Origin of the sequence: Microbacterium sp. Clip185, assembly GCF_028743715.1 — a bacterium.
In the GTDB taxonomy this organism is placed as follows: Bacteria; Actinomycetota; Actinomycetes; order Actinomycetales; family Microbacteriaceae; genus Microbacterium.
In genome coordinates, this window is sequence record NZ_CP117996.1 from 1019917 (window position 1) to 1077090 (window position 57174).

Below are 57174 nucleotides of genomic sequence, written 5' to 3' on the forward strand. Positions count from 1 at the left end.
TCCGCGTGGCCGCGCCTTGGCCGGCACGCCGACCAGCACGCTGTCGGCCGGGGCGTCGCGGGTGACCACGGCGTTGGCTCCGACGACGCTGTGCGCGCCGATGTGCACCGGCCCCAGGATCTTGGCCCCCGCTCCGACCGCGACGCCGTTGCCGAGCGTCGGGTGCCGCTTGCCGCCTTCGCGCTGACGGCCGCCGAGGGTCACACCGTGGTACAGCATCACGTCGTCGCCGACCTCGGCCGTCTCTCCGATCACGACGCCCATGCCGTGATCGATGAAGAAGCGACGGCCGATCCGAGCCCCGGGATGGATCTCGATGCCCGTGAGCCATCGTGTCACCTGGGATCCCGCGCGCGCGACGAAGCGCAGGCGACGACGCCACAGCGCGTGCCAGACGCGATGCGCCCAGATCGCGTGGAGTCCCGGGTACAGCAGGGCGATCTCCACCCCGCCGCGAGCGGCCGGGTCCCGCATCCGGGCGGCGGCGATGTCCTCCCGGATGCGGCGAATCAGGGCGAAACGCATCAGTCCTCGCGCAGGTCTTCGAACAGTGCAGTCGTGAGGTAGCGCTCGCCCGCCGACGGGATGATCACGACGATGTTCTTGCCCGCCGCCTCGGGACGCGCGGCGATCTGCAGGGCCGCCCAGATCGCGGCGCCGCTGGACATGCCCACGAGGACGCCGTCCTTGGCCGCGGTCTCGCGTGCCACGCGGATCGCGTCGTCGAACTCGACGTCGATGACCTCATCGATGATGTCGCGGTTGAGGATGGCCGGGACGAAGTTCGGCCCGATGCCCTGGATCTTGTGCGGTCCGGGGTGCCCCTTGGTGAGGATGGGGGAGTCGGCGGGCTCGACGGCGACGATCTTCACGCCCGGCACGCGCTCCTTGAGCACCTCGCCGACACCCGTGATCGTGCCGCCCGTGCCGATGCCGGCGACGAAGTAGTCGACCTTGCCGTCGGTGTCGCGCAGGATCTCCTCGGCCGTGGTCCGGCGGTGGATGGCGGGGTTCGCCTCGTTCTCGAACTGGCGGGCCCAGACGGCGCCGGGCGTCTCTGCGACGATGCGCTTGGCTTCGTCGACCGCGAACGACATGCCCTTGGTCGGGTCGGTGAGCACGAGCTCGGCGCCGAAGGCCTTCAGCAGGATGCGACGCTCCTTCGACATCGAGGCGGGCATCGTCAGGATGACGCGGTAACCGCGGGCGGCTCCGACCATCGCGAGGGCGATACCGGTGTTGCCGCTCGTGGACTCCACGATCGTGCCGCCGGGCTTCAACTCCCCGGAAGCCTCCGCGGCGTCGACGATCGCGATACCCAGGCGATCCTTCACGCTGGAGGCGGGGTTGTAGAACTCGAGCTTGGCCAGGACGACGCCGTCGACGCCCTCCGTCACGCGGTTCAGACGCACGAGAGGCGTCTCGCCGAACGCGGAGGTGATGTCGGAATGGATGCCGGGCATGACGCGACCTTTCGAGTCGGGGACGAGGTGCGCCCAGCCTAGGGGAGCAATCTCGCCGGAGGCCGAGTATGACGCACCGGGTAGGCTGAGCGGGCTCATGTGCCCTTCCACGCCCTCCGATCAGTACGTCCACGCGCCCGCGACATCGCGGGTCGATGTCGTCCTCGGCGACGTCTCGGCGCGCTTCGCGCGCGCCGGCATCGTCGATCCACGCGTCGATGCGGAGCTTCTCGTAGCCCACGTCATGGGAATCGGGCGCGGCGAGGTGCAGGCCGCCGCCATCCGTGCAGCAGAGCTGCCCGCCGATGCGCTCGAGCGACTCATGCGCCTCGTCGAACGCCGGGCGGCACGCGAGCCGCTGCAGCATCTGACGGGTGTCGCCCCGTTCCGGCATCTGGAGCTCTCGGTGGGGCCCGGCGTGTTCGTCCCGCGCCCAGAGACCGAGATGGTCGCCCAGCTGGCCATCGACGCGCTGCGCGCCAGCGCGTCGCCCGAGCCGGTCGCTGTCGACCTCGGAACCGGTTCCGGCGCGATCGCCCTGGCGATGGCGACTGAGGTCCCGCACGCGCGGGTGCACGCCGCGGAGAACTCCGTCGACGCATTCATCTGGGCCAAGGAGAACTTCGCCCACGTGAACGCCCCGAACGCTCGGCTCGTCTTCGCCGACCTGGCCGAGGCGTTCGGCGACCTCGACGGGACAGTGTCCGTCCTGGTGTCGAACCCGCCGTACGTTCCGGCCGAGGCCGTTCCGCGCGACCCCGAGGTGCGCCTCTACGATCCGCCGCAGGCGCTGTACGGCGGTGAGGACGGCCTGGACGTCGTGCGCGTGCTCGCTCGTGTCGGATTGCGGCTGCTGCACCCCGGCGGCACGATCATCATCGAGCATGCCGAGGTGCAGGGCGCAGCCGTGCGCGAGGTCCTCACCGCATCGGGATGGCGGTCGGCCGCCACGCATCCCGACCTCACACTGCGCGACCGGGCCACCACCGCGGTCCGACCCTGATCCCGTGACGCCGGCGCGGCCCCGATCCCCGGTCGGCGGGCGCCTCACACGTAGAATGGAGCCGACATGTCCCCTATCTACGACTGCCGCGACGAATCGCAGCTGCTGACCGGTATGCGCGCAGCCCGCCAGGCCATCGCGCGCGGCGAACTGCTCGTCATGCCCACCGACACCGTGTACGGCGTCGCCGCGGACGCGTTCAACCCCTCAGCGGTCGCGGCGCTGTTAGCCGCGAAGGGACGCGGACGTCAGCAGCCTCCGCCCGTGCTCGTGGCAGGGCTGTCGACCGTGCGTGCGCTCGTGAGCGACCTGCCCGAGCCCATCGAACGGCTCGTCGAGGCGCATTGGCCGGGCGGGCTCACCGTCGTGCTGCCCGCTCAGCCCTCGTTGTCCTGGGATCTGGGGGAGACCCGCGGCACGGTTGCGGTGCGCATGCCCGCGCACCGGCTCGCGCTGGAACTGCTGGAGGAGACCGGCCCGCTGGCGGTCTCGAGCGCCAACCTCACCGGCAAGCCCGCCGCCATCGATGCGAACGCCGCGTTCGAGATGCTCGGCGACAGCGTCTCCGTCTATCTCGACGACGGTGCCAGCAATCGCGGGGTGCCCTCCACGATCCTCGACGCGACGCCGCTCGCCTTCGGCGGAACAGGTCACGCCCGCATCCTCCGCTACGGCGCCGTCGACCGCTCCGAGATCCTGGAGATCCTGGGCGACCGGCTCGAGCCGGAGCCGGATGAGGGCGCGGGCGACTCCGCGTGACGCAGTACCTGCTGATCGCCGTCGTGACGGCGCTCATCACGGCGGCGCTGTCGTGGACCGTCTGGCGCGTCGCCATCCGGTACAAGCTCCATCCCGCAATCCGTGAACGCGACGTCCACACGCGCCCCACACCGCGCCTGGGCGGGATCGCGATGTTCCTCGGGGTGGTCGCGGCCTTCGCCATCTCGTCGACGAACCCGTTCTTCTCGATCTTCTGGATCGACCCGTGGCCGATCCTCTCCATCCTCGGCGCGACCCTGCTGATCGTGCTGGTCGGCATCGCCGACGATCTGTGGGATCTCGACTGGATGATCAAGCTGGGCGCCCAGTTCGTGGCAGCGGGCATCATCGCGTGGTTCGGGCACATCCAGATCTACGCGCTGCCGATCGGCGGGGTCACCGTGGGCTCGAGCTGGATGAGCATCGTGCTCACCGTGTTCTCGATCGTGATCGTCATGAACGCGGTCAACTTCATCGACGGACTCGACGGGCTCGTGGCCGGCGTGTGCCTGATCGCGAACGGCATCTTCTTCGTCTACGCGTACGTCCTCACCCGTGACGTCGGTGCCAGCACGTACTTCAACCTGTCGTCCTTCATCGCCGTCGTCCTGGTCGGCGCGTGCGCGGGCTTCCTGCCCTTCAACTGGCATCGCGCGAAGATGTTCATGGGCGACTCGGGTGCCCTGATGCTCGGGCTGCTCATGGCAACCTCCGCCGTGTCGATCACCGGCAACCTTCCGCCGGCGGCGCTGGATCCCGATCAGCTCGGACGATCGCAGCTGCTGGGTGCCTTCATCCCGATCCTGCTGCCCATCGCCGTCGTCATCCTGCCGTTGCTGGACTTCGGTTCGGCGGTGTTCCGCCGGATGCGGGCGGGCAAGTCGCCCTTCTCTCCCGATCGCAAGCACCTGCACCACCGCATGCTCGACATGGGCCACTCCGACCGTGACGCCGTGCTGATCTTCTACGCGTGGACCGCGATCATCGGGATCGCCTTCCTCCTGATGTACATCGCCACCCGCGAGGACTGGTTCGGCCAGTACTGGATCGGCGTCGCCTTTGGCGTGGTGGGCATCGCCGCCTGCCTCGTCGTCACGTTCCTGCCCGCCCGCCGTCCGAGATCCAGAACCACCCCCGACGAGATCGCCGAGGAAACACCATGAGCGCCCCCACCCCCGTCTCCAGCACCCCCATCCTGCGCACCGCCCTGCTGTGGTTCGCCGCCGTGATCGCCGCGCTGCTGGTCGCCGGCGCCGTCGGGGGGCTGCTCGTCGCCGGCGTCGACGGCCTGATCAGCGCGCTGGTCGGTGTGCTGATCTCCGCCGTCTTCCTCGGGATCACCGCCGGCAGCATCCTCATCGCCAACCGGTGGTTCGGCGACCCGCTCTACGTGCCGATCTTCTTCGGCATCGTCCTGGGCGGCTGGATCCTCAAGCTCGTCGTGTTCGTGCTCGTCATGCTCGCGCTGCGCGGCCAGCCCTGGATCGTGCCGGGCGTCTTCTTCGTCGCCCTCGTCGTGAGCGTCATCGCCTCGCTCGTGGTCGACGTGGTCGTGCTCGTGCGCCGCCGCCTGCCGCACGTGTCGGACACCACGCTGCCGACCGACCCCGAGGAGGGGGATCGCACCGACGACGGCCGACCGTCGGGTTCGGTGTGACTCGCCACCCTGGGAGTTTGATAGGCTGTTCCGGCACCCGACCACGAGCGCCAGAGTGCCCGAGCGCGGTGTACATCATCCATCGTCGCAACGGTTTAGACCGGTGCCCCGAAGTTGGAGCAAGCGCTGTTTAGTCAAGCTGCGACCCTGATCGTTTCCGCCGAGGAATCCGGCCCCGAGTTCCATGCGCCGTCTATCTGGGAGTTCTTCCCGGACGCGATCCTCTTCGAGGGCACGCCCTTCGCGATCACGCGGATCAACCTGATCCAGATCCTGGCCACCGTCGTGCTCGTCGTGCTCTTCCTCGTCGGAACGCGTCGGATGCGGCTGGTCCCCACTCGCTTCCAGAGCGTCGTGGAGATGGGACTCGACTTCGTCCGCGTCAACATCGCGCACGACCTGCTGGGCCGCAAGGACGGCAACCGCTTCCTGCCGATCCTCACGACCATCTTCTTCATGGTCCTGTTCATGAACATCACGGGCATCATCCCGGGTCTGAACATCGCAGGCACCAGCGTCATCGCCGTTCCGCTGCTGCTCGCCGTCGTCGCCTACGTGACCTTCATCTACGCCGGTGTGAAGAAGAGCCCGGGCAAGTTCTTCAAGAACTCTCTGATGCCCTCGGGCGTGCCGTGGCCGCTGTACATCATCATCATCCCGCTCGAGTTCCTCTCGACCTTCATCATCCGGCCGGTGACGCTCACCCTGCGTCTGCTGATGAACATGATCGTCGGGCACCTCATGCTCGTGCTGTTCTTCGCCGCCACGCAGTTCTTCGTCTTCGGGCTCAGCGGTTTCTGGACGCTGCTCGGTGCGGGAACGCTCGCCTTCGGCTTCGCCTTCACACTTTTCGAGATCCTGGTGGCCTTCCTCCAGGCATACGTCTTCACCATCCTGACTGCGGTCTACATCCAGCTCGCCGTCGCTGAAGAGCACTGATCGGGACGGCACCCGCCGCCCACAACGAAAGGAAACATCCGTGGACGCAACTACGGTTCTCGCCCAGGTGACCGGTTCTGTCGCGACGATCGGCTACGGTCTCGCCGCCATCGGCCCCGCCATCGGCGTGGGCATCGTCGTCGGCAAGACGATCGAGGGTGTGGCTCGCCAGCCCGAGCTCGCCGGACGCCTGCAGGTCCTCATGTTCATCGGTATCGCCTTCACCGAGGCGCTCGCCTTCATCGGTATCGCGACCGGCTTCATCTTCGGCGCCTGAGCCCCATCGACCAAAGTAAGGAGACAGGATGCTGAACGCTCTTGTCGCCCGCGCCGCCGAGGAAGGTGGCGCGGCAGCCCCGAGCCCCCTCATCCCCGCGGTGTACGACATCGTCTGGTCGGCGGTGTGCTTCGTCGTCATCCTGTTCGTCTTCTGGCGCGTCGTGCTTCCTCGGATGCAGGAGCTCCTCGACAAGCGGGCCGCCGCGATCGAGGGCAACATCGCCAAGGCCGACGAGGCACAGCGCCAGGCCGAGGCCGCGCTGGAGGAGTACACCGCTCAGCTCGCCGAGGCGCGCAAGGAGGCCGGTGAGATCCGTGAGGTCGCCCGCGAGGACGGCAAGAAGATCGTCGCCGAGGCACGTGAGGCCGCATCGACCGAAGCAGCCCGCGTGAGCGCCCAGGCGCGCGCGCAGATCGAGGCCGAGCGCCAGACCGCCCTGGTCACGCTGCGTTCCGAGGTCGGCACGCTCGCACTCGATCTCGCCGGCGGCGTGATCGGCGAGAAGCTGAGCGACGACAAGGCCGCTCAGGGCGTCGTCGACCGCTTCCTCGCGGAGCTCGAAGCCTCCGAGAAGGCGGCCAAGTAATGGGAAGCGCCACCACGCACGCCCTCGCGGTGACCAACACCGCCCTGGGCGACGCATCCGGTGTGGATCTCGAGGTCGCGGGGGAGCTTTTTCAGGCCGCCCGCGTCCTCGGCTCCTCGTCCGCGCTGGCGGGTGCGGTGTCCGATTCCGCCGCGGCCGCCGACGCGCGCCGCAAGGTCATCGCGGACGTGTTCGGTCCGAGGTTCTCCTCGGTCGCCGTGCAGTTGCTGGAGACCGTGGTGGTGCAGCGCTGGTCTTCCGCTGACGAGCTCGTGGACGGCGTCGAGGAGCTCGCGGTGCGGGCCGCCTCCATCGCGGCACCGGGCGTCGACCTCGAAGGGGAGCTCTTCGGCTTCTCGCGCACGGTCGCGGCCAACCCCGAGCTCGAACTCGCACTGGGTTCGCGCATGGGTGACAACACCGTCAAGGGCGCGCTCGTCGAGAAGCTCCTCCATGGGCGGGCGAGCGCGGCGACGGTGCTGGTCGTTTCCGGCCTCGTGCAGCAGCCTCGCGAGCGTCGTGTCCGCCAGGCGCTCGATCGTGCCCTGTCATTGGTCGCCTCGCAGCGTGGACGCGTCGTCGCCACCGTGACGGTGGCGGCCCCGCTCAGCGATGCGCAGAGCGAACGCCTGCGCGCCACCCTGTCGGCACGCTACGGCGCCGATGTGTCGCTGAGCACGGTCATCGACCCGTCGATCGTCGGGGGACTGCGCGTGCAGATCGCCGACGACGTCATCGACGCGAGCGTCTCCGCGCGTCTCGCCGACCTCCGTCAGCGGCTCGCCGGCTGACAAGACTTCCCGCCGCACCGGCGGAGACTTCGGGGCCGAGGCCCCATGAACCGAAGGAAGACAATGGCAGACATCTCCATCAGCCCCGACGTCATCCGTGACGCCCTGAAGGACTTCGTCGCAGCATACGAGCCGACCGGCGCCGCGACGGCAGAGGTCGGGTCCGTCATCGACGCCGGTGACGGCATCGCGCACGTCGAGGGCCTGCCCGGCCTCATGGCCAACGAGCTCGTCGTGTTCGAAGACGGCACCCAGGGCCTCGCGCTGAACCTCGACGAGAAGGAAGCCGGTGTCGTCGTCCTCGGCGACTTCGCCGGCATCGAGGCCGGTCAGCCGGTCACGCGCACCGGTGAGGTCCTCTCCGCCCCCGTCGGCGACGGCTTCCTCGGCCGGGTCGTCGACCCGCTCGGAAACCCGATCGACGGTCTGGGCGCGATCGAGGCCGAAGGTCGTCGTGCCCTCGAGCTGCAGGCGCCCGGCGTCATGCAGCGCAAGAGCGTGCACGAGCCCCTGCAGACCGGTATCAAGGCGATCGACGCCATGATCCCCGTCGGCCGCGGCCAGCGCCAGCTCATCATCGGCGACCGCCAGACCGGCAAGACGGCCATCGCGATCGACACGATCATCAACCAGAAGGCCAACTGGGACTCGGGCGACGTCAACAAGCAGGTCCGCTGCATCTACGTCGCCATCGGCCAGAAGGGCTCCACGATCGCGTCCGTGAAGGGCGCGCTCGAGGACGCCGGCGCGATGGAGTACACGACGATCGTGGCCGCTCCCGCCTCCGACCCCGCCGGCTTCAAGTACCTGGCTCCCTACACCGGATCGGCCATCGGCCAGCACTGGATGTACGGCGGCAAGCACGTCCTGATCATCTTCGACGACCTGTCGAAGCAGGCCGAGGCCTACCGAGCCGTTTCGCTGCTGCTGCGCCGCCCGCCGGGTCGCGAGGCCTACCCCGGCGATGTCTTCTACCTGCACTCGCGTCTGCTGGAGCGTTGCGCCAAGCTGAGCGACGAGCTGGGCGCCGGCTCGATGACGGGTCTGCCGATCATCGAGACGAAGGCCAACGACGTGTCGGCCTACATCCCGACCAACGTGATCTCGATCACCGACGGCCAGATCTTCCTGCAGTCCGACCTGTTCAACGCCAACCAGCGTCCCGCCGTCGACGTGGGAATCTCGGTCTCGCGTGTCGGTGGTGACGCCCAGGTGAAGTCCATCAAGAAGGTCTCGGGCACGCTGAAGCTGGAGCTCGCGCAGTACCGTTCGCTCGAGGCGTTCGCGATGTTCGCCTCCGACCTGGATGCGGCCTCGCGTCGTCAGCTGGAGCGCGGTGCGCGCCTGACCGAGCTGCTCAAGCAGCCGCAGTACTCGCCGTACCCGGTGGAGGAGCAGGTCGTCTCGATCTGGGCCGGCACCAACGGCAAGCTCGATCAGATCGCCGTCGAGGACGTGCTGAAGTTCGAGCGCGAGCTGCTGGACCACCTGCGTCGCAACACGCAGATCCTCGACACCCTCCGCGACACCAACGTGCTCGACGACGCGACCGTCGCAGAGCTCGAGAAGGTCACTGACGAGTTCATCCTGGAGTTCACCTCCGGTGGCGCCAAGGCCATCGGCGCCCCCGGCAACGAGCAGTTCGCTGCCGCCGAGGTCGAGGACATCAACCAGGAGAAGATCGTCAAGGGCCGTCGCGGCTGACGTACGGAACCGTAAATCATGGGCGCTCAACTCAGGGTCTACAAGCAGAAGATCGCTTCTGCTCAGACGACCAAGAAGATCACGAAGGCGATGGAGCTCATCGCGGCTTCGCGCATTCAGAAGGCGATGACGCGCGTGCGCGCGTCCTCGCCCTTCGCGCAGGCCGTGACGCGGGCCGTGTCGGCCGTCGCGACGTACTCGAACGTCGACCACCCGCTCACTCGTGAGCCCGAGGTGATCCGCCGCTCCGCCGTCGTGATCTTCTCGTCCGACCGCGGATTGGCGGGGGCGTTCAACTCGCAGATCATCCGCGCGGGCCTGGAGCAGGGCGAGCTTCTGCGCAGCGAGGGCCGCGAGCCGGTGTTCTACCTCGTCGGTCGCAAGGCCGTCGGGTTCTTCCAGTTCCGCAAGCTCGAAGCGGCCGCGGAGTGGACGGGCGACACCGACACGCCGCACTTCTCGACAGCTGAGGAGATCGCGGACACGCTGCTCGAGGCCTTCCGCCGCGGCGGCGAGGCGGGCGGAGTGGACGAGATCCACCTCGTGTACAACCGCTTCGTCAGCATGATGACCCAGAGCCCGGAGACCGTGCGTCTCCTGCCGCTCGAGGTCGTCGAGGCGACCGAGGAGGCGTCGTCGTCCGCGGCGGCGGTCTACCCGCTCTACGAGTTCGAGCCGGATGCCGAGGCCGTTCTGGACTCCCTGCTCCCGGTGTACATCCAGAGCCGCGTCTTCAACGCCCTCCTGCAGTCGTCGGCGGCCAAGCACGCCGCCACGCAGAAGGCGATGAAGTCGGCCAGCGACAACGCCGACAAGCTCATCACCGACTACACCCGCCTGCGCAACAACGCGCGTCAGGCCGAGATCACGCAGCAGATCGCCGAGATCGTCGGCGGCGCCGACGCCCTGGCGTCCGGCAAGTAGAAAACGAGGAAGACACCATGACCACCACCGCAACGGCCGATCAGGCGTCCGTCGCCGTCGTCGGGCGCGTCGCGCGCGTGACCGGCCCCGTCGTCGACATCGAGTTCCCGCACGACGCGATCCCCGACATCTACAACGCGCTCAAGACCACGATCACCATCGGCGAGGAGTCGACGGAGATCACGCTCGAGGTCGCCCAGCACCTGGGCGACGACCTCGTGCGCGCCATCTCCCTCAAGCCCACCGACGGCATGGTCCGCGGCCAGGAGGTGCGCGACACCGGCGGCCCGATCACGGTTCCCGTCGGCGACGTCACCAAGGGCAAGGTCTTCAACGTGACCGGCGACGTGCTCAACGCCGCTCCGGGCGAGCAGGTCGAGGTCACCGAGCGCTGGGGCATCCACCGCCAGGCGCCGAGCTTCGACCAGCTCGAGTCGAAGACCGAGATGTTCGAGACCGGTATCAAGAGCATCGACCTGCTGACTCCGTACGTGCAGGGTGGAAAGATCGGCCTGTTCGGCGGCGCCGGCGTCGGCAAGACGGTCCTCATCCAGGAGATGATCCAGCGCGTGGCGCAGGACCACGGCGGTGTGTCCGTGTTCGCCGGTGTCGGTGAGCGTACCCGCGAGGGCAACGACCTCATCGGCGAGATGGAGGAGGCGGGCGTCTTCGACAAGACCGCCCTCGTCTTCGGCCAGATGGATGAGCCGCCGGGGACGCGTCTGCGCGTCGCGCTGTCCGCTCTGACGATGGCGGAGTACTTCCGCGACGTGCAGAAGCAGGACGTGCTGCTGTTCATCGACAACATCTTCCGCTTCACGCAGGCGGGTTCCGAGGTCTCCACGCTGCTGGGTCGCATGCCCTCCGCCGTGGGTTACCAGCCGAACCTCGCCGACGAGATGGGTGTGCTCCAGGAGCGCATCACGTCGACGCGCGGTCACTCGATCACCTCGCTGCAGGCGATTTACGTCCCCGCCGACGACTACACCGACCCGGCTCCGGCGACCACGTTCGCCCACCTCGACGCCACCACCGAGCTCTCGCGTGAGATCGCATCGAAGGGTCTGTACCCCGCGATCGACCCGCTGACCTCGACCAGCCGCATCCTGGACCCGCGCTACATCGGTGAGGACCACTACCGCGTGGCCACCGCCGTGAAGCAGATCCTGCAGAAGAACAAGGAACTGCAGGAGATCATCGCGATCCTCGGTGTCGACGAGCTCTCCGAAGAGGACAAGATCGTCGTGTCGCGTGCGCGCCGCATCCAGCAGTTCCTCTCGCAGAACACCTACATGGCGAAGAAGTTCACCGGCGTCGAGGGCTCCACGGTCCCGATCAAGGAGACCATCGAGTCGTTCGACGCGATCGTCAAGGGCGAGTTCGACCACGTTGCCGAGCAGGCCTTCTTCAACGTCGGCGGCATCTCCGACGTCGAGGCCAAGTGGGCGCAGATCCAGAAGGAGAACGGCTGATCATGCCGCTCAAGGTGAGTCTGGTCTCCGCGGATGCCGAGGTCTGGTCCGGTGAGGCCGACCTGGTCATCGCGAAGACCATCGAGGGCGAGATCGGTTTCATGACCGGTCACGAACCGGTGCTGGCGATCCTCGCCGAGGGCCAGGTGCGCATCACCGAGCCCGGTGGACACAAGATCGTCGCCAACGCGCACGACGGCTTCATCTCCGTCGAGCACGACCAGGTCACGATCGTGGCCGGCAACGCGGCGCTCGTCTCCTGACCCGCATCCCCTGCACACGCCGTCCGCTTTGGCGGGCGGCGTGTGTCGTTCTCCTGGAGTTCACCATGCTCGTGCTGCTGCCGCCATCCGAGACCAAGCGCCCAGGCGGTGCGGGGGCGCCGTGGAACGCGGCGGGCCTCCGGCTGCCTCAGCTGGCGCCCCAGCGCGAAGCGGTCGTGTCGGCGCTCGTGGAGCTCTCGCGCGACGAGGATGCGGCGGCGAAGGTCCTCAAGCTGAGCGCGCGTCAACGCGGGGAGATCGCGGTCAACGCAGCGCTGCGCGCGTCGCCCACGATGCCGGCGGTCGACAGATACACGGGAGTGCTGTTCGACGCGCTCGACGCGTCGTCTCTCGACCCACGGGCGCGACGGTGGCTGGGAGAGCACGTGCTGATCCATTCGGCCCCGTTCGGTCCGGTCGGAGCGCTCGATCCGATCCCGAGCTATCGGCTGAGCGCCGGCGCATCACTGCCGGGGCTTGCTCCACTGCGCCGCCATTGGGCGGAGGCGGTGACGTCGGCGCTCGGGGAGACCGCGGCGCCGTTCATCCTGGACCTGCGCTCGGAGGCCTATGTCGCGCTCGGCCCTGTTCCGCGAGAGACCGCATCCGCCTACGTGCGCGTCGTGACCGTGGGAGAGGAGGGCGAGGTGCGGGCGCTCAATCACTTCAACAAGCACGCCAAGGGAGCACTCGTGCGTCGCCTCGCCCGGGATCGGCCCCGGATCGCGACTCGAGGCGCGTTCCTGCGCTGGGCGGAAGGAGCAGGGCTCGCTGTCGCCGACGCGGAGGAGGGTGAACTTCGCCTGGCGGTATGAGGGTTCATCCCCAACTTCGCGCAAGCCCCTGTCAGCCAACACTCAGGCTCGCTACGATGTGAGCCGCGGGACGGGTGGTTCCGCGAGGCCATCATGCCTCTGACCCGAGAGGATTCCCCGTGAACCCTTATGCGTACAACTACGACTACGGATATTCCGGCGCTGCGGCGTTCGGCATCTTCTTCGCCATCCTCGGCGTCCTCCTTCTGATCGGCGCCGCCGCGTACGTCGTCTCCTCGATCTTCTACGCGAAGCTGTTCGAGAAGGCCGGCGTCGAGGGCAAGTGGCGCGGTTGGGTCCCCGTGTACCGCGAGATGGTGTTCGTGAAGCTCGGCGACCTGAACCCCTGGTGGCTGCTCGTGCTCTTCGGCATCACCTTCGTTCTGAGCCTCATCCCCTACATCGGCACGTTCTTCGCGCTGCTGCCTTCGCTCGCGTCGACGGTGTACCTCGTCATGGCCGCGTATCGCGTGGGGCAGAAGCTGCAGAAGGAGGGCGCGTGGGTCGTGCTCTACTTCTTCCTCAGCATCGTGTGGCTCGGTATCGTCGCGTTCGACAAGTCGCGCTGGAACCCGCAGATCGCACCGGCGCCGTGGGCCCGCAGCTTCCTCGCGGACAATGTCGTGTGGTCGGGCGTTCCGGTGCAGCCGGGCGCTCCCGCGCCGCAGGGTGCCTACGGTGCCCCCGGCGCCTACCCGCCGCCGGCCGGCTACGCCCAGCCGGGCGGATACCCGCAGCAGCCGGGTGCATACCCGCCGCCCCCGCAGCAGGGTGGCTACGCCGCTCCCGGTGCGTACCCGCCGCCCGCGGCGCCGCAGCCGGGCGCGTACCCGCCGCCGGCTTACACCCCGCCCCCCGCCGGTGGTACGCCGGCGCCGAGCGACCCGGCCGCCCCGCCGGCGCCTCCCACGGCTCCGCCGGCACCGCCGACGACGCCCGGATCCGACGAGGCCGAGCCCCCGCGCGGCTGATCATCTCGTCGAGCGAGCCTCCGTTCCCTGCGAACGGAGGCTCGCCGCATTCGGCCCGCCGGGTCTGATCCGGCGGGCGCAGTCGTTAGGATGTGAGGACCGCGCCGGCACCGGCGTGGCCACACCCCCGATGGAAGGACACCGCGTGCCCGAGGCTGCGACCCGGCGGCGCACTGTGCCGCTGCCGCAGGGATCGATCGAGCTCGCCTGGGCTGCCCTGACGGATGTCGGGCGCCGTCGTGAGGTCAATCAGGACGCTGTGTTCGCCGAGTACCCCCTGTTCGTCGTCGCCGACGGGATGGGCGGGCACATCGGGGGAGAGATCGCGAGCTCCAGCACCGTGAACCGCCTCGAGGCGATCGTCGGTTCAGGCTCGGTCACCCCCAAGACCATCGAGAAGGCGCTCGCGAAGGCCGTCAAGGACATCGCCTCGCACCCGGAGGCCACCGACGACGGTACCGGCACGACGGTCACGGGTGTCTTTCTCGAGCTCACCGGAGACGAGCCGCACTGGGTGAGCCTCAACATCGGCGACTCGCGGGTGTATCTGCTCCGCGACGACACCCTCGTCCAGATCACGACCGACCACTCCGTCGTCCAGGAACTGGTCGCAGCCGGGCGTCTCAGTCCCGAGGAAGCCGAGCACCACCCCTACGGAAACGTCATCACGCGTGCGGTCGGGCCGAGCGACAGCGTGCGGCCGGACTACATCCGTCTCGATGTGCTCGACGGCGACCGTTTCGTCGTCTGCTCGGACGGGCTGACCAAGGAACTCACGGACTACGGCATCCAGCACTTCCTGCGGGAGCATGAAGACCCGGCTGACGCTGCGGCGGCCATGATGGATGCCGCGCTCGAGAACGGCGGACGCGACAACGTCACCGTGATCGTTCTCAACGTCACGCGCACCGACTGACTCTCCACACCCTCGCCGCCGCCGCGTTGCGTGCACGCAGGGGCCGGTGCGCGAACCGCCGCGGGAGCAGCCGTTTCACACTGGAGCGGTGTTCACTCCCCAGCCGGCCGCCACACGTACCGCTGCGCCGCCGGCGCAGCTGACCCTGCCGCCGCCGGATCCGCCGCGGCGCCGTCCGCCCGTGCCGTGGCTCGCATCCCTGGCGCCCGTCCTCGGCGCCCTCGTGTTCTGGCAGGTCACGGGCTATGCGGGGGTGCTGTGGTTCGCGCTGCTCGGGCCCCTGATCGCGGTCGCGGGGATGCTGGACGCCGCGCGCGGCGCCCGTCGCGAGGCGAGAGAGCAGCAACGGATGCGTGCTGACGTCGCCGCTCGCCTCCGCGAGGAGATCGACCGGCGTCACGCTGCGGAGCGTTCGGAAGGGATGCGTGCCACGCCCACTCTCGAGGGCTACCTCGACGATGCGGGCGAGCTGTGGCGGCCGCATCCGTCGCGCAGCGGGGTGCTCGTGGTGGGCCGCGGCGAGGTCGTCAGTGACGTGGTGGTCAGTGCGTCGGACGACGCGCTCTCCCGCGAGCTGCTCGCGCGCGCCGGCACCGTCTCGGACGCGCCGGTGACTGTCCCGCTCAGTGCGGGAATCGCCGTGCGGGGGCCGCGGGTGACCGCGGCGGCGGTGGCGCGCGCTCTCGTGCTGCAGCTGTGCTGCGCCCATCCGCCGGGTGCGCTGCGGATCATGACGGCCGATTCGGAGGAAGCGTGGATCGAGGCGCTGCCCCATCATGTCGCGTCCGCTCTGTCCTGTCACCTCGGCGTCGACGCCGCACAGACGCGCGGGCGCGAGGACGCGGCCGTGCTCGTCGTCGAACCGCACGAGGCGGTCCCCACCCGATGCGCCGCCGTCCTGACGCTCGACGACGTCGCCCGCGCCCGGCTCGAGTATGCCGGCCGGGCGGTCGAGGTGCGCGTGGACGTCCTCTCGGCCGGCCAGGCCGCGCGACTCGCGACGGCGCTGGGGGAGCGCTATCGCAGTGCGCCCGGCCGGCGGGAGCTGCCGCCGGCCGTCGAGGCGTCGGAACTGGCGCACCCGCCGACGCGCGATGGTCTCGCGGTGGCGATCGGTGCGGACGGGGGCGGATCCGTCGCCGTAGATCTCGTGTCCGACGGCCCCCACGCCGTTGTGACCGGCATGACCGGGTCCGGCAAGAGCGAACTCCTGGTCACGTGGGTGGCGCAGCTGGCGGCGACGCGGAGCACGCGGGACGTCACGTTCCTGCTCGCGGACTTCAAAGGCGGCACCGCGTTCGACGCGCTCGCTGCTCTGCCGCACGTCGCAGGCGTCCTGACCGATCTCGATCCGCACGCGACGCAGCGGGCGTTGGAGAGTCTCGGGGCGGAGATCCGGCACCGCGAACGCGCCCTGGCCGCCGCGGGGGCCCGCGACATCGCCGACGTCGGCGTCGATCTGCCGCGCTTGGTCGTGGTCGTCGACGAGTTCGCCGCACTTCTGGACGCGCATCGCGAGCTCGGAGCCCTGTTCGCCGATCTGGCTGCGCGCGGGCGGGCGCTCGGCATCCATCTGATCCTCGGCACGCAACGCGCCGCCGGCGTCGTGCGAGAGTCGCTGTTGGCGAACTGTCCGCTCCGGGTGAGCCTGCGGGTCGTCGACGCCGCCGACAGCCGCTTCGTCATCGGCACCCACGATGCTGCTGAGATTGCGGGAGACGCCCCATCCCGCGGCATCGCCTTCGTGCGGCGCGCGGGCGACGCCGAACCGCACGCCGTGCGGGTGGCGCGCACGACCTCCGCGGATGTGGCGGCGATCTGTGATCGGCGTCGTGCGGAGCCCGCGCCGCGGCGGCCCTGGCAGCCGCCGCTTCCGGAGCGCTGGCCCCTTTCGGAGGTGCCGGTGAGCGCCGAGCGCCCTGTCATCGGGCTCGTGGACGAACCGGACAATCAGCGCCAGCGGGCCGCCCGACTCGAGCAGAGCGATGCGGGTGTGCTCGTGCTCGGCGGGCCCGGGAGTGGCAAGACCACGGCGCTCGCCGCGCTCGCCGCGCAGACGCCCGCCCGGTGGCTTCCGGCCGAGCCCGAGGGGCTTTGGGACGCCTTGTGCGAACTCGACGGGGTTGATGACGATCTCGTGCTGCTGGACGATCTGGATGCCGCGCTCGCCGGCTTCCCACCCGACTACGCGGCGGCCGCGCTGGCCATGATCGAGCGATTCTGCCGATCCGCGCGCTCCGCCGGGCGGCGCTTCGCGATCTCGAGCGGTCGGGTCATGGGTCCGCTTGCACGCATCGCCGATCTCCTGCCGAGACGCGTGCTGCTGCGCATGTCGAGCAAGATCGACCACCTCGGGGCGGGAGGCGCCCCCGAGCTCTTCGACATGCACGCTCCTCCCGGGCGAGGCACTCTGGACGGCCGTGTCGTCCAGATCCCGTGGGTGGACGCCTCGCCGCGAACGAACGCCGTGGAGCCGCCTGTCTACGCGGGGGCCGCCGGGCCGGTCGGGGTGGTCATCCGCGAGGGCACGCTGGCGCGACGCGTCACGGCGGCTCTGGCTACGCGGGGCTGCGACATCGTCCAGATCGCGGATGCCGACCGCGCAGTCACCCCCGGAGCGCGTGCGATCGTCGCGGACCCCGAGCTGTGGCAGCGGTCCTGGCCCGTCCTCCAGTCCGTGCGGGCGCGCGGCGATCTGCTCGTGGACGCGGACTGCGCGGCGGAGTATCGCTTGCTCACCGGAGACCGTGCGCTCCCGCCCTTCTGCGCCCCCGGGCGGGGGCGCGCATGGCTCGTGCGTGAGGGGGCAGCGCCAGTGCGCGTGCAACTGCCGGGCATCGAGCCGGCGCGTGCGCGTCGGATTGCTTGACCGCCGGTGGATCCGACCCCTAACGTCTGCTCATGACAACCACCCCCATCCACCTGCAGCGCCCGGACGGGAAGGGGCTCGCGGCGGGGACGCTGGGGCTCTGGGGCTCGACCGTCATCGGGCTCGCGTCCACGGCGCCGGTGTACTCGCTCGTGGCCACGCTCGGTTTCGTCGTGCTCGCGGTGGGGGCCCAGGCGCCCATCGCCTTCATCATCGCCTTCATCCCGATGCTGTTCATCGCCTTCGCGTACCGCGAGCTGAACCGGGCGGTCCCCGACTGCGGGACGACCTTCACCTGGGGCACCAAGGCGTTCGGTCCGTGGGTGGGCTGGATGGGCGGATGGGGTGTGGCTGTCGCCGGGATGGTGGTGCTCGCCAACCTCGCCCAGATCGCCTCGATCTACTTCTGGGCGCTGTTCGGCCTCGAGTTCGAGAACAACGACTGGCGGATCCTGCTGGTCGCGGTGGCGTTCATCGCCGCGATGACCTGGGTGAGTTGGCGCGGCGTCGAGATCGGCGAACGCATCCAGAACATCCTGCTCGCGATCCAGTACCTCGCGCTCGCGATCTTCGTGGTGGCGGCGCTCTGGCAGTTCTTCGGAGGCACGGCACCCAACCCGACGCCGTTCGACATCTCGTGGCTCAACCCCTTCGGGTTCGCCGACTGGAGCGGATTCACGGAGGCGGTGCTGCTGGCCCTGTTCATCTACTGGGGATGGGACACCTGTCTGGCCCTGAACGAGGAGACCAAGGACCCCAAGCGCACGCCCGGCCGCGCGGCGCTGTTGACCACGGTCATCCTGCTCGTGACCTACGTCTCGGTGACGATCGCGGCCATGATGTACGCGGGCCTGGGCGAGGACGGAGTGGGGCTGGGCAACGAGAGCAACGCCGACGACTTCTTCCTCGCCATCAAGGACGGACTGCTCGGCCCCTTCGGATGGGTGCTCGTCGTCGCCGTCCTCATCTCCGCCGTGTCGTCGACCCAGACCACCATTCTGCCGACCGCGCGCGGCACCCTCGCGATGGGGGTCTACCGCGCGCTTCCCGCACGGTTCAAGGACGTGCACCCGGTCTACCGGACACCGTCGTTCTCGACGCTCGTGATGGGGGTGGTCGCGGTCGTGTACTACGTGGGGATGTCGCTCATCAGCGACAACATCCTCCAGGACTCGATCCTTTCCCTCGGCCTCGCGATCGCGTTCTATTACGCCATCACCGGGTACGCCTGCGTCTGGTACTTCCGGCGAGAGCTCTTCCGCTCGACGGGTGCGTTCGTGGTCAAGGGGCTCCTGCCGCTGCTGGGCGCCCTGATGCTGACCTATGCGTTCATCCAATCCGCGATCGACATGTGGGACGTGGACTACGGCTACACGGTTCTGTTCGGCATCGGCGGCACCTTCGTCATCGGAATCGGCTCGCTCGCCGTCGGCGTCGTGCTGATGTTCGTGTGGTTCCTCTTCCCGCGGTCGAAGAGGTTCTTCCGGGGCGAGAGCCTCAACCGCGACACCGAGGTCCTCGTCCCGGACGAAGGCGACTACGGACGCTCGGTCGACGGCGGCCTGATCTGAGACAGGAGAACAGCATGCGCATCCTCATCATCGGCGCCGGCGGCGTCGGCTCGGCCGCGGCCCGCATCGCCGTCCGCCGCGACTTCTTCGAAGCCGTGGTGATCGCGGACTACGATCCCGGCAGGCCCCAGGCGCTCGTCGCCGAACTCGGCGACCCCCGCTTCAGCGCCGCCCAGGTGGACGCCTCGGATGCGGGATCGGTCGCGGCCCTCGTGCGTGAGAGCGGCGCCACTCACGTGCTGAACGCGGTGGACCCCCGCTTCGTGATGCCGATCTTCACCGGTGTCTTCGACGCCGGTGCCACGTATCTCGACATGGCGATGAGCCTGTCGAAACCGCATCCGGAGAAGCCCTACGAGCTGCCGGGTGTGAAGCTCGGCGACGAGCAGTTCGCCGCCGCCGAGAAGTGGCGCGAAGCGGGCAGGCTGGCGCTGGTCGGCATCGGGGTGGAGCCCGGGCTGTCGGACGTGTTCGCCCGTTACGCCCAGGACGAGCTGTTCGACGAGATCGACGAACTCGGCGTGCGCGATGGGGCGAACCTCGTCGTCGACGGCTACGACTTCGCGCCGTCCTTCTCGATCTGGACCACGATCGAAGAGTGCCTGAACCCACCCGTGATCTACGAGAGGGATCGCGGGTGGTACACGACGGCTCCGTTCTCGGAGCCGGAAGTGTTCGACTTCCCGGAGGGGATCGGTCCGGTCGAGTGCGTCAACGTGGAGCATGAGGAAGTGCTGCTCATGCCGCGTTGGACGAATGCGAAGCGCGTGACGTTCAAGTACGGGCTGGGGGACGAGTTCATTCAGGTGCTGCAGGTCCTGCACAAGACGGGACTCGACCGCACCGAGCCGGTGAGCGTGAAGGGTATCCAGGTGTCTCCCCGCGATGTCGTGGCGGCGGCGCTTCCCGACCCGGCGACTCTCGGCGACCGCATGACAGGCAAGACGTGCGCGGGCGTGTGGGTTCGCGGTACGGGAAAGGACGGCCGGCCCCGATCGACGTACCTGTACCACGTCGCGGACAATGAGCAGACGATGCGCCAGGACAACTCGCAGGCCGTCGTCTGGCAGACCGCGATCAATCCCGTCATCGCACTCGAGCTGCTGGCGCGCGGGGAATGGGCGGGAGAGGGCGTGCTCGGTCCGGAGGCTTTCGACGCCAGGCCGTTCCTCGACCTGCTGGCGGAGCCTGCCCCCGCGGGCTACGGCTCCCCGTGGGGAATGGTGGAGAAGGAGATCACACCGTCGGACGGATGACGCCCACGATCGCTTCGCCGCCGTGAACGGCGAGGGAGAGGTCGCGGCGCGCCGCGTCGGCCTCCGACGTCGTGAGCGCGCCCGCGCGTTCGAGCAGGCGCAGGCCCACCGTCGCCGTGGCGCGGGATGAGCCGTCCAGCATCTTGACGGCAACCGTGGTCCCGTCCGGGGCCACCATGACCACCAGTCCCTCGGCGCCGGTCTTCGTGAACACCCCCGTGCGTTCGATGATCACGGTGTCCGGCCGTCCAGGGCCGTCGATCGTCCACGGATGATCGCGGACGGCGGCCATGAGCGTCGCAGCGCTGCGGTGCAGGGCGAAGGGGGAGCGCTCCGAGGAGGTCCCCATGCGGTGCAGGGCGCGCGCGAGGCCGGTGAGTGTCAGCGCGGGAACGGGAGCCCCGCATCCGTCGACCGCCATGGCCTGCGGGCGTTCGCCGGTCAGGCGCTCCACGACTTCACGGATGTGCTGCTGCAGGGGGTGTGTCGGATCCAGGTAGCCCTCAGTGTCCCAGCCCGTCGTCCGGCACGCGAGCAGCATCGCCGCGTGCTTGCCGGAGCAGTTCATCCGGATGCGGGACGGCGCCGCGTGATCGCGCACCATCTCGTCCCGAGTGGTCGAGTCGGAGGGCCAAGCCGGCGGGCACCCGAGGTCGTCCTCGGTGCAGCCTGCATCCTCCAGGATCGAGCGTACGACGGCGACGTGACGCTCGGTGCCGGCGTGGCTGGCCGTGGCGAGGCCGAGCCGCTCGCCCTCGAGCGCCGCGCCCGCGGTCACGCAGGCGAGCGCCTGCAGCGGCTTGAGAGTCGAGCGCGGCAGGACGGCGGATGCGGGATCGCCATGAGCGGCGAGCACGGTGCCATCGGGGGAGAGGACCACGGCGGAGCCGGTGTGGCGGGACTCGACGAACCCACTGCGCTCCACGACGGCGAGCTCGACGGCGGCTGTGGCGGAGAACGTCTCGGGCATCCTCTCAGCGTAGTCGGCACCCGCATCCGCCATGACAGACTGTGCCCATGCCTGGCACCCACAACTACCGTCTGAGCGCGCTCTGGACCGGCAACCGCGGCACCGGAACGAGCGGCTACCGCGACTACGACCGCGACGTCACTCTGACGATCGACGGCAAGCCGGAGTTGCTGGGCTCCGCCGACAAGCCGTTCCGAGGCGACCCGGAGCGCTGGAACCCGGAGGACATGCTGCTGGCTGCCCTCAGCCAGTGCCATCTGCTGTCGTACCTGCACGCGTGCGTCGTCGCCGGTGTCGTCGTCGTCTCATATGAGGATGCGGCCGAGGGCACGATGGTCGACGACGGGTCGGGAGCGGGTCGCTTCACCGATGTGCTGCTGAAGCCGCGCGTGGTCGTGGCCGACGCATCGATGATCCCGGCCGCCGAGGCAGCGCACGCCACCGCCCACGAGTGGTGCTTCATCGCGAATTCGGTGAACTTCCCCGTGCGACATCAGGCGCAGGTCACCGCAGCCGCCTGAGTGCCGGACGGAACGACGAGACGCCCCGCGGGTTCGCCACCCGCGGGGCGTCTCGTCGTTCAGACGATCAGCGCACGTCGTCGTCGACCCAGTCCATGGACTTGGTGACGGCCTTCTTCCACAGGCGCAGCTGACGGTCGCGCTCCTCGGGGTCCATGTTCGGCTCCCAGCGCTTGTCCTCCTGCCAGTTGGCGCGCAGGTCGTCGAGGTTGTCCCAGAAGCCGACGGCCAGGCCCGCGGCGTATGCAGCGCCCAGAGCCGTGGTCTCGGCGACGACCGGTCGAACGACGGGCACGCCCAGGATGTCGGCCTGGAACTGCATGAGCGCGTCGTTCGCCGTCATGCCGCCGTCGACCTTCAGCTCGGTGAGATCGACGCCGGAATCGGCGTTGACCGCGTCGAGCACCTCGCGCGACTGGAAAGCGGTCGCCTCGAGTGCGGCACGGGCGATGTGGCCCTTGTTGACGTAGCGCGTCATGCCGACGATGGCGCCGCGGGCATCCGGACGCCAGTACGGGGCGAACAGACCCGAGAACGCCGGCACGAAGTACACACCGCCGTTGTCCTCGACGCTCTCGGCGAGCTTCTCGACCTCAGGCGCCGACGAGATGATGCCGAGCTGGTCGCGCAGCCACTGGATGAGGGATCCGGTGACGGCGATCGAGCCTTCGAGGGCGTAGTGTGCCGGGCCGTCGCCGAGCTTGTAGCCCAGGGTCGTCAGCAGACCGTTCTTGGAGCGGACGATCTCCTCGCCCGTCTGGAAGATGAGGAAGTTGCCGGTGCCGTACGTGTTCTTGCTCTCACCCGGGTCGTACGCCGCCTGGCCGAAGGTCGCGGCCTGCTGGTCGCCGAGGATGCCGGCGACCGGGGTCTCGCGCAGCAGCGACGACGACTCGGCGTTGCCGTAGACCTCGGACGAGGAGCGGATCTCCGGCATCATCGAGCGCGGCACTCCGAAGTCGGCGAGGATGTCGTCGCGCCACTGCAGCGTCTCGAGGTCCATGAACAGCGTGCGGCTGGCGTTGGTGACGTCCGTCGCGTGCACGCCGCCGTCGATACCGCCGGTGAGGTTCCAGAGCACCCACGTGTCGGTCGTGCCGAAGAGGAGGTCGCCCGCCTCCGCCTTCTCGCGCGCGCCCTCGACGTTCTCGAGGATCCACACGATCTTGGTGCCGGAGAAGTAGGTCGCCAGGGGCAGGCCGACGATGTCCTTGTAGCGGTCGGTGTCACCGTCGGCCAGACGATCGACGATCGACTGCGTGCGGGTGTCCTGCCAGACGATGGCGTTGTAGACGGGCTTTCCGGTGTTCTTGTCCCAGACCACCGCGGTCTCGCGCTGGTTGGTGATACCGATCGCGGCGATGTCGTGACGCGTGATGTCGGCACGGCTCAGGGCGAGGCCGATGACCTCCTGGGTGTTGCGCCAGATCTCGGCGGGGTCGTGCTCGACCCAGCCCGCCTTCGGGAAGATCTGCTCGTGCTCCTTCTGCCCGACGGAGATCACGCTTCCCTTGCGGTCGAAGATCATCGCGCGCGTCGAGGTGGTTCCCTGGTCGATGGCGAGGACGTAGTCAGCCATTGGATGGACTTCCTTGTCTGTTGGTTCGGATGGTGGGGAGGTGGGCGACGCGCGGCGGCGCCGCCCACCCGGGAGTGGATGGGATCAGGCGGCGACGAAGCCCAGCAGGACAGGGGCGAGCAGACCGGCGAGCGTGCCTCCGATGAGCGGGCCGACGACCGGGACCCACGAGTAGGACCAGTCGCTGGAGCCCTTGCCCTTGATGGGCAGGATGGCGTGGGCGATGCGCGGACCCAGGTCACGGGCCGGGTTGATGGCGTATCCGGTCGGGCCACCGAGGGAGGCGCCGATGCCGACCACGAGCAGGGCGACCGGCACGGCGGCGAGGCCACCGAGGCCACCGGGGACGCCGATGTCGGCGACACCGTAGTCACGGAACCCGAAGATCACGAACACCAGCACGAAGGTGGCGATGATCTCCGTCATGAGGTTCCAGCCGTACGAGCGGATCGCGGGGCCCGTGGAGAAGACGCCGAGCTTGTTCGCCGGATCGGGCTCGTCGTCGAAGTGCTGCTTGTAGGCGACCCAGCACAGCACGGCACCGATGATGGCGCCCAGCATCTGGGCGAGCACGGCGATCCCGAACTGGGTGACGCTGATGTCGCCGTGCACGAGAAGACCGATGGATACGGCCGGGTTCAGCTGCGCACCGGAGTACGCCGAGACGATGACACCGGCGAAGACCGCGAGGCCCCAGCCCCAGTTGACGAGGAGGAATCCGCCGCCGTTGCCCTTCGTCTTCGCGAGAGCGACGTTTGCAACCACACCGCAACCGAGCAACAGCAGCATCGCCGTTCCCACGGTCTCGGAGAGGAAGTACAAACCGAGATTGACTTCGTTCATGTCTACATTGACCTTTCAGTGAAGCCCGCCTGTCGCCCCTTCGTGCGGCGGGTTATCGGGTTGCTCCGAAACTAGAGCCGGTGTGCGGGCGCGCACCAGAGGACGCGCCCGCACGTTCTCTCAGGACGCCAGACGACCGCCCTCGGCGAGGTCGATACGGTGGTCGTCCCGAAGGATCTGAGTGGCGTGAGCGATCTCCTCGTTCACCCGTGCGTCGTCCCATCCGAGCGGTTCGGCGATCGCCTCCGCGGCCTCCTGCAGGGTGGCCGAGCTCAACCCGCCGACGAAGGCGATGTCGGTGCGACGCAGCAGCAGATCGATGAGGTGCACGACCTGCTCCGTACGTGCGAGGTAGGCCAGTTCCTCGCGGAAGTAGCCGTGTGCGTGCTCGAGCTCGGTCGGCTGTGCCGGGAGGTCGGCGAGCACGGCTTCGGCACGCGTGCCGTAACGATCCAGCAGGCTGAGCACGAGGGATGCGGAGTGGCGTCCGCTGCGCTCGGCGACCCACGCGCGGCGAGCCTCGGGAGTCATCGGATAGCCCTTGCCGCCGCCGATCGCGAGACCCTGCGTGCTCACGCGGTGCGTGCGGCCGAGCTTCTCGAGAGCGCGGGTGCTGAGGTGCTCCGCGAGTGCGCGGAAGGTCGTCCACTTGCCGCCGACGAGGCTGAGGGTGGGCGTCTTGCCCAGGGTGCCGTCGACGATCCGGTAGTCGCGGGAGACAAAACCCGGAGCCGTGTCGTCGTGACGCGGCAACGGGCGGATGCCGGAGAAGGTGTAGACGATCTGAGACCGGTTGACCTCGATCGTCGGGAAGACGTGGCGCACGAGGTCGAAGAAATACTGGATCTCGTCGTCCGTGCAGGTGACCTTCTTGGAGGGGTCGGCGTCGATGTCGGTGGTGCCGACGAGCACGCGTCCCTTGAGGGGGTAGATCAGCACGATGCGCCCGTCGGAGTGCTCGAAGAAGATCTCCCGCCCGCGGGTGGCCGCCAGCAGCTCAGGGTTGTCGAGCACGATGTGCGAGCCCTTGGTGCCGCCCATGTAGCGGGTCGGCGTTCCGAGCGCGGCGTTGGTGAGGTCGGTCCACGGCCCCGACGTGTTCAGGACGACCTTGGCCGCCACGGAGAACTCGGTGCCGGTGACCTCGTCGCGAAGCAGCACGCCGTTCTCATCCGCGCCGATCGCCGTCACGTAGTTCGCGGCCATCGCCGAGCCGTCCTCGAGGCCGTCCGAGAGGACGTCCAGAGCGAGGCGCTCGGGATCGTGCATGGAGGCGTCGTAGTACGTCGCCGTGTAGGCGAGCCCCTCGTTCATCTTCGGGAAGTCGGCGAGCGACTTCTTCTTGCCCACGAACCGGTGGCGCGGGACGGAGCCGCCGTCGCGCGAGAACGTGTCGTAGATCACGAGGCCGATCTTGATCAGCAGAGCACCACGCTCGTTGGGCTTGCCGCGTCCGTGCGTGACCAGCAGCCGGAAGGGCGCGGACAGGATTCCCGAGAAGGTCTTGAAGATCGGGATCGTGGTCGGCAGCGGCCGAACGTAGTGGGGTGCGGTCTTCAGGAGCGCGTTGCGCTCGGTGACCGCCTCCTTGACGAGACGGAACTCGCCGTTCTCGAGGTAGCGCACGCCGCCGTGCACCATGTGGCTGGAGGCGCTCGACGCGCCGGAGACGAAGTCTCCACGCTCGACCAGGGCGGCCTTCACGCCCTGGAGGGAGAGGTCGCGGAGCGTGGCGATGCCGTTGATCCCGCCGCCCACGATGAGAACGTCGAGATCCTGAGCGTCGCGGATCTGTGCGACCTGCGGCCGCAGCGAGGGGGAGAGCGACATGTCGTCGTCGACCTTTCGTATCGATGGATCCTTCGCAGGTTGCATGGAAGTGGGACATCGTCGCAAGTTCTCTGCACAAACGTGCAGAATGGTGTAACGGGCGAAGGGATGATCATGGCGGAGGCCGGGTCGATGAAGGTGCGCGACGCGTTGCGCGCGGCACAGCTGTACTACCTGCAGGACCTCACGATGGAGGCGATCGCGCGCGAGATGCACACCTCGCGCTCCTCCGTCTCCCGGCTGATCTCCCATGCCCGCGACACGGGCCTGGTGTCGATCTCGGTGCACTCTCCGCTCGCGGCGCGCAGCCAGATCGAAGAGCGACTGGCCGAGAGGTTCGGGATCACGGTGCACATCGTCCCCACCACGAGTCACATCGGCGAGGCGGAGCGTCTCGATCGCACCGCGTTGTCGGCGGCGCGCATCCTGAGCGAGCACGTCGACTCCTCGATGACGGTCGGCATCGCGTGGGGATCGACGCTGTCGGCCATCGCTCGTCACCTGCCGACGAAGCGCACGCACGACACGCACGTGGTACAGATGAACGGCGCGGCCAACGGGCATACCTTCGGCGTCCCGTACGCCGGCGAGATCCTGTCGCGATTCGGCGCCGCGTGGTCGGCCTCGGTGCACCATTTCCCGGTGCCGGCGCTCTTCGACGAGGCGGCGACGAAGGAGGCGATGTGGCGGGAGAGGTCGGTTCGCGCTGTGCTGCAGATGCAGCGCCGCGTCGGTCTCTTCGTGTTCGGGCTCGGATCGCCCCGCGCTGCCGTCCCCTCGCACGTGTACTCGGGCGACTACTTCGACCAGCGCGATCTGGCACTCATCGAGCAGGAGGGTGTCGTCGGCGACTGCGCGACGATGTTCTACCGCATCGACGGATCCTCCGACATCCCGTCGTTGAACCTCCGCTCCAGCGGCCCCGATCTCGACGACGTGCGCCGCATTCCGCGGCGCTTCTGCGTCATGTCGGGTCTATCGAAGATCGACGCGCTGCAGGGCGCCCTCGCGGCCGGGCTCATCACCGATCTCGTGCTCGAGGAAACCGTCGCCCGCAGGCTCATGAGCCTCTCGCGCACGAGCACGCGAGGTCAGACCTCCCCGAAGCCGTCTTCGACCAGGGCGCGCAGCGCGTCGATCGCCGGCTGAGCCTCCCGCCCGCGCGCTCGGACGCGTACGCGCGCGCCGCGTCCGATGCCCAGTGCGATGAGCGCGAGCAGGCTCGCCGCGGAGACCGGGCCGGAGCCCTGGTCGACGTTCTCGATCTCCACGAGCGCGTCGAACTTCGCCGCCGTCTTCACGAACGTCGCCGCGGGTCGCGCGTGCAGACCCGAGGGGTTGACGATGACCGCCTCGAAGGATGCCTCGTCGCCGCCGGACGCCGGCTCGGGGGCAGGCGGCGGCGCCGGTGCCGACTCGACGGACCCCGCCTCCAGATGGCGCGCCTTCTGCGCGTACGCAGCGCCTAGCTCCGCCTGGATGCTCGCCCAGTCGGCGCCCGTCGCGGCGAGCACGACGGCCGCCACGAGGCCTTCCACGAACGGCGCGGAGCTCAGATGGACGCGGTCCGGCTGCTCGACGAACTCCAGCGCCATCTCGGCGCTCAGCACCGCGGAACCGAGGTCCATCAGCACGACGACGTCCTCGGAGGCATCGAGGCGGTCGATGGATGCGGCGATCGCCGCCGCATCCGTGCCGAACCCGCCGTCCGCGGAACCCGCCGCGACCTCGATCGGGGGAGGGCTCTCGGCGACCATCTGGGTGGCGAGCGCCACGGCAGCCTCGGCGAGCGGTCGGCTGTGGGAGACGACGACGAAACCGATCATGCGGCGGTCACCGCATCCCGCAGCGTCGTGAACAGCAGCGCGGTCGATGTGGCGCCAGGATCCTGATGGCCCGCGCTGCGCTCCCCGAGGTAGCTCGCGCGACCCTTGCGCGCCACGAGCGGGATGGTGGCGTCGCGGCCGGCGTCAGCCGCATCGGTCGCGGCGGCGGCCGCTGCCGCGAGATCGGAGCCCGCGGCCACCGCCTCCTCCCACGCGTCGACGGCGGGGAGCATCGCGTCGAGCATCGTCTTGTCCCCGGGTTCGGCCTTGCCGCGGGTGCGTACGCCCTCGGCACCGGCACGCAGCGCCGAGCCGAGGGCGGCGGCGTCCAGCTCGACGGTGGCACCCGCGGCGCCCCCGAGACGGAGGAAGAACGTGCCGTACAGCGGCCCGCTCGCCCCGCCGACGGTCGAGACCAGCGTCATCCCCACGGTCTTGAACAGCGCCGCCGCATCCGTCGGCGGCGTCGCGGTCACCGCCGCGACGACCGCCTCCATACCGCGCGCCATGTTCGACCCGTGATCCGCGTCGCCGATCACGGAGTCGAGCTCGGTGAGCTCGGCCTGGTGCTGGACGATCTGATCGCGGAAGCCGGAGATCCAGGCGGTCAGTGTCTCGAGGGTGGCTACGGTCATCGCGCGCTCACGCTCCCCAGCGCAGGCCCGGCGTGACCACGGGGGCATCCCAGAGGCGCACGAGCTCGTCGTCGGCACGCACGACTGTCAGCGACGCGCCCGCCATGTCGAGGCTCGTGATGTAGTCGCCGACCAGCACACGGCGCACCTCGAAGCCCGCATCCGACAACAGCGGCGCGATCTCCCCGTACAGGAGGTACTGCTCGATGAGGGGAGTCGCCCCGAGTCCCGACAGCAGCACGATCGCGTCGCCGCGCGCGTCGCCGAAGTCGTGCACGATCGGGTCGACGAGCATGCGGGCGATCTCGTGGGCGGTGGCGAGGGGCACACGCGAACGTCCCGGTTCGCCGTGGATTCCGATGCCCACCTCCATCTCGTCTTCCGGCAGGTCGAACGTGGGCTTGCCCGCCGCCGGCACGGTGCAGCTGGTGAGGGCGACGCCCATGGACCTCCCGCTTTCGCTGACACGGGTGGCAAGGGCGGCGAGAGCGTCGAGGTCCATGCCCTCCTCGGCCGCCGCGCCCACGATCTTCTCGAGCACGACCGTCGTCCCCACGCCGCGTCGACCCGCCGTCCACGTGGAGTCCTGCACTGCGACGTCGTCGGCGACGACCACGGACTCGACGCGCACCCCCTCTGCGGCGGCGAGTTCCGCCGCCATCTCGAAGTTCAGGACGTCGCCGGTGTAGTTCTTCACGATGTGCAGGACGCCGGCACCGGAGTCCGCGCCGACGGTGGCCGCAAGGATCTGGTCGGGAGTGGGGGAGGTGAAGACCTCGCCCGCGCAGGCCGCGTCGAGCATCCCCGTACCCACGAACCCGCCGTGCATGGGTTCATGGCCGGAGCCGCCGCCGGAGACGAGCGCGACCTTGCCGGGGCGCGTGGCCTCGCCGCGGAAGATGACGCGGTTGGTGGAATCGACGCGCAGTTCGGGATGTGCGAGTCGGATGCCGGTCAGAGCATCGGAGAGTACCTGGGTCGGGTCGTTGATGAATTTCTTCACGGATGCCTCCTCATTGTGGCTTCGCAGACGCTCCGAATCTCCACCCGGTGGGGCTGAGCGTCAAGTGCCGAAAGCCGTGAATGAGAAAGTGTGCCGTCAGAGACGCTCGTGCGGCAGGACCCGCTTGATCCGTTCGATGGCGCCGTGCGCGGGCACCTCGTTGTATGTGCCGGCCAGTTCCTGCTCCGAGAGAGCGTGGATCGCGGCCATGAGCTCGTCGGTCGCCGCGCGGCGCGCGCGCCCGGAGCTGGCGGGACCGTGGGCCGAGAGGTCGAGCGGCTCGCCGAAACGGATCGTGACCCGCGGCTTCGTGCGGGGGAACTTCGCGCCCACCGGCATGGCCTCGTTGGTGCCGATGAGGCCTACCGGGACCACGGGCGCGCCGGTCTGGAGAGCGAGGAAGGCGACGCCGGTGCGTCCCTTGTAGAGCCTGCCGTCGAGTGAGCGCGTGCCCTCCGGATACAGCGCGATGGCCTTGCCGGCCTCCAGCATCCGCTTCTGCTGGTCGAGCGCATCGAGCGCCGCCTGTCCCGCACCGCGCTCGACGGGGTTGGCCCCGAGGCCCAGGAAGATCTGCCGGGAGAGCCAACCCTTGAGCCCCGGCCCGTCGAAGTAGCTCGACTTCGCCAGGAACTGCACCGGGCGAGGCGCGGCCATGGGAATGGCGAAGGAGTCGATGAACGAGAGGTGGTTCGCGGCGAAGATGACCGGACCCGTCCGCGGCACATGCTGACGGCCTTCGATGCGCGGCCGGTAAGCGACACGCGCCAGAGGCGCCAGTACGCGGCGCCCGAGGAAGTAGGCGAAGCCGACATCCGTCACCGGCTTGGATTCGGATGCGCGCGGATCGGGGACGTTCTCCGCGTCGCGGCTCTGCGCATCTGTCACTGTAAGAGGCTACTGCGGATTCCATTCCTTCCGGCGCATGAGGCCGCGCCGGACGCTCTCAGCGAGGGCATGGGCGGATGCGGGATGATGGGTGCGCCCCGCACCGATTCATGGAGGTTCCCGTGCGCCGTCCGCTCTACATCCTGTCCGCACTCGCGGTCAGCGCCGTCGCGCTCGCCGGATGCTCCGCCGCATCCTCACCCGACGCGACCTCCACGCCCGCCGCGAGCGCGGCAGCCGATCTCTGCGCGGATGTCGCCTCCCCGGGCGCCGCCTCCGACGCGGTGACCGTGTCGGGCGAGGTCGGACAGCAGCCGACCGCGACCTTCACGGCTCCGTTGGACATCTCCGACGTCGAGCGCACGGTGGTCACCGAGGGCACCGGCACCCCCGTCGCCGCGGGCGACTACGTCACCTACGCCCTTTCGGCGTTCGATGCCGCCACGGGGCAGCTGCAGGGCTCTGTGGGCTATGACGGCACCCCCGTGCAGCCGCAGCCGATCGCCGCGGAGAGCGTGCTCGGCAAGGTCCTGGGCTGCGCCACCCCCGGCACCCGTGTCGTGGCGACCCTTCCCGCGAGCAGCAACAGCGCCGCACAGGTGTTCGTCGTGGATCTCATCTCCTCGACGCCTGAGGCCGCATGGTGCCAGGCGGAGCCGTTCTCGGGCGACAAGCCCGCGGTGACCTTCACCGACGACAAGCCCACGATCACGATTCCCGCCTCCGCCCCCGAGGACGGCGTGCGCGTCGACGTGCTCAAGGAGGGCGACGGCGACACCGTCGGTGCCGGCGACACGGTCGAGGTCAACTACGCAGGTGTGAAGTGGTCGGATGGCTCGACGTTCGACTCGAGCTACGACCGCGGCCAGACCGCGAGCTTCTCCACCGATGGCGTGGTCGTCGGCTTCAAGCGCGCGCTGGAAGGACAGAAGGTCGGTTCGCAGGTGCTGGTGTCGATGTCGCCCTCGTGCGGCTACGGCGAAGCGGGCTCCTCGCAGCAGCAGCTGGCGGGCGAGACGCTCGTCTTCGTGATCGACATCGTCTCCACGAAACCGACCGAGGGCTGATCCCGTGCGGCGCGTCGTCGTCCTCGGCTCCACTGGGTCGATCGGCACCCAGGCGCTGGAGGTGATCCGCAACAACCCGGATCGCTTCCGCGTCGTGGGGCTGGCGGCGGGCACGGATGCAGCGGGACTCGCGGTCCAGGCGGCCGAGTTCGGCGTCGCCGACACCGCGCTCGGCGCGGTCGAGGCCGAGGCGCTCGTGCGCGGCGTCGACGCCGATGTCGTCCTCAACGGCATCACGGGCTCGGTCGGGCTCGGTCCGACCCTCGCCGCTCTCGAGGAGGGACGCACGCTCGCGCTCGCCAACAAGGAGTCGCTGATCGTCGGGGGCGAGCTGGTGACCGCCCTCGCCGATCCCGGACAGATCGTTCCGGTGGATTCCGAGCATTCGGCGATCGCGCAGGCACTGCGCTCGGGAAAGCCCTCCGAGGTGCGCCGACTGGTGCTCACCGCATCCGGAGGACCGTTTCGCGGACGCACCCGTGAGCAGCTGGCAGCCGCGACCCCGGCCGAGGCGCTCGCCCACCCGACGTGGGACATGGGACGCGTGGTGACCACCAATTCAGCGACGCTCGTGAACAAGGGGCTCGAGGTCATCGAGGCGCATCTTCTCTTCGGCGTTGCCTACGCCGACATCGACGTCGTGGTGCATCCGCAGTCGATCGTGCACTCGATGGTCGAGTTCGTGGACGGATCCACTATCGCGCAGGCCTCGCCGCCGGACATGCGCCTGCCGATCTCGCTGGGGCTCGACTGGCCGCACCGCGTGAGCGGCGTCGGTGCGCCGCTCGATTTCACCCGCGCGTCCTCCTGGACGTTCGAGCCGCTCGACGAGGAGGCGTTCCCGGCGGTCGCGCTCGCCAAGAGCGTGGGTGAGGCGGGGCGCACGTACCCTGCGGTATTCAACGCGGCCAACGAGCAGGCAGTGGACGCGTTCCACGAGGGACGGATCGGCTTCCTGGACATCGTCGACATCGTCCGCCGTGTCGTCGACACGCACGAGGCCCCCGCGACACTGAGTCGCGAGGGCCTGGCGGATGCCGAGAGCTGGGCGCGCCGTGCTGCGGATGCGGCCGTGGCGGCGTCCGCTCAGTAGACCGTCAGTCCTTCCGCGGCGAACTGCCCGCGCACCCGCTCGATGAGCTCCTTCTCCGGTGCGGGAGTGTCTTCGAGCGGGTAGGTGCGCCCCAGCTCGTGCCACTTGTCGCGACCCATCTGGTGAAACGGCAGGACCTCGACGCGCGTGACGGTGCCGGGCGTGATCTCGTTCAGAGATGCGGCGTACCGCGCGACAGCGGCGACGTTGTCCACATCGTCGGTGAGACCGGGCACCAGGACGAATCGCACCCACACCTCGACGTCGCCGCGCCGCGCGAGGCGCTCGCCGAACTCGAGGGTCGGTTCGAGCTCCCGGCCCGTGACACGGCGATACGTGTCCGCGTCGCCGGACTTCACATCCAGCAGGACCAGGTCGGTGTCGGCGAGCAGCTCGTCGGACGCGTGCGCTCCCAGATAGCCGGAGGTGTCGAGCGCCGTGTGGATCCCCATCTCCTTGGCGCCGCGGATCAACCGGGCGGCGAACGCGGGCTGCATCAGAACCTCGCCCCCGGAGATCGTGAGACCGCCTCCGGTGGCGCGGAAGACGCCGAGGTAGCGGCGGAGGCGTTCCAGCACCGCATCCGCGGTGACGGGGACCCCGTCCTTCATGGCGAACGTGTCAGGGTTCTGGCAGTACAGGCACCGCAGCGGGCAGCCGTTGAGGAACAGGGTCAGGCGCGTTCCGGGGCCGTCGACCGCCGTCACCAGCTCCCAGGAGTGCACCGACCCGAGCTCGCCGGAGCGCATCGCTGCGAGGCGACCCGCGCGATCGATGTCGGCGACTTCGAGGCCGTGGAGGCCGGCACCACCGCGACGGGTGGTGCCGGCCTCCACGACCGGAGCATCGAGCTGCACCGCGTCCCGGGGGAGCGGAGTGCCCAGCAGCACGGTCATGAGTGACTCACATCCCCCCGTGGAAGGTGCGGGACAGCACATCGAGCTGCTGTTCGCGCGTCAGCCGCACGAAGTTCACGGCGTAGCCGGACACGCGGATGGTCAGCTGCGGGTAGGCCTCGGGGTTCTCCATGGCATCCAGAAGCGTCTCGCGGTTCAGCACGTTGACGTTCATGTGATAGCCGTTGGAGCTGAAGTAGGCATCCAGCAGGCCCGCCAGATTGCGCGAGCGCTCGTCGGCGGTGCGGCCGAGGCCGGCCGGCACGATCGTGTTGGTCAGCGAGATCCCGTCCTGAGCCTCGGTGTAGGGCACCTTCGCGACCGAGAGCGCCGAGGCCAGCATCCCGTGGGTGTCGCGTCCGTTCATCGGGTTGGCGCCCGGCGCGAACGGCTCACCCGCCCGGCGGCCGTCGGGGGTGTTGCCCGTGGCCTTGCCGTAGACCACGTTCGAGGTGATCGTCAGCACGGACTGCGTCGGCAGTGCGTTGCGGTACATCGGGTGACGGCGAAGCTTCGCCATGAACCGTTCGACGAGCTCCACGGCAATGGCGTCGGCGCGGTCGTCGTCGTTGCCGTAGGCGGGGAAGACGCCTTCGGTGCGGTAGTCGACGACGATGCCGCGCTCGTCGCGGATCGGCGTCACAGTGGCGTACTTGATGGCGGACAGGGAGTCTGCCGCGACCGAGAGGCCGGCGATGCCGAAAGCCATCGTGCGCAGCACGTCCTTGTCGTGAAGCGCCATCTCGAGCCGCTCGTACGCGTACTTGTCGTGCGACCAGTGGATGCAGTTGAGAGCCTCCACGTAGGTCGCGGCGAGCCAGTCCATCATCCGGTCGAAGCGTGCGTCGACGTCGGCGTAGTCGAGGGGGCCGTCTCCGACGGGCGTCTCCTCGGGGGCGATCTGCTCGCCCGTGACCTCGTCACGTCCGCCGTTGATCGCGTACAGCAGGGTCTTGGCGAGGTTCACGCGTGCGCCGAAGAACTGCATCTGCTTGCCGACCCGCATCGGGGACACGCAGCAGGCGATGGCCGCGTCGTCGCCCCACTGGGTGCGGATGAGGTCATCCGACTCGTACTGAACGGCCGAGGTGTCGATCGAGACCTGCGCGCAGAAGTTCTTGAACCCCTCTGGCAGCTGCTCGCTCCAGAACACGGTCATGTTGGGCTCGGGAGCGGGACCCAGGTTGTAGAGCGTCTGCAGGTAGCGGAACGAGGTGCGCGTCACGAGCGGACGTCCGTCCTCGCCGACGCCTCCGATCGTCTCGGTGACCCAGGTCGGGTCGCCGGAGAACAGCTGGTCGTACTCGGGGGTGCGAAGGAACCGCACGATGCGCAGCTTGATCACGAAGTCGTCGATGATCTCCTGCGCTTCGCTCTCGGTAAGCACTCCCCGCTCGAGGTCGCGCTGGACGAACACGTCGAGGAAGGTCGAGGTGCGACCGAGCGACATCGCTGCGCCGTTCTGCTCCTTGACCGAACCGAGGTAGGCGAAGTAGAGCCACTGGACGGCCTCGCGGGCGGTCGTAGCGGGGCCGGAGATGTCGTAGCCGTAGGAGGCCGCCATCTGCTTCAGCTCGCCCAGGGCGCGGATCTGCTCGGCGTGCTCCTCGCGGGCGCGGACGATGTCCTCCGAGAACGGCGTCGTGTCCAGGCCCAGCTTGTCGAGCTTCTTCGCGGCGATGAGGGCGTCGACGCCGTAGAGCGCGACGCGGCGGTAGTCGCCGATGATGCGGCCGCGGCCGTAGGCATCGGGCAGACCCGTGATGATGTGGGAGCGGCGGGCAGCGCGCACCGCGGGGGAGTACACGTCGAAGACGCCCTCGTTGTGGGTCTTGCGGTACTGCGTGTAGATGGCCTTCAGCGTCTCGTCGACCTCGTAGCCGTAGGTCTTCAGAGCGCCCTCGACCATCCGCCATCCGCCGTTCGGCATGATGGCGCGCTTGAGCGGCGCGTCGGTCTGCAGGCCGACGATCAGTTCATCGTCCTTGGCGATGTACCCGGGCTGGTGGGCCGTGATCGCGGCGGGCGTGTAGGGGTCGACGTCGTAGACGCCGCGCTCGCGCTCCTCGGGGAACATGGCGGCGAGCGTGTTCCACACCCGCGTCGTGCGCTGGGTGGGGCCCGCGAGGAACGAGCCGTCGCCGGTGTACGGGGTGTAGTTGCGCTGGATGAAGTCGCGCACGTCGATGCCGTCCTGCCACGGGCCGGCCGTGAAGCCGTCCCAGGCCTGGGGCTGGGCGTCCTGCGCGTCGCGGGATACTCCTGCGGGGGTGACGATGCTCATGATGTCGCTTCCTTGTCCTCGTGGGGCTGGTCGCGTCGGGGTGGTGCTCGTCGTCGGGCGCCCGCCCGGCGGGCCTGCTGTCACGCTAGACCCGCGCTGCGGCGCCGTTCCGAGCGTGCACGCCGTGAATAATCACAGAGGTCAGACCACTGACTTCCTTGTGTGGGAACAACAAGGTTCTCGGCACGCCAGGGGCCAAGGTCCTGCGCGTGACAGGAGTCGCCGCAGAGCGGACGGATGCGGGTCAGTCCTCGTAGGGAACGGGCCAGCGCGGCTCGGGAACGGGCCACCCGGCGTCGCGCAGTGCGCGGCGGGCGAGCTCGCGAGCGGAGTACGGGGTGCGCTGTCCGCGGATGTCGCGGTAGTCCTGGTGGCCGGGGCCGGCCCAGAGGATCGCGTCGCCCTCGCCGACCAGGGCCACGGCCTCGACGATCGCGCGCTCGGGCGGCGAGAACTCGTGGATCTCCGCATCCGGACGGGCGCGCCGCGCTCCCTCGATGAGGGTCGCCCGGATCGAGGTGGGTTCCTCGAAGCGAGGATGGTGGTCCGTGATGACGAGGATGTCGCTGCCCTCGACGCCGGTGCGCCCCATGTCGTGGCGCTTCGTGGTGTCACGGTCGCCATCGGCTCCGAACAGCATGAGCACGCGGCCGGGGGTGACACGGCGGACGGCGGCCAGAGTCTTCTCGAAGGCGTCAGGCGAATGTCCGAAGTCCACGTACACGGCGGGTCCCGCATCGCCCGAAACCCGTTCGGTGCGACCCGGCAGGTAGGCATCGATGCGTGAGCCGTCCAGCGTGTCCACCAGTCGCTGCCACGGATAGCCGCCCTCGTACATCATGACGATCGCGAGGGCCGCGTTGGCGGCCATGTGGCGACCGATCACCGGCACCACCGTCTCGAGGCGTTCACCGTCGGGGCCGTGGAGCGCGAACCGTGTGCCCTCCTGGCGCTCGTCGATGATCTCGACCCGCCACTCGGCGGTGGCGGCGAGCTCGACATCGGCGGCGATGTCGGGGGTCGCGATCGTGGTGAAGGGGATCTCGCACCGCGCCACGACATCGGCCGCTGCCGCGGAATCGAGCGAGATGACGGCCCGGCGGGCGCGGTCGGGGCGGAAGAGGGGGAGCTTGGCCTCGAGGTACTCCTGCATGTCTGCGTAGTCGTCGAGGTGGTCGTGGGTGAGGTTCGTGAAGGCGGCGACGTCGAAGACGATCCCGTCGACGCGGTGGCGGCTCAGCGCCTGCGCGCTCACCTCGACGGCGACCGCTTCGACGCCCCGCTCGCGCATAAGAGCGAGCAGGGCGTGGAACTCGGACGCCTCGGGCGTGGTCAGGCGCGACACGATCACCTGGCCCGCGATGTGGCGTTCCGCGGTCGAGGAGAGCCCTGTCACGACGCCCAGCTGCGAGAGCATGCCCTCGAGGAGGTGGGAGACGCTCGTCTTACCGTTCGTGCCTGTCGTCGCGAACAGCAGCGGGAGCTCGTCGTCGACGCCCGTGCCGTAGACCCACGCGGAGAGCTCGCCCATTAGCGCCCGTGGGTTCTCGAGGATCAGCACCGGCACGGCGGACGCGCCGATGAGGTCGGCACCCGCCGCATCCGTGATGATCGCGACGGCGCCGCGCTCGATCGCCTGGCCTGCGAACTCGGCCCCGTGACGGTTCACGCCCCGGAGCGCCACGAACGCCTCGCCCGGGCGCAGGTCCGCCGTCGCGAGCGTGATGCCGTGCAGCTCGACACCGTGCGCGTCGCCGCGCACCTCGGCCCCGAAGCGATTCGCGAGGTCGCCCAGCGCCCGCGTCGGAGGGTTCTCTGGGCGCAGGACCGGGGGCAGATTCGCGGGGGATGACATGGCCCTCCATTCAATCAGACGCGGTCCGCGCCCGTGGCTCGCTGCAGGTGTGCACGGCTCGCTCAAAGACGTCGCCGCTACGGTGGTGCGGTGACGATCCTCGCCTTCGTGATCGGTGTCGTGGTGCTCATCGTCGGCCTCGCCGTCTCGATCGCCCTCCACGAAATCGGCCATCTCCTGCCCGCCAAGGCGTTCGGTGTGCGCGTCGGCCAGTACATGATCGGCTTCGGCCCGACCCTCTTCTCTCGGCGTCGCGGAGAGACGGAGTACGGCGTCAAGCTGCTGCCGCTGGGCGGTTACATCTCGATGGCGGGCATGTACCCGCCCGCGCCCACGGAGGAAGAGGATGCGGAGGGCGCCGCGCCGACTCGCGGCCGCGCGGCTCGACGGAGGGTGTCATCCCGCTTCTTCCGCACGCTTGTGCAGGATGCGCGGGAGGCGAACGCGGAGACGCTCATCGGTGCCGAGGAGCGCACCTTCTACCGGCTTCCCGTCTACAAACGCGTCATCATCATGCTGGGCGGACCCTTCATGAACCTGCTGCTGGCGATCGTGCTCTTCACGATCCTCTTCAGCGGATTCGGCGTTCAGACCGCGACGACGACCGTGTCATCGCTCAGTGAATGCGTGCCGGTCTCGTCGACGTCTCAGGACTGCGCGTCCGCCTCCGCGCCGGCCGAGCAGGCCGGCCTCGAGCCGGGCGACACCATCGTGTCGATCGACGGTGTGGCGGTCAGCGACTTCACCGAGGCGACCGCGCTCATCCAGGCATCGCCGGGGCGGGCGATGAACTTCGTCATCGACCGGGACGGCACGCAGCGCACCGTGACGATCACCCCGGCGGCCGTGCCCAAGGCGGACGACCCAAGCACGGAGATCGGCTTCATCGGAGTGCGCCCCACCGGCGCGCTCGTCGCTCAGCCCCTGTGGGCCGGTCCGCAGGCGGCGATCGAGAACGTGGGCGCCGTCGCCGGCATCATCGTCAAGCTGCCGGTGATGGTGGCGGAGACCGCCTCGACCCTCGTCACAGGAGCCGAGCGCGACCCGAACGGTCCGCTGAGCGTCGTGGGCGCGGGCGTGATCGCGGGCGAGATGGCGTCCTCGTCCTCGCCGATCGTCAACCGCGTGGCCGGGATCATCGGTCTGCTGGGGTCGCTGAACATCGCCCTGTTCGTCTTCAACCTCGTACCGCTTCTGCCGCTCGACGGCGGTCACGTCATCGTCGCCCTCTGGGACGGCATCAAGAAGTGGTGGGCGCGCATCGCGCACCGCCCCGCGCCCCGTCCCGTGGATGCGACCAAGCTGGTTCCGCTGACGTTCGTCGTCGTGGCGGCGATCGGCGTCATGGGCGTCGTGCTGATCCTCGCCGACCTCATCAACCCGCTGTCGCTGATCTGAGCGGCGTCAGGCGGCCGGCTCTCCCAGCGCGGCGGCGATGAGACGCTCAAGCGTCCGCATCCCGTCGCGGGACAGGATCGATTCCAGGTGCCCCTGCACCGAGGCGAACCCGTCCCCGCGCAGCGCGTAGACGTCGCCGGACCCCGGATCGGCCGATACCTCGGCGCCGTCGATGACCGAGGTTCCCGGTGCGACGCGCGCGGTGAAGGTGTTGTAGAAGCCGATGGATGCGGGCTCGCCGAACACATCGACCTCGAGCTGGAGGCCCTGGTGCGGACGCGCGAGCGGTGCGAGCGCGATGCCGAGCCGGTCCGCAAGGATCTGGTGGCTCAGGCACACGGCCAGCAGCGGGCGGCGGGCGTCCAGGCGGGCGCCGACGATCTCGCGCATCCGACGGATGCGGGCGCTGTCATCATCGCGGGGGTCGCCGGGCCCGGGCCCCGCGATCACGAGGTCGGCCGCGTCGAGCGTGGCCGCATCCGCCACGCTCCAATCGACGATCGTCGTCTCGAGACCGAGGTGTCGCAGCTGGTGCGCGAGCATCGTCGTGAAGCGGTCCTCCGCATCCACGACGACCGCTGTGAGGCCGGCGAACGGGCCGTCGGAGGAGCCGCTCTGCGGGTTCAACCAGAACGCTGCGAGGCGCGAGTTGCGCGAGGCGAGGAGCGCGGCGATGCCGGGGTCCTCCGCCAGCGGGCGGACAGCGGCGGGTGCGTCGGGATCCGCGATGCGCGTGCGCGGGACGGCGCCGATCGCACCCAGCACGCCCGCGGCCTTGCCGTGGGTCTCGCCGACCTCGCCATCCGGGTCGGAGTGGCGCACGAGCGTGGCGCCGACCGGCACCCGCAGGCGGCCGTCGACGAGGTAGGCGGTGCGGATGAGGATGGGCGCGTCGAGGTCGTGGCCGGTGCCGGCCGCATCCGTCGTCGGACTGAACAGCGCAGCGACGCCGGAGTAGTAGCCGCGTGGTTCGGTCTCATGCCGTGCGATCACGGTGCACGCGTTCTGCATGGGTGAGCCGGTCACCGTCGGCGCGAACATCGTCTCGCGCAGGATGGTACGAGGGTCCAGCCGGGACGAGCCGCGCAGCATGTACTCCGTGTGCGTGAGCCGCGACATCTCCTTGAGGTGCGGGCCGGTGATGCGTCCGCCGTCGGAGCAGACGGCGCTCATCATCTTGAGCTCCTCGTCCACGACCATGAAGAGCTCTTCGGTCTCCTTGGTGGACTCCAGGAACTCGGTCAGTGTCTCGACCGTCGCGCCGGTGTCGGGATGGCGGAACGTGCCGGAGATCGGGTTCATCGTGACGATCCCGCCCTGGGCGCTCACGTGAGCCTCGGGGCTCGCGCCGACGGCGACGTGCCCGTCGGTGACCACCGCGAAGGTCCAGTACGCGCCGCGCTCGTGCTCGAGCAGCGCTCGGAACCAGGTGAGCGCGGTGACGCGCGGGTCGGCCGTCACCGTCGCGGTGAAGTCGCGCCGGATGACGAAGTTGGCGCCCTCGCCCCGGCCGATCTCGTCGGCGATCACCGTGCGGACGATGTCGGCGTATGTCTCGTCCGACATGTCGAAGCCTGCATCCTCGAGCGGGATGGGGGTCGTGGGAAGGGCGGCGAGCACCTCCTCGCGTGGGAGCGAGCGATGCTGGGTGACGACGAGGCAGCGCAGCGGTGCGCCGTCGTCGTGGCAGACGAACCCGCGCTCACGCACCTGCCGGTACGGCACCAGTGCCAGCACCTCGCGCGGGGTGCCGTCGGCGTCGTGCAGCGGGATGTCGGCGAGCAGCTCGACGTCCACGACGTCGCCGGTGAGAACCTCGACGGTCTGCGCATCGCGCGCGATGAGCGCGAAGGGCGCGGCGGATGCGGTCAGGTCGCTGAGCAGGGAGGCGGCGTTGTCCATCTTGGTCGTTCCTTCGTCCAGAAAGCGGCCGCCTCATGAAGAAGGACCGCCCGGGGGCGGTCCGTGTCGCACACGCACACCGCCTACGCGGTGTGCCACCAGGTGCGGTTCGTGTGCATGGCGAGAAAGTACCACATCCGCCCATGGCCACTCGCTGACGTGCGGACGACGCAGGCGCAAGCCTCGGTCCTCACACAGGAGCGGGCGCGTAGGCTGATCGCGTGCCAGCCGTGAACCTCGGGATGCCGCGCGTCCCGGAAATCCTCGCCCCGCGTCGCAAGAGCCGTCAGATCCGGGTCGGCAAGGTGCTCGTCGGCGGAGATGCACCCATCAGCGTCCAGTCGATGACGACGACCAAGACGACCGACATCAACGCGACGCTGCAGCAGATCGCGGAGCTGACCGCATCCGGGTGCGAGATCGTGCGCGTCGCCGTTCCCAGCCAGGACGACGCCGATGTGCTGCACATCATCGCGAAGAAGAGTCAGATCCCGGTCATCGCCGACATCCACTTCCAGCCGAAGTACGTCTTTCAGGCGATCGACGCCGGCTGCGCCGCCGTGCGGGTGAACCCCGGAAACATCCGGCAGTTCGACGACAAGGTGGGCGAGATCGCCAAGGCCGCATCAGCGGCGGGCGTCTCCCTTCGCATCGGCGTCAATGCGGGCTCGCTCGACAAGCGTCTGCTGGAGAAGTACGGCAAGGCCACCCCCGAAGCGCTCATGGAGAGCGCCGTCTGGGAGGCATCGCTGTTCGAGGAGCACGACTTCCACGATTTCAAGATCTCGGTCAAGCACAACGACCCGGTCGTGATGGTCAAGGCATATCGGCTGCTCGCGGAGCGGGGGGACTGGCCCCTGCACCTGGGCGTCACCGAGGCGGGCCCCGCGTTCCAGGGCACGATCAAGTCGGCCACGGCCTTCGGCATCCTGCTCTCTGAGGGCATCGGCGACACCATTCGCGTGTCGCTGTCTGCGCCTCCGGCGGAGGAGGTCAAGGTCGGCCACCAGATCCTGCAGTCGCTTAATCTCCGCGAGCGCAAGCTCGAGATCGTGTCGTGCCCCTCGTGCGGCCGCGCGCAGGTCGATGTCTACACGCTCGCCGACGACGTCACCGAGGGACTGAAGGACATGACCGTGCCGCTGCGCGTCGCGGTCATGGGCTGCGTCGTCAATGGACCCGGTGAGGCGCGCGACGCCGACCTCGGCGTCGCCAGCGGCAACGGCAAGGGGCAGATCTTCGTGAAGGGCGAGGTCGTGAAGACCGTGCCCGAGAGTGAGATCGTCGCGACGCTGATCGCTGAAGCCAACCGGATCGCCGACGAGATGGGTCCCGACGCCCCCCTCGGCACCGCCCAGGTCGTCACCGCCTGACCCGCCCGCCCGCATCCGAGCGACGGATGCGGTGCGCCACGCCGTGCGAGTCAGCTCCAGAGGGAGTGGTACGCGTTGATCGCCGGCTGGCCGCCGAGGTGCGCGTACAGCACGGTGGAGTCCTTGGGGATGTCGCCGGAGCCGACGAGGTCGATGAGCCCCGCGAGCGACTTGCCCTCGTAGACGGGGTCGGTGATCATCGCCTCGAGCTGGGCGCCGAGCGCGATGGCCTCCATGGTCGAGTCGACCGGGATGCCGTAGAGCTCGCCCGCCCATCCTTCGAGCACCTGGATCTCGTCGTCGCGCAGATCGCGGCCCAGCTCGATGAGCTCGGCCGTCGCACGCGCGATGCGGCCGACCTGATCACGCGTCTTGGCGAGCGTCGCGGATGCGTCGATGCCGAGCACCCGGCGCTTCACACCGGTGAGGTCCTCGAGCGCGGCGAAGCCCGCGATCATCCCCGCGTGGGTGGAGCCGGTCACCGTGCAGACGACGATCGTGTCGAAGAACACGCCGAGCTGCTTCTCCTGCTCGGCCACCTCGAAGGCCCAGTTTGCGAAGCCGAGGCCGCCCAGCGGGTGCTCCGACGCGCCGGCGGGGATCGGGTACGGCGTGCCGCCGGCATCCTCCACCTCTGCGAGAGCCTGCCGCCACGAGTCGCGGATGCCGATGTCGAAGCCTGCGTCGTCGAGCCGCGAGTCGGCCCCCATCATGCGTGAGAGCAGGATGTTGCCGACCTTGTCGTTGGTGGGGTCGTCCCAGGGCACCCACTTCTCCTGCACAAGGCGCGCCTTCAGGCCCAGGTGGGCAGCGACGGCGGCGACCGCGCGGGTGTGGTTCGACTGGTAGCCGCCGATCGAGACGAGGGTGTCCGCTCCCGAGGCGAGCACGTCGGGGACGATGTACTCGAGCTTGCGGACTTTGTTGCCGCCGAAGGCGAGTCCACTGGAGACGTCTTCGCGCTTCGCCCATACCTGGGCGCCGCCGAGGTGCTGGGTGAGACGCTTCAGGTGCTGCAGTGGGCTGGGTCCGAACGTGAGCGGGTGGCGGGGGAACTGGTCGAGTTTCATGCGGTGGGCTCCTCGGGTGTCGCGGGGTCGGGGGTCTGCGGCTGCTCGACGGTGAGGCTCTGCCAGGTCTGTTCGGCCAGGGCTGCGGCGCCGGCGATGTCGCCGGCCGCGCACAGCTCGATGAGTCGCGCGTGGCGTGCCGCGGAGGCGTGACCTTCCGACGAGCCGAACCGCACCCGCTCGGCGCGCTGGAGGACGGGCTCGTACTGCGCCAGAACCGTCCGCACCGCGGCGTTGCCGGATGCGGCGATCGCGATGTCGTGGAACTCGTGGTCGGCCGCGAGGGCCGCCTCGACGTCGCCGGCGGCGTGCGCGGCGGTGAACGCGGCGTTCGCGTCCCGCATCCGTTCGATGTCGTCCGCGGTCAGTCGCGGGATCGCCGTCTCGATCGCCAGCCGGTGCATCGCTGCGACGACCGCCTGCGCGTCGCGCACGCTCTGCGGGTCGATCGGTGCGACGACGGTCGAGCGGCCGGGGAGGGCGCGGACGAGCCCGGAACGGCCGAGCTCCAGCAGAGCTTCTCGGACGGGTGTGCGGCTCACGCCGAGCCACGCGGCGATCTCCGTATCACGCAGCTGCTCGTCGGGCGCCAGGGTGCCGTCGACGATCGCGTCGCGCAGGCGCACGTAGACCTCGTCGCGCAGCAAGGACCGAGGCGGAAGAGTCTGCGAGGGAATCGGCATGCAATATATTGCGCATGCCGAGGGGATGCAGGTCAAATCGGTGCGCCGTCCCGCGACATCCGCACGACGCGCGGTGCAGAGGTGAACACGAGTGGCCCATGGGGCGCGGAACACGCACCTCACCGTGCATACGCCACCGGCTTCGAATGAATCCGCGCAGTTCGGGAACCGAACCCGCGATGCCGGACACTTCAGAGTGTGAGAGATGCTGAAGCCGCGTTGTGGCCACGGGTGCGTGCCGGCGATGAGTCGGCGTTGGGGGATGTGTTCGACCTGCACCAGGGGCGGGTGTTCCGGCACGCGTTCCGGTTGCTGGGGGACCACGAGGATGCGAAGGATGCGGTGGCGGTGGCGTTCTTCGAGTTGTGGCGCAAGCGGGGCTCGGTGCATGTGGTGGACGGGTCCGTGTTGCCGTGGCTGCTGGTGACGGTGGCGCATGCGTCGCGGAATCTGGAGCGGTCGGCCAGGCGGTATCGGGCGCTGTTGGCGAAGACGCCGGCGGAGCGTCATGTCGATGCGCCGTCGGCATCGGATGAGAGCGGGGTGCTCGCCGCGTTGAAGAAGCTGCCGGAGCGGGAGCGGGCCGTTCTGGTGTTGGCGGTGCTGGAGGGGTTCTCGGAGCGGGAGGTCGCGGAAGCTCTGGGCATCGCGCCCGGGACGGTGAAGTCGAGGTTGGCGCGCGCGAAAGCACGCCTCCGCGACGAGATGGCCGAGGTGGAGGCGTCATGGGTGTGAACGACGACCGGCTCTCCGCCGGTGAACAGAACGAGCTGCGTGCGCTGGTGACGGCGGGCGCGGGCCGGATGCGTGCTGCGAGGCGGCGCCGGATGCAGGCGATCACCGGTGGTGCCGCGGTGATGCTGGTCGCGGCGGTCGTGGGAGCGGTCGCCCTGACCGCGCTCGGCAGCCCGGACCGCGTCGCCACCCCCATCGAAACGACGACCAGTCCATCGCCGACACCGGCCCCGACATCCACGCCCGATGTGCCGGCTGCCGCGGTCGCGGCGTTCGGCGGTTCGTGCGCCAACGTGGTCGATGCCGCGTGGCTCACCCAACAGGTGGGGCTCACCATGACCGAGGTACCGCTCGCATGGCCGTATCCGACGTACGAGCTCAACGGCGCACTCAGCTGCTGGTGGCACGCGCCCGAGTCCTATGCGAGCCCGCGACTTGAGATCGCCGTTCTGCCCGCCACCGCGCGGGACGGTTCACCGCTGGCGACGAGCGAGCTTTCCTGCTCTGATCAGGGGGGATCGTGTATTGCCTCGGTGGCGGCGAACGGCTCGTGGTTGGCGGTTAGCGGCTACGGCGATCAGCCTGCGGAATGGATGCCGGAGTTGCTCGAGGACCTGGTCACACGCGCTGCGCAGTATCCGGCGCCGCAGCGAGCGGACCGCGGTGCCGCTTGGTGGTCCCTGCCGGACTGCGACTGGATTTCGTCCGTCGCAACGCCGCAGGGAGCGGGGGCGCTGCAGCCGGAAGCGAACGATCTGCAATCTGGTGATGTGTTCGCCGAGACGGCCAGGGGTCTGGCCGGCTACGAGACCACCTGCAACTGGTTCGTCCCCCTTCCTCCAGCCGAGGGCGGTGGGAGCGCCCAGGTGGGAGTCACCGTCGTGCCGGGCGGCGCCCAGTTCTTCGATCAGATCGCTGCGAGCGACGGCGCTAAGCTCGTCTCCCTCGCCGGCAGAGACCGTGCGGTCACGGTTCGGGGGCTCGATCGGCTGGAGGCATTCGACCCGCGACTGGTCGTCGCCGACGGTGAGAACCTCCTGATCCTGACCGGCGACAACGGTCTTCCACCCGAATCCCTGGCGTATCTCGTGGAGCCGTACCTCACGGCCCTCAACGCCACACTCGGCTGAGCTCGGGCCGCCGTGGGCCATCGCGCTCACGGCGGCCCGCCGCATCCGTAGACTGGGAATCGTGGTCACACGTCTGTCAACCTTCTTTCTCCGCACGCTCCGCGAGGACCCCTCCGACGCCGAGGTCGCCAGCCACAAGCTGCTGATCCGCGCCGGCTACATCCGACCGCAGGCGGCGGGCATCTTCGCGTGGCTCCCGCTGGGGCTGCGCGTGAAGGCGAAGATCGAGACGGTCGTGCGCGAGGAGATGGCGGCCGCCGGCGCCCAGGAGGTCCATTTCCCGGCGCTCATGCCCCGTGGCGCGTACGAGGCGACCGGTCGTTGGGACGAGTACGGCGACCTGCTCTTCCGCCTCCAGGATCGCAAGGGCGGCGACTACCTGCTCGCTCCGACGCACGAAGAGGCCTTCACGCTGCTCGTGAAGGATCTCTACTCGTCCTACAAAGACCTCCCGCTGACGATCTACCAGATCCAGGACAAGTACCGCGACGAGGCCCGCCCTCGCGCCGGCCTGCTGCGCGGTCGCGAGTTCACGATGAAGGACGCCTACTCCTTCGACGCGACGGACGCGGGACTCGACGCGTCCTACCAGGCGCAGCGCGACGCCTACGAACGGATCTTCCAGAGGCTCGGCCTCGAGTACGTCATCGTGCAAGCGGATGCGGGCGCCATGGGCGGATCGCGTTCCGAGGAGTTCCTGCACCCCACCCCCGTCGGTGAGGACACCTTCGTGCGCTCCGCTGGAGGATACGCGGCCAATGTCGAGGCGTACACGACGGCGGTGCCCGAGGCGCGTCCGATCGAGGGGCTCCCGGAGCCGGTCGTCTTCGACTCGCCGAACACGCCGACGATCGCGACGCTCGTCGACCACATGAACGCTCACCTCGACGGCGAGTACACCGCCGCCGACACGCTCAAGAATGTCGTGCTCGCGCTCACGCACCTCGACGGTTCGCGCGAGCTCGTCGTCATCGGCCTGCCCGGTGACCGCGAGGTCGACGACAAGCGCGTCGAGGTGGCCTTCGCGCCGGCCGAGGTCGCGCCCGCCACCGAGGCGGACTTCGCCGCCCACCCGCTGCTGGTAAAGGGATACATCGGGCCCTGGTCGCCCGAGGGTGCCGTGCTCGGCGAAGAGTCGGCCACCGGCATCCGCTACCTTCTCGACCCCCGTGTGGTCGACGGCACGAGCTGGGTCACGGGCGCCAACATCGACCAGAAGCACGTGCACTCGCTCGTTGCGGGCCGTGACTTCTTCGCCGACGGCACGGTCGATGTCGCGAACGTGCGCGAAGGCGACCCGGCTCCCGACGGCTCGGGTCCGGTCACGCTCGCGCGCGGCATGGAGATCGGGCACGTCTTCCAGCTCGGCCGGAAGTACGCCGAGGCGCTCGGGCTCAAGGTGCTCGACGAGAACGGCAAGCTCGTCACCGTCACCATGGGCTCGTACGGCATCGGCGTGACCCGCATCCTCGCGATCATCGCCGAACTGAACAACGACGAGAAGGGCCTCATCTGGCCCGCGTCCGTCGCGCCGTTCGACGTGCACGTCGTGGCTGCGGGCCGGGATGCCGCGGCGTTCGAGCTCGCGGAGCAGATCAGTGCAGAGCTCGAGTCACGGGGTTTCGATGTGCTGTACGACGACCGACCCAAGGTCTCGCCGGGAGTGAAGTTCGGCGATGCCGAACTGGTCGGCGTCCCGCGCGTCGTCGTCGTCGGCCGCGATGCAGCCGAGGGGCTCGTCGAGGTGTGGGATCGTCGCACGGGCTCGCGCGAGAAGGTCGCGCTGGGCGAGGCCTACCGCCTGCTGCAGGAGAGCTGAGTCTCAGCTCTCCGACTCCGGCTCTCCCCGCAGCCACGGCCGGCCGAGCGGCAGCAGGTGGCGGTGCATCGTGCGCCACAGGAACTTCTCGACGAGCATGTACAGCGCCAGCGCGGATGCGGCCAGCAGCAGCACCGACCCGACGGAGCCCAGGACCGGCGCGCCGGTGAAGGCTCCTGCCGACTGCAGGCCGAGTCCGCCGGCGACGCAGATCAGCGTGACAGGGAGCACCCTGTTGTGCAGCGCTCCGGGCACGGCGAACAGAACCGCCAGGACGGCGAAGATCAGCGAGAAGAGCCCGCGCGCCTGCGCGGTCACCTCGAAGAAGCCGAGCTCCTCGCCGAGCAGGAAGCCGGGGACGACGATCCAGTACCAGCCGAAGGCGTTGTAGACGATGAAGTGGAAATCGTCGCCGATGAAGTACGACAGCATTCCGGCCGTCACCTGCACGACGCCGCCGAAGGCGGCCCCGACCCAGAACACCGGGTTCTCGTCCTGTAGCCCGAGATGCGCGAGCTGCGCGGTCAGTGTGGCGATCACGAAGCCGAGCAACCCGATGAGGCCGGGATCGGCCGGTTGGAACGGGTAGCCGCGGAGGGCGGGGGAGGACGTCATATCGCTCCTTGGTCGACGGGTATCGTGCCAGCTTGCCGTTCCTGCGCGGGCCACGGCAACACGGCGGTCGCCCCCAGAGCGCCTCAGAGGCGGGCGTACCGCGCGCGGAACAGGCAGAACAGGCCGTAGGCGATGAGTCCGCCGCCCACAGCGATCGCGATCAGCGGACCCGCGGGCAGCTCGAGCAGAGCACGGACCGCGCCGTCCAGACCACCCGCCTCCCGCGGATCGACGCGGATGGCGGCGACGCCCAGCAGCACGCCGACCGTCGCGAGCGAGACTCCCTTTGCCACGTAGCCGACGACGCCGAGCGTCACCACCAGTGTCCCCATTCCTCCGCCCGGTACCGAGAGCTTCTTCCGGAAGCTTCGCCTGCCGCCGATCACGCCGAACGCGATGCCCGCAACGAGGACCCCGACCCCCACCGCGCCGAGGATGAACGGCCCGCCCGGGATCGAGAGGAGTCCGCTGCTCGTCTCCTTGACGCTCTCGTCTCCATCGGATCGGCCGCCGACGGCGACCACGATCGCAATGACGCCGAGGACGGCGAATGCGAGGGCCTGCCCTGCCTCCGAGAGTCTTCGGCTCCCCGTGCTCTTCTCGCCTGCACCCGCAAACGCTGCCACCGCGTGCCACAGCGCCAGCGCCAGCAGCGCGAGCGCCACCGCCCAGAGCGTGACGAGCCCCGCCGGCGTGCCCGCGAGGGCTCGGAATGCGCCGGACTGGTCGGCATCGCCGTCGCCGCCGAACGCGACGGCGAGCACGAGAGCACCCAGCATCACGTGAACGAGTCCTGTCGCCGCGTAGCCCGCCTTCGCGAGCGTGCGCAGTCGCGGATCGCTCTCCAGGCGTCGGGCGGCATTCCTCGGGGTGCTCATCGCCGCAGGATACGATCTCGCGCGCCGAGCGCCGAGGGGTTGCGAAGCATGCGGGTCTGGGGGAGGCCCGCGCCTACAATGTCCCGATGCCCGAACACGTTCCGCTGCGCCGCCGACTGCGGGTCAGCGCTCTGCCGGGTCTGCTGGATGCGGCCCCGGCGCGGGTCGTGCTGCTCATCGGCGTCGTCGTGGTGGTGCTGGGCCTGCTCATCGTCATCCGCCCGCTCGCCTCCCTCGTGCTCCTCGGGCTGTACGTCGGGCTGAGCGTCGTCGTCTCCGGCGTGCTCGAACTCGTATCCCGGCGCGCGGGCCCGACCTGGTGGACGCGGTTGATCGCGCTCATGTGGATCGCGGGCGGGCTCGTGATCCTCGTCTGGCTTGGTCGCAGTATCGAACTGCTGCCACCGACCCTCGCCGTCCTTCTCGTCGTCGGCGGCCTAGCGTCCGTCGGCGACGCGCTGGCACGGGGCGTGGTCAGCGTCCGCGTGCTCTCGGCCGTGTGGGGCGGTGCGCAGGTCGCGTTCGGCGTGCTCTCGCTGACGTGGCCGGACGTGACCCTCCTCGTGGTGGCAGTGGTCTTCGGTGTGCGCACCATCGTGTTCGGCATCGGGCTGATCGCCCGGGGCGTCCGTACGAGGAAAGGCCGTGCGCAGGCCGAGGCCCGGGTGCGGGCGGCCCCGTCGCGGAGACGTCGGATCATCCGCGCGACGGGCCGCTATGCCCTGTCGCTCGTGCTCGTGGCCAGCACGGTGGGCGGCTTCGGTCTGAACGACTGGCTCCGCGAGGGTGCCCCCGTCGTCGACGCCTTCTACGATCCCCCCGCGCACGTCCCCGAGGGGCACGGGCAGCTCATCCGCGTTGGCGAGTACGGCGGGCGGGAACCCGATCGGGGCGTGGTGCAGCGCATCCTCTACACGACGCGATCGTCCACCGGGGCGCCGGCGGTCGGAAGCGGGATGGTGATCATTCCCGACGATGCGCCACCCGGCCCTCGGCCGGTGCTGCTGTGGAATCACGGCACGACGGGCGTGGCGCGCGGTTGTGCCCCGAGCCTCGCCGACGGCACGGCGACGAAGTGGGCGATCCCCGCCCTCGAGCGCATGCTGGCCCGCGGGTGGGTCGTGGTTGCGCCCGACTACAGCGGCCAGGGTGCACCCGGCGATTTCCCTTACCTGATCGGCACGGGCGAGGCGCGCTCTGCGCTGGATGCGGTCCTGGCCGCGGGGGAGATCGAGGATCTCGTGCTGTCTCCCGAGACGGTGGTGTGGGGGCACTCGCAGGGCGGCCACGCGGCGCTGTGGACCACCATGCTCGCTCCGGAATACACGCCGGGCATCGACGTGCTCGGAACGGCGGCGTTCGCTCCCGCCGCGGACCCCGCCGCTCTCGCGAGCGAGCTCACGTCGGGCGACGCGGGCGCGATGCTGACGGTGCTCGTCTCCTGGGTCATCGTCCCGTACGCCGACACGTACTCGGATGTGCGGCTCGAGGACTACGTGACGACAGGGGCGCGCTCCTTCATCCGGGAGATGACGCAGCGGTGCCTGAGCGAGCCAGGTGTCATGGTCTCGGCGCTGACGGCGCTGGGACTCAGTGAGGACACTCCGTTCGACACCGCCGAGCTGACCAGCGGCGCGCTCGGGCGCCGTCTGGCGGAGAACGTTCCGACGGGGCCCTGGGGGACTCCTTTGTTCATCGCCTGGGGAACCAACGACGAGGTCCTGCCGACGAAGACGCAGCGCGACCTCGTGGCGAGGCTGTGCGATGCGGGAGAGCGCGTGCGTGCGGTACCCGTGGCAGGTCGTGGGCATCAGGACATCCTGCAGCCCCGTTCGGGAATGCTGACCTCGCTCGTGCGCTGGACCAACTCGCTGCGCGCCGAAGTGGTGCCTGAGAGCGTCTTCGACGACTGCGGCGGATGAGCCCGGATCGGGTAACGTAGGGGGGATGCGGCGGCGTCGTCCGCCGCGAAGAGCTGAATATAGGAGGTCACCGTGGATATCGATCTCGGACTGCTGCGTACCGTCGAGCGCGAGAGGGAGATCCCCTTCGACGAACTCGTCGCCATCATCGAGCAGGCGATCCTGACCGCCTACGCGAAGCACACCTCACCGACCGGCGAACTGCCCGAGGGGGCACGTTCGCACCTCGACCGCAAGACGGGCCATGTCGGAGTCTTCGTCCCCGTACGCGACGAAGAGGGCGTCATCGTCGGCGAAGAGGAGAGCACCCCGGAGGACTTCGGTCGTATCGCCGCCTTCGCCGCCAAGCAGGTCATCAACCAGCGCCTGCGCGACATCGCCGACGACGCCGTGCTGGGAGAGTTCCGCGGCAAGGAAGGCGACATCGTCGCCGGCGTCATCCAGCAGGGCCCCAACCCTCGCATGGTCCACGTCGACCTCGGCACCGTCGAGGCGATCCTGCCGCCCGAGGAGCAGGTGCCCGGCGAGGAGTACCGCCACGGTTCCCGCATCCGCGTCTACGTGACCAGCGTCGCGAAGGGGACGAAGGGGCCGGCGATCACGGTGTCGCGCACGCACCCCGGTCTGGTGCGCAAACTCTTCGCCCTCGAGGTGCCCGAGATCGCGGCGGGCGTCGTCGAGATCGTCGCGCTCGCGCGCGAGGCCGGTCACCGCACGAAGATGGCCGTGCGCACCGACGACCCTTCCATCAACGCGAAGGGCGCGTGCATCGGTGAGCTCGGCCGGCGTGTGCGCGCTGTCACCGAGGAGCTGAACGGCGAGAAGATCGACATCGTCGACTACAACGCCGATCTCGCGACCTTCGTCGCCCACGCCCTCTCACCCGCCAAGGTGACGTCCGCGTTCGTGCTGGATCAGAGCACCAAGGCTGTCCGCGCGCTCGTTCCCGACTACCAGCTCTCGCTGGCGATCGGTAAGGAGGGCCAGAACGCCCGGCTCGCCGCGAAGCTCACCGGCGCGAAGATCGACATCCAGCCCGACAGCATTCTGGAGAGCTGACGCGTCCCTGACCCCCTCGGTCGACAGGTGTAAGATGGAACCCGTACGAACGTGCGTCGGATGTCGCACGCGTGCTCCCCGAAAAGACCTCCTGCGGGTGGTCTGCGCGGATTCCGCGCTCGTCATCGACGAGCGCGGGGCGTTGCCGGGCAGAGGCGCGTGGGTCCACGAGACGCCCGAATGCATGGATGCCGCCCTGAGGCGCCGTGCGTTCGTGCGGGCATTGCGTGTGTCAGGCCCGCTTGACACGCAGACCATCGAGAAACGGCTGAACGGCTATGGACACAAAGTGAACGGCTCGAAATGAGACCCGTCCGCGACTAACGGTCTGCCCTGTCCTGGGTAGGCCCCCAAGACAGGAGAATTGTGGCAAAACCACGCGTGCACGAGATCGCTTCCGAGCTCGGCGTCGACAGCAAGGTCGCGCTTGCGAAGCTGAAGGAGCTCGGCGAGTTCGTCAAGAGCCCCTCATCCACCATCGAGCCCCCGGTGGCTCGTAAGCTCCGTGCTGCCCTCGAGGCAGACGGCGTCGCGGCGCCCGCCGCTGCACCCAAGCCGACCGGCGGAGCCCGCCCTGGGCCCGCTCGCCCCGCGGCCCCCCGCCCGCAGGCTCCGGCCCCCGCAGCCCCCGCTGCTGCGGCGGCGCCCGAGACATCTGCGCCGGCACCGGCAGCCCCCGCGGCTCCCGCCGCATCCGCTCCGGCAGCCCCCGCCGCACCCGCTTCGGGCGCAACGCCCGCTGCGGCGACCCCCGGCGCTCCCAAGCCCGGCGCGGCTCCCAAGCCCGGCGGTGCGACGCCGCCGCGTCCCGGCGGCGCTCCCCGTCCCGGCAACAACCCCTTCGCGAGCGCGCAGGGCATGGGCCAGCGTCCGGCCGGCCCCCGCCCGGGCAACAACCCGTTCGCGAGCGCGCAGGGCATGGGCCAGCGCCCCTCTCCCGGCAACATCCCGCGTCCCCAGGCTCCGCGCCCCGGCGCCCCTCGCCCCGGCGCTCCGCGTCCGGGTGGTGCGGGTCGTCCCGGTGGTGGCGGTCGTCCCGGTGCTCCGTTCCAGCAGCGTCCCGGCGGTCCCGGCCGTCCCGGCGGTGCCGGCGGCTTCCAGCGTCCCGGTGCTCCCGCGGGTGGCGGCTTCGCCGGCCGGCCGGGTGGTGGCGGTGGCCGCGGCCGCGGTCCCGGCGGTGGCACCGCCGGTGCCTTCGGTAAGGGCGGCGGCAAGTCGCGTCAGCGCAAGTCGCGTCGGGCGAAGCGGCAAGAATTCGAGATGCGGTCGGCGCCGGTCGTCGGCGGCGTCAACGTCCAGAAGGGCAACGGCGAGATCATTCGCCTGCGCCGCGGTGCCTCCATCGCCGACTTCGCGGACAAGCTCGAGGCGCTGCGCGGGTACACCGTGCAGCCCGGAACGCTCGTGACCATCCTGTTCAACCTGGGTGAGATGGCCACGGCGACCGAGTCGCTCGACGAGGCCACCTTCGAGGTGCTCGGCGAGGAGCTGGGCTACAAGATCCAGATGGTCTCGCCCGAGGACGAGGACAAGGAGCTCCTCGAGGGCTTCGGTCTCGATCTCGAGGCCGAGCTCGAGGCGGAGAGCGAGGACGACCTCGAGATCCGTCCTCCGGTGGTGACCGTCATGGGTCACGTCGACCACGGTAAGACCCGACTGCTCGACGCGATCCGCCAGACGAACGTCGTGGCGGGTGAGGCCGGTGGCATCACCCAGCACATCGGTGCGTACCAGGTGTGGACCGAGCACGAGGGCATCGAGCGCGCGATCACCTTCATCGACACCCCGGGTCACGAGGCGTTCACCGCCATGCGTGCTCGTGGTGCGCAGGTGACCGACATCGCGATCCTCGTGGTCGCCGCCGACGACGGCATCATGCCGCAGACGGTGGAGGCGCTCAACCACGCGCAGGCCGCTCAGGTGCCGATCGTCGTCGCCGTCAACAAGGTCGACAAGCCCGACGCCAACCCGGCGAAGGTCCGTCAGCAGCTCACCGAGTACGGTCTGGTCGCCGAGGAGTACGGCGGCGACGTGATGTTCGTCGACGTCTCGGCTCGCCAGGGGACCAACATCCAGGAGCTTCTGGACGCCGTCCTGCTGACCGCGGATGCCGGCCTCGACCTCACGGCGAACCCGAACAAGGCCGCGCGCGGTGTCGCGATCGAAGCGAAGCTCGACAAGGGCCGCGGATCGGTGGCGACCGTGCTCATCCAGTCCGGAACGCTCCGTGTCGGTGACGCGATCGTCGCAGGAACGGCCTACGGCCGCGTCCGCGCGATGATCGACGAGAACGGCGACCCGGTGGAGGAGGCCTGGCCTTCTCGCCCGGTGCAGGTGCAGGGTCTGAACTCCGTCCCTCGCGCCGGCGACGTCTTCATCGTCACCGAAGAGGACCGTCTGGCCCGCCAGATCGCCGAGAAGCGCGAGGCCGCCGAGCGCAACGCGCAGCTGGCCAAGGCTCGCAAGCGCATCTCGCTCGAGGACTTCACCCGTGCTCTCGAAGAGGGCAAGGTCGAGTCGCTCAACCTCATCATCAAGGGTGACGTGTCCGGTGCCGTCGAAGCGCTGGAGGAGTCGCTGCTCAAGATCGAGGTCGACGACTCCGTGCAGCTGCGCATCATCCACCGTGGTGTGGGTGCCATCACCGAGTCGGACATCAACCTGGCGACGATCGACAACGCGATCGTCATCGGCTTCAACGTCCGGCCCGACACGAAGGCCCGCGAGCGCGCCGCGCGCGAGGGCGTCGACGTCCGCTTCTACTCCGTCATCTACAACGCGATCGATGACGTCGAACAGTCCCTCAAGGGCCTGCTCAAGCCGGAGTACGAAGAGGTCCAGTCGGGTGTCGCCGAGATCCGCGAGGTGTTCCGCTCCTCGAAGTTCGGCAACATCGCCGGTGTCATCGTGCGCTCGGGAACCATCACCCGCAACGCGAAGGCCCGCGTCATCCGCGACGGCGTCGTCATCGCCGACGGTCTGGCGATCGAGTCGCTGCGCCGCTTCAAGGACGACGTCACCGAGGTGCGCACGGACTACGAAGCCGGTATCGGCCTCGGCAAGTACAACGACATCCAGGTCGGCGACGAGATCGAGACGACCGAGATGGTGGAGAAGCCGCGCGGCTGATCCTCTGGTTGCTACGGACTCGGATGTCCGTCCTCGGCAAGAGCGGGGCCCCTACCCCGATTGCCTCGGACGGACATCCGAGTCCTCCGCAGTTTCGAGTCCGCCTTCAGCGGACTGAGATAGGGAGAAGAAGGACATGGCCAGTGAACGGCAGGCGAGGCTCGCCGACCGCATCCGCGTGCTCATCGCCGAGCGGCTCGAGAAGGGGCTGCGCGACCCGCGCCTCGGCTTCGTGACGATCACGGATGTGCGCGTGACGGGCGACTTGCAGCACGCGTCGGTGTTCTACACGGTGCTCGGTACCGAGCAGGAACGTCTCGATTCCGCAGCGGCTCTGACTGCAGCGACAGGCATGTTGCGCAGTGAGGTAGGCCGCAAGCTCGGCGTGCGACTGACGCCCACGCTCGAGTTCATCCCCGACGGTGTTCCCGAGAACGCCGGCCACATCGAAGACCTGCTGCGCGAGGCGCGCGAGCGCGACACCGCTGTGGCAGGACTGGCGGCTTCGGCCCAGTACGCCGGTGACGCCGACCCCTACGTCTCCCGCGAGGACGACGAGGACTGACTCCTCACCGGGACGCCGTCAACGCGCGTCCCCACGCGAAGGCCCGTTCGAGCTCTCCCTGCTCGAGCGGGCCTTCGCGCGATGTCACCACGAAGTCAGCGGAATCCGAGACGACGAGCGAACGGCGCTTCGCCGCTCGCGCTATCGACTTCGCAGCCGAGCCGACCATGAACGATCGCCCCTGACGAGTGTCGAAGGCGGCGACGCGCGGGGGCGCGGCCTCGACTTCAAGCGTTGCAAGCCATTCTCGAACTCCCGGTGCATGCGCGACCGCGGCGCCGTGGGCGCGCGCCTCCGCGCGGCTCGACGGGGTCGGCAGCGTGAACGCGTGGGTCGGAGCGCCGATGATGAGCAGCCCCACGGATGCCCTGAGCGATGACGGAGCGTCCGCGACCGCGCAGAGTGTGAGCGCGTCGGAGCCCTCCCGGGCGCCGCGGGCGATCTCCTCCGCCACCTGGCGGGTGTTGCCCCAGAGCGACTCGTAGACGATCAGCGTCTCCACATCTCGCACCGTACGCGCGCCCGGAGGGATGCATCGGCCCGCGGACCGGGATTATCAGGCCACGAACCTCTCAGCGCGGCAGCCGGAGTTCGCCGTCGACGGCTTCCGCGAGCCCGTCCGCAACGAGGGAATCGATGGCGCGATCGCGCTGCAGGGCATCGGGCCAGTGCGCGGCGACGATCTCGATGGCGACCGAATGACCGGATGCCTCGCGCAACTGCTTGAGCACGGCCCCTCGCGCCTGCCGGTCGCTGCCCTCGTACCGCGCCTGCCGACGGCGTGTGTCACCGGTGTCCGGGTAGCCCGCGCGTCGCCACGCGCAGATCTCGCGCAGCGGGCACTCGGTGCAATGCGGGCTTCGTGCCGTGCAGACCAGTGCGCCGAGTTCCATGGCGGCGGCATTGACGGTGGCGGCGGTGGCCGCATCCGCCGGGAGGAGCGCGTCCATCGCCGCGAGGTCGCGTCGAGACGGCGGGCCCGGCTGCGCCTGGCCGTCGATCGCGCGGGCGATGACGCGGCGGGTGTTGGTGTCGACGACGGGATGGTGGTCGCCGTACGCGAAGACCGCGACGGCGCGCGCGGTGTAGTCGCCGATTCCGGTGAGGGCGAGCAGCTGATCGACCTGTCGCGGCACGACGCCGTCATGCCGATCCCGGATCTCGACCGCCGCACGGTGGAGCCACAGCGCGCGGCGCGGGTAGCCGAGATTCGCCCACTGGCGTACGGCGTCGGCGGGGGCGGCTGCCGCGAGGGCTGCGGGAGTCGGCCACAGCGCGAGCCAGGCATCGAGGTGGGGGATCACGCGGTTCACGGGGGTCTGCTGGAGCATGAACTCGCTGACCAGGACTCCCCAGGCCCCGAATCC

The 57174-nt window shown here is 69.4% G+C and carries 52 protein-coding genes (2 of these 52 cut by a window edge); 32 read left to right on the forward strand and 20 right to left on the reverse strand.

Annotated features, from left to right (window positions below):
• A protein-coding gene (gene epsC, locus PQV94_RS04810) for a serine O-acetyltransferase EpsC (protein WP_274287654.1) crosses the window boundary here: on the reverse strand, positions 1-525 show its 5' portion. 51 nt of this gene lie to the left of the window's left edge; 525 of the gene's 576 nt are visible here — the first part of the coding sequence; its start codon is at positions 523-525; the stop codon falls past the left edge of the window.
• Entirely contained in the window at positions 525-1463 is a 939-nt protein-coding gene (gene cysK, locus PQV94_RS04815; RefSeq protein WP_274287655.1) for a cysteine synthase A, read from the reverse strand. The genes epsC and cysK overlap by 1 nt, the downstream gene beginning before the upstream one ends.
• Positions 1464-1560: 97 nt before the next feature.
• Between cysK and prmC the strand changes: the two genes are divergently transcribed.
• The 18 genes from prmC (at position 1561) to PQV94_RS04905 (ending at position 20239) form a co-directional block, all read left to right on the forward strand.
• A complete protein-coding gene (gene prmC / locus PQV94_RS04820) occupies positions 1561-2466 on the forward strand; it encodes a peptide chain release factor N(5)-glutamine methyltransferase (protein ID WP_274287656.1) in 906 nt (301 codons plus the stop codon).
• Positions 2467-2532: 66 nt separating this feature from the next.
• The gene (locus tag PQV94_RS04825) at positions 2533-3225 is read left to right on the forward strand and encodes an L-threonylcarbamoyladenylate synthase (RefSeq protein WP_274287657.1); all 693 of its coding nucleotides are present in this window, start codon (positions 2533-2535) and stop codon (positions 3223-3225) included.
• Positions 3222-4388 carry an MraY family glycosyltransferase gene (locus tag PQV94_RS04830; protein ID WP_274287658.1) on the forward strand — a complete coding sequence of 389 codons (1167 nt, stop codon included), beginning with the start codon at positions 3222-3224 and terminating at the stop codon, positions 4386-4388. The genes PQV94_RS04825 and PQV94_RS04830 overlap by 4 nt, the downstream gene beginning before the upstream one ends.
• A complete protein-coding gene (locus PQV94_RS04835; RefSeq protein ID WP_274287659.1) occupies positions 4385-4882 on the forward strand; it encodes a hypothetical protein in 498 nt (165 codons plus the stop codon). Before PQV94_RS04830 ends, PQV94_RS04835 begins: the two co-directional genes overlap by 4 nt.
• 114 nt (positions 4883-4996) lie before the next feature.
• Positions 4997-5821 carry a F0F1 ATP synthase subunit A gene (gene atpB / locus PQV94_RS04840; RefSeq protein ID WP_443192707.1) on the forward strand — a complete coding sequence of 275 codons (825 nt, stop codon included), beginning with the start codon at positions 4997-4999 and terminating at the stop codon, positions 5819-5821.
• A gap of 40 nt (positions 5822-5861) precedes the next feature.
• Positions 5862-6098 carry a F0F1 ATP synthase subunit C gene (atpE, locus tag PQV94_RS04845; RefSeq protein WP_137416467.1) on the forward strand — a complete coding sequence of 79 codons (237 nt, stop codon included), beginning with the start codon at positions 5862-5864 and terminating at the stop codon, positions 6096-6098.
• 28 nt (positions 6099-6126) lie between these two features.
• On the forward strand, positions 6127-6687 hold the full coding sequence (locus tag PQV94_RS04850; RefSeq protein ID WP_274287660.1) for a F0F1 ATP synthase subunit B: 561 nt from the start codon (positions 6127-6129) through the stop codon (positions 6685-6687).
• On the forward strand, positions 6687-7478 hold the full coding sequence (locus tag PQV94_RS04855; RefSeq protein ID WP_274287661.1) for a F0F1 ATP synthase subunit delta: 792 nt from the start codon (positions 6687-6689) through the stop codon (positions 7476-7478). The genes PQV94_RS04850 and PQV94_RS04855 overlap by 1 nt, the downstream gene beginning before the upstream one ends.
• A gap of 63 nt (positions 7479-7541) precedes the next feature.
• Positions 7542-9182, forward strand: a complete 1641-nt coding sequence (gene atpA, locus PQV94_RS04860; RefSeq protein WP_274287662.1) for a F0F1 ATP synthase subunit alpha — start codon at positions 7542-7544, stop codon at positions 9180-9182.
• 18 nt (positions 9183-9200) lie between these two features.
• The gene (locus tag PQV94_RS04865) at positions 9201-10106 is read left to right on the forward strand and encodes a F0F1 ATP synthase subunit gamma (protein WP_274287663.1); all 906 of its coding nucleotides are present in this window, start codon (positions 9201-9203) and stop codon (positions 10104-10106) included.
• Positions 10107-10123: 17 nt separating this feature from the next.
• Complete coding sequence (gene atpD / locus PQV94_RS04870; RefSeq protein ID WP_274287664.1) at positions 10124-11578, forward strand: F0F1 ATP synthase subunit beta; 1455 nt, start codon at positions 10124-10126, stop codon at positions 11576-11578.
• A gap of 2 nt (positions 11579-11580) precedes the next feature.
• Complete coding sequence (locus tag PQV94_RS04875; RefSeq protein ID WP_274287665.1) at positions 11581-11841, forward strand: F0F1 ATP synthase subunit epsilon; 261 nt, start codon at positions 11581-11583, stop codon at positions 11839-11841.
• Between the two features lie 65 nt (positions 11842-11906).
• Positions 11907-12656: a YaaA family protein gene (locus tag PQV94_RS04880; protein WP_274287666.1), complete on the forward strand. Its 750-nt coding sequence runs from the start codon at positions 11907-11909 to the stop codon at positions 12654-12656.
• A gap of 119 nt (positions 12657-12775) precedes the next feature.
• Positions 12776-13627 carry a DUF5684 domain-containing protein gene (locus tag PQV94_RS04885; protein ID WP_274287667.1) on the forward strand — a complete coding sequence of 284 codons (852 nt, stop codon included), beginning with the start codon at positions 12776-12778 and terminating at the stop codon, positions 13625-13627.
• Positions 13628-13772: 145 nt separating this feature from the next.
• On the forward strand, positions 13773-14543 hold the full coding sequence (locus PQV94_RS04890; RefSeq protein ID WP_274287668.1) for a PP2C family protein-serine/threonine phosphatase: 771 nt from the start codon (positions 13773-13775) through the stop codon (positions 14541-14543).
• 88 nt (positions 14544-14631) lie between these two features.
• Positions 14632-17412 carry an FtsK/SpoIIIE domain-containing protein gene (locus PQV94_RS04895; RefSeq protein WP_274287669.1) on the forward strand — a complete coding sequence of 927 codons (2781 nt, stop codon included), beginning with the start codon at positions 14632-14634 and terminating at the stop codon, positions 17410-17412.
• A gap of 32 nt (positions 17413-17444) precedes the next feature.
• Positions 17445-18983: an APC family permease gene (locus PQV94_RS04900; RefSeq protein WP_274287670.1), complete on the forward strand. Its 1539-nt coding sequence runs from the start codon at positions 17445-17447 to the stop codon at positions 18981-18983.
• A gap of 14 nt (positions 18984-18997) precedes the next feature.
• On the forward strand, positions 18998-20239 hold the full coding sequence (locus tag PQV94_RS04905) for a saccharopine dehydrogenase family protein (protein ID WP_274287671.1): 1242 nt from the start codon (positions 18998-19000) through the stop codon (positions 20237-20239).
• Here the strand turns inward: PQV94_RS04905 and PQV94_RS04910 are convergent.
• Positions 20220-21209 carry an asparaginase gene (locus tag PQV94_RS04910; RefSeq protein WP_274287672.1) on the reverse strand — a complete coding sequence of 330 codons (990 nt, stop codon included), beginning with the start codon at positions 21207-21209 and terminating at the stop codon, positions 20220-20222. The two genes, PQV94_RS04905 and PQV94_RS04910, sit on opposite strands and share 20 nt — an antisense overlap.
• Before the next feature lie 47 nt (positions 21210-21256).
• Here PQV94_RS04910 and PQV94_RS04915 point away from each other — a divergent pair, with 47 nt between their 5' ends.
• Complete coding sequence (locus PQV94_RS04915) at positions 21257-21730, forward strand: OsmC family protein (protein ID WP_274287673.1); 474 nt, start codon at positions 21257-21259, stop codon at positions 21728-21730.
• A gap of 67 nt (positions 21731-21797) precedes the next feature.
• On the opposite strand, the gene glpK is transcribed toward PQV94_RS04915, so the two are convergent.
• From glpK to PQV94_RS04930, 3 genes are all read right to left on the reverse strand, one after another.
• Entirely contained in the window at positions 21798-23309 is a 1512-nt protein-coding gene (gene glpK, locus PQV94_RS04920; RefSeq protein ID WP_274287674.1) for a glycerol kinase GlpK, read from the reverse strand.
• Positions 23310-23393: 84 nt separating this feature from the next.
• Positions 23394-24152 carry an MIP/aquaporin family protein gene (locus PQV94_RS04925; RefSeq protein WP_274287675.1) on the reverse strand — a complete coding sequence of 253 codons (759 nt, stop codon included), beginning with the start codon at positions 24150-24152 and terminating at the stop codon, positions 23394-23396.
• A gap of 120 nt (positions 24153-24272) precedes the next feature.
• Entirely contained in the window at positions 24273-25982 is a 1710-nt protein-coding gene (locus PQV94_RS04930; RefSeq protein ID WP_274287676.1) for a glycerol-3-phosphate dehydrogenase/oxidase, read from the reverse strand.
• 114 nt (positions 25983-26096) lie between these two features.
• Between PQV94_RS04930 and PQV94_RS04935 the strand changes: the two genes are divergently transcribed.
• A complete protein-coding gene (locus tag PQV94_RS04935; RefSeq protein ID WP_274287677.1) occupies positions 26097-27131 on the forward strand; it encodes a sugar-binding transcriptional regulator in 1035 nt (344 codons plus the stop codon).
• Here the strand turns inward: PQV94_RS04935 and dhaM are convergent.
• The 4 genes from dhaM to PQV94_RS04955 form a co-directional block, all read right to left on the reverse strand.
• Positions 27074-27808, reverse strand: coding sequence for a dihydroxyacetone kinase phosphoryl donor subunit DhaM (dhaM, locus tag PQV94_RS04940; RefSeq protein WP_274287678.1), 735 nt, complete (start codon positions 27806-27808; stop codon positions 27074-27076). The two genes, PQV94_RS04935 and dhaM, sit on opposite strands and share 58 nt — an antisense overlap.
• Positions 27805-28443, reverse strand: coding sequence for a dihydroxyacetone kinase subunit DhaL (gene dhaL, locus PQV94_RS04945; protein ID WP_274287679.1), 639 nt, complete (start codon positions 28441-28443; stop codon positions 27805-27807). The genes dhaM and dhaL overlap by 4 nt, the downstream gene beginning before the upstream one ends.
• 7 nt (positions 28444-28450) lie before the next feature.
• Entirely contained in the window at positions 28451-29446 is a 996-nt protein-coding gene (dhaK, locus tag PQV94_RS04950; protein WP_274287680.1) for a dihydroxyacetone kinase subunit DhaK, read from the reverse strand.
• 96 nt (positions 29447-29542) lie between these two features.
• Positions 29543-30334 (reverse strand): lysophospholipid acyltransferase family protein, encoded by a 792-nt coding sequence (locus PQV94_RS04955; RefSeq protein ID WP_443192708.1) that lies wholly within the window; start codon positions 30332-30334, stop codon positions 29543-29545.
• Between the two features lie 122 nt (positions 30335-30456).
• Between PQV94_RS04955 and PQV94_RS04960 the strand changes: the two genes are divergently transcribed.
• Together PQV94_RS04960 and dxr are read left to right on the forward strand one after the other, a co-directional pair.
• Entirely contained in the window at positions 30457-31401 is a 945-nt protein-coding gene (locus tag PQV94_RS04960) for an FKBP-type peptidyl-prolyl cis-trans isomerase (RefSeq protein WP_274287681.1), read from the forward strand.
• A gap of 4 nt (positions 31402-31405) precedes the next feature.
• Complete coding sequence (gene dxr / locus PQV94_RS04965) at positions 31406-32494, forward strand: 1-deoxy-D-xylulose-5-phosphate reductoisomerase (RefSeq protein ID WP_274287682.1); 1089 nt, start codon at positions 31406-31408, stop codon at positions 32492-32494.
• On the opposite strand, the gene pflA is transcribed toward dxr, so the two are convergent.
• From pflA to PQV94_RS04980, 3 genes are all read right to left on the reverse strand, one after another.
• A complete protein-coding gene (pflA, locus tag PQV94_RS04970; protein WP_274287683.1) occupies positions 32488-33390 on the reverse strand; it encodes a pyruvate formate-lyase-activating protein in 903 nt (300 codons plus the stop codon). The two genes, dxr and pflA, sit on opposite strands and share 7 nt — an antisense overlap.
• 7 nt (positions 33391-33397) lie before the next feature.
• Positions 33398-35674 carry a formate C-acetyltransferase gene (gene pflB / locus PQV94_RS04975; RefSeq protein WP_274287684.1) on the reverse strand — a complete coding sequence of 759 codons (2277 nt, stop codon included), beginning with the start codon at positions 35672-35674 and terminating at the stop codon, positions 33398-33400.
• A gap of 244 nt (positions 35675-35918) precedes the next feature.
• Positions 35919-37529: a Mur ligase family protein gene (locus tag PQV94_RS04980; protein WP_274287685.1), complete on the reverse strand. Its 1611-nt coding sequence runs from the start codon at positions 37527-37529 to the stop codon at positions 35919-35921.
• A 90-nt stretch (positions 37530-37619) separates the two neighbouring features.
• Between PQV94_RS04980 and PQV94_RS04985 the strand changes: the two genes are divergently transcribed.
• Positions 37620-38927, forward strand: coding sequence for a M50 family metallopeptidase (locus PQV94_RS04985; RefSeq protein WP_274287686.1), 1308 nt, complete (start codon positions 37620-37622; stop codon positions 38925-38927).
• Between the two features lie 6 nt (positions 38928-38933).
• Here the strand turns inward: PQV94_RS04985 and PQV94_RS04990 are convergent, their stop codons facing one another.
• Positions 38934-40829, reverse strand: a complete 1896-nt coding sequence (locus PQV94_RS04990; protein WP_274287687.1) for a chorismate-binding protein — start codon at positions 40827-40829, stop codon at positions 38934-38936.
• A 242-nt stretch (positions 40830-41071) separates the two neighbouring features.
• On the opposite strand from PQV94_RS04990, the gene ispG reads away from it, so the two are divergent.
• Positions 41072-42202, forward strand: coding sequence for a flavodoxin-dependent (E)-4-hydroxy-3-methylbut-2-enyl-diphosphate synthase (ispG, locus tag PQV94_RS04995; protein ID WP_274288225.1), 1131 nt, complete (start codon positions 41072-41074; stop codon positions 42200-42202).
• A gap of 50 nt (positions 42203-42252) precedes the next feature.
• On the opposite strand, the gene PQV94_RS05000 is transcribed toward ispG, so the two are convergent.
• Entirely contained in the window at positions 42253-43272 is a 1020-nt protein-coding gene (locus PQV94_RS05000; RefSeq protein ID WP_274287688.1) for a 1-aminocyclopropane-1-carboxylate deaminase, read from the reverse strand.
• Complete coding sequence (locus tag PQV94_RS05005; protein WP_274287689.1) at positions 43269-43955, reverse strand: GntR family transcriptional regulator; 687 nt, start codon at positions 43953-43955, stop codon at positions 43269-43271. The genes PQV94_RS05000 and PQV94_RS05005 overlap by 4 nt, the downstream gene beginning before the upstream one ends.
• Positions 43956-44219: 264 nt before the next feature.
• On the opposite strand from PQV94_RS05005, the gene PQV94_RS05010 reads away from it, so the two are divergent.
• The 3 genes from PQV94_RS05010 (at position 44220) to PQV94_RS05020 (ending at position 47639) form a co-directional block, all read left to right on the forward strand.
• Entirely contained in the window at positions 44220-44690 is a 471-nt protein-coding gene (locus PQV94_RS05010) for an RNA polymerase sigma factor (protein ID WP_274287690.1), read from the forward strand.
• Between the two features lie 92 nt (positions 44691-44782).
• Positions 44783-45820 carry a hypothetical protein gene (locus tag PQV94_RS05015; RefSeq protein WP_274287691.1) on the forward strand — a complete coding sequence of 346 codons (1038 nt, stop codon included), beginning with the start codon at positions 44783-44785 and terminating at the stop codon, positions 45818-45820.
• A gap of 61 nt (positions 45821-45881) precedes the next feature.
• Positions 45882-47639, forward strand: a complete 1758-nt coding sequence (locus PQV94_RS05020) for a proline--tRNA ligase (RefSeq protein WP_274287692.1) — start codon at positions 45882-45884, stop codon at positions 47637-47639.
• 3 nt (positions 47640-47642) lie between these two features.
• Here the strand turns inward: PQV94_RS05020 and PQV94_RS05025 are convergent, their stop codons facing one another.
• Entirely contained in the window at positions 47643-48254 is a 612-nt protein-coding gene (locus tag PQV94_RS05025) for an acetate uptake transporter family protein (protein ID WP_274287693.1), read from the reverse strand.
• Between the two features lie 83 nt (positions 48255-48337).
• Complete coding sequence (locus tag PQV94_RS05030) at positions 48338-49132, reverse strand: DUF1206 domain-containing protein (RefSeq protein ID WP_274287694.1); 795 nt, start codon at positions 49130-49132, stop codon at positions 48338-48340.
• A gap of 86 nt (positions 49133-49218) precedes the next feature.
• Here PQV94_RS05030 and PQV94_RS05035 point away from each other — a divergent pair, with 86 nt between their 5' ends.
• The 5 genes from PQV94_RS05035 (at position 49219) to rbfA (ending at position 55807) form a co-directional block, all read left to right on the forward strand.
• The gene (locus PQV94_RS05035; protein ID WP_274287695.1) at positions 49219-51054 is read left to right on the forward strand and encodes a lipase family protein; all 1836 of its coding nucleotides are present in this window, start codon (positions 49219-49221) and stop codon (positions 51052-51054) included.
• A gap of 72 nt (positions 51055-51126) precedes the next feature.
• Positions 51127-52113, forward strand: a complete 987-nt coding sequence (nusA, locus tag PQV94_RS05040) for a transcription termination factor NusA (RefSeq protein ID WP_274287696.1) — start codon at positions 51127-51129, stop codon at positions 52111-52113.
• Positions 52114-52147: 34 nt separating this feature from the next.
• Positions 52148-52420 carry a YlxR family protein gene (locus PQV94_RS05045; RefSeq protein ID WP_274287697.1) on the forward strand — a complete coding sequence of 91 codons (273 nt, stop codon included), beginning with the start codon at positions 52148-52150 and terminating at the stop codon, positions 52418-52420.
• Between the two features lie 59 nt (positions 52421-52479).
• Entirely contained in the window at positions 52480-55242 is a 2763-nt protein-coding gene (infB, locus tag PQV94_RS05050; RefSeq protein ID WP_274287698.1) for a translation initiation factor IF-2, read from the forward strand.
• Positions 55243-55378: 136 nt separating this feature from the next.
• On the forward strand, positions 55379-55807 hold the full coding sequence (gene rbfA / locus PQV94_RS05055) for a 30S ribosome-binding factor RbfA (RefSeq protein WP_274287699.1): 429 nt from the start codon (positions 55379-55381) through the stop codon (positions 55805-55807).
• Positions 55808-55811: 4 nt separating this feature from the next.
• On the opposite strand, the gene PQV94_RS05060 is transcribed toward rbfA, so the two are convergent.
• Complete coding sequence (locus PQV94_RS05060; protein WP_274287700.1) at positions 55812-56309, reverse strand: flavodoxin family protein; 498 nt, start codon at positions 56307-56309, stop codon at positions 55812-55814.
• A 70-nt stretch (positions 56310-56379) separates the two neighbouring features.
• A protein-coding gene (locus tag PQV94_RS05065; protein ID WP_274287701.1) for an A/G-specific adenine glycosylase crosses the window boundary here: on the reverse strand, positions 56380-57174 show its 3' portion. The gene runs 72 nt beyond the window's last position; the window shows 795 of its 867 coding nt (coding positions 73-867); its start codon lies off the right edge, out of view; its stop codon occupies positions 56380-56382.

Excerpts from the sequence above, each read along its gene's own strand:
- cysK (WP_274287655.1), bottom strand. The coding sequence starts at position 1,463 with ATGCCCGGCATCCATTCCGACATCACCTCCGCGTTCGGCGAGACGCCT.
- prmC (WP_274287656.1), top strand. The coding sequence starts at position 1,561 with ATGTGCCCTTCCACGCCCTCCGATCAGTACGTCCACGCGCCCGCGACA.
- PQV94_RS04825 (WP_274287657.1), top strand. The coding sequence starts at position 2,533 with ATGTCCCCTATCTACGACTGCCGCGACGAATCGCAGCTGCTGACCGGT.
- PQV94_RS04835 (WP_274287659.1), top strand. The coding sequence starts at position 4,385 with ATGAGCGCCCCCACCCCCGTCTCCAGCACCCCCATCCTGCGCACCGCC.
- PQV94_RS04850 (WP_274287660.1), top strand. The coding sequence starts at position 6,127 with ATGCTGAACGCTCTTGTCGCCCGCGCCGCCGAGGAAGGTGGCGCGGCA.
- PQV94_RS04855 (WP_274287661.1), top strand. The coding sequence starts at position 6,687 with ATGGGAAGCGCCACCACGCACGCCCTCGCGGTGACCAACACCGCCCTG.
- atpA (WP_274287662.1), top strand. The coding sequence starts at position 7,542 with ATGGCAGACATCTCCATCAGCCCCGACGTCATCCGTGACGCCCTGAAG.
- PQV94_RS04865 (WP_274287663.1), top strand. The coding sequence starts at position 9,201 with ATGGGCGCTCAACTCAGGGTCTACAAGCAGAAGATCGCTTCTGCTCAG.
- atpD (WP_274287664.1), top strand. The coding sequence starts at position 10,124 with ATGACCACCACCGCAACGGCCGATCAGGCGTCCGTCGCCGTCGTCGGG.
- PQV94_RS04875 (WP_274287665.1), top strand. The coding sequence starts at position 11,581 with ATGCCGCTCAAGGTGAGTCTGGTCTCCGCGGATGCCGAGGTCTGGTCC.
- PQV94_RS04880 (WP_274287666.1), top strand. The coding sequence starts at position 11,907 with ATGCTCGTGCTGCTGCCGCCATCCGAGACCAAGCGCCCAGGCGGTGCG.
- PQV94_RS04900 (WP_274287670.1), top strand. The coding sequence starts at position 17,445 with ATGACAACCACCCCCATCCACCTGCAGCGCCCGGACGGGAAGGGGCTC.
- PQV94_RS04905 (WP_274287671.1), top strand. The coding sequence starts at position 18,998 with ATGCGCATCCTCATCATCGGCGCCGGCGGCGTCGGCTCGGCCGCGGCC.
- PQV94_RS04910 (WP_274287672.1), bottom strand. The coding sequence starts at position 21,209 with ATGCCCGAGACGTTCTCCGCCACAGCCGCCGTCGAGCTCGCCGTCGTG.
- PQV94_RS04915 (WP_274287673.1), top strand. The coding sequence starts at position 21,257 with ATGCCTGGCACCCACAACTACCGTCTGAGCGCGCTCTGGACCGGCAAC.
- glpK (WP_274287674.1), bottom strand. The coding sequence starts at position 23,309 with ATGGCTGACTACGTCCTCGCCATCGACCAGGGAACCACCTCGACGCGC.
- PQV94_RS04925 (WP_274287675.1), bottom strand. The coding sequence starts at position 24,152 with ATGAACGAAGTCAATCTCGGTTTGTACTTCCTCTCCGAGACCGTGGGA.
- PQV94_RS04930 (WP_274287676.1), bottom strand. The coding sequence starts at position 25,982 with ATGTCGCTCTCCCCCTCGCTGCGGCCGCAGGTCGCACAGATCCGCGAC.
- PQV94_RS04935 (WP_274287677.1), top strand. The coding sequence starts at position 26,097 with ATGGCGGAGGCCGGGTCGATGAAGGTGCGCGACGCGTTGCGCGCGGCA.
- dhaM (WP_274287678.1), bottom strand. The coding sequence starts at position 27,808 with ATGATCGGTTTCGTCGTCGTCTCCCACAGCCGACCGCTCGCCGAGGCT.
- dhaL (WP_274287679.1), bottom strand. The coding sequence starts at position 28,443 with ATGACCGTAGCCACCCTCGAGACACTGACCGCCTGGATCTCCGGCTTC.
- pflA (WP_274287683.1), bottom strand. The coding sequence starts at position 33,390 with ATGACCGTGCTGCTGGGCACTCCGCTCCCCCGGGACGCGGTGCAGCTC.
- pflB (WP_274287684.1), bottom strand. The coding sequence starts at position 35,674 with ATGAGCATCGTCACCCCCGCAGGAGTATCCCGCGACGCGCAGGACGCC.
- PQV94_RS04980 (WP_274287685.1), bottom strand. The coding sequence starts at position 37,529 with ATGTCATCCCCCGCGAATCTGCCCCCGGTCCTGCGCCCAGAGAACCCT.
- PQV94_RS04990 (WP_274287687.1), bottom strand. The coding sequence starts at position 40,829 with ATGGACAACGCCGCCTCCCTGCTCAGCGACCTGACCGCATCCGCCGCG.
- ispG (WP_274288225.1), top strand. The coding sequence starts at position 41,072 with ATGCCGCGCGTCCCGGAAATCCTCGCCCCGCGTCGCAAGAGCCGTCAG.
- PQV94_RS05000 (WP_274287688.1), bottom strand. The coding sequence starts at position 43,272 with ATGAAACTCGACCAGTTCCCCCGCCACCCGCTCACGTTCGGACCCAGC.
- PQV94_RS05005 (WP_274287689.1), bottom strand. The coding sequence starts at position 43,955 with ATGCCGATTCCCTCGCAGACTCTTCCGCCTCGGTCCTTGCTGCGCGAC.
- PQV94_RS05015 (WP_274287691.1), top strand. The coding sequence starts at position 44,783 with ATGCAGGCGATCACCGGTGGTGCCGCGGTGATGCTGGTCGCGGCGGTC.
- PQV94_RS05025 (WP_274287693.1), bottom strand. The coding sequence starts at position 48,254 with ATGACGTCCTCCCCCGCCCTCCGCGGCTACCCGTTCCAACCGGCCGAT.
- PQV94_RS05030 (WP_274287694.1), bottom strand. The coding sequence starts at position 49,132 with ATGAGCACCCCGAGGAATGCCGCCCGACGCCTGGAGAGCGATCCGCGA.
- PQV94_RS05035 (WP_274287695.1), top strand. The coding sequence starts at position 49,219 with ATGCCCGAACACGTTCCGCTGCGCCGCCGACTGCGGGTCAGCGCTCTG.
- PQV94_RS05045 (WP_274287697.1), top strand. The coding sequence starts at position 52,148 with ATGGAACCCGTACGAACGTGCGTCGGATGTCGCACGCGTGCTCCCCGA.
- rbfA (WP_274287699.1), top strand. The coding sequence starts at position 55,379 with ATGGCCAGTGAACGGCAGGCGAGGCTCGCCGACCGCATCCGCGTGCTC.